49 protein-coding genes and 1 pseudogene (1 of these 50 running past the window's edge) are annotated in these 57,671 nt (G+C 63.7%); 23 read left to right on the top strand and 27 right to left on the bottom strand.

The window, feature by feature from the left end:
• On the top strand, nucleotides 1-1,305 hold the 3' portion of the coding sequence (locus QUV11_RS07975; protein ID WP_300881443.1) for a short-chain fatty acyl-CoA regulator family protein. 96 nt of this gene lie to the left of the window's left edge; 1,305 of the gene's 1,401 nt are visible here — the last part of the coding sequence; the start codon falls outside the window, past its left edge; its stop codon occupies nucleotides 1,303-1,305.
• Nucleotides 1,306-1,326: 21 nt separating this feature from the next.
• Here QUV11_RS07975 and gor read toward each other — a convergent pair whose 3' ends face one another.
• Together gor and pgi are read right to left on the bottom strand one after the other, a co-directional pair.
• Entirely contained in the window at nucleotides 1,327-2,673 is a 1,347-nt protein-coding gene (gene gor / locus QUV11_RS07970) for a glutathione-disulfide reductase (RefSeq protein ID WP_300881442.1), read from the bottom strand.
• A 37-nt stretch (nucleotides 2,674-2,710) separates the two neighbouring features.
• Nucleotides 2,711-4,228, bottom strand: coding sequence for a glucose-6-phosphate isomerase (gene pgi, locus QUV11_RS07965; RefSeq protein WP_300881441.1), 1,518 nt, complete (start codon nucleotides 4,226-4,228; stop codon nucleotides 2,711-2,713).
• A 137-nt stretch (nucleotides 4,229-4,365) separates the two neighbouring features.
• Between pgi and lepB the strand changes: the two genes are divergently transcribed.
• From lepB to era, 3 genes are read left to right on the top strand one after another with little or no spacing between them, the layout of a single operon-like run.
• Nucleotides 4,366-5,178 (top strand): signal peptidase I, encoded by an 813-nt coding sequence (gene lepB, locus QUV11_RS07960; RefSeq protein WP_300881440.1) that lies wholly within the window; start codon nucleotides 4,366-4,368, stop codon nucleotides 5,176-5,178.
• Nucleotides 5,127-5,849, top strand: a complete 723-nt coding sequence (rnc, locus tag QUV11_RS07955) for a ribonuclease III (RefSeq protein WP_300881439.1) — start codon at nucleotides 5,127-5,129, stop codon at nucleotides 5,847-5,849. Before lepB ends, rnc begins: the two co-directional genes overlap by 52 nt.
• Nucleotides 5,846-6,754 (top strand): GTPase Era, encoded by a 909-nt coding sequence (gene era / locus QUV11_RS07950; protein WP_300881438.1) that lies wholly within the window; start codon nucleotides 5,846-5,848, stop codon nucleotides 6,752-6,754. Before rnc ends, era begins: the two co-directional genes overlap by 4 nt.
• On the opposite strand, the gene QUV11_RS07945 is transcribed toward era, so the two are convergent.
• The 4 genes from QUV11_RS07945 to plsY form a co-directional block, all read right to left on the bottom strand.
• Nucleotides 6,721-7,512 (bottom strand): alpha/beta hydrolase, encoded by a 792-nt coding sequence (locus QUV11_RS07945; RefSeq protein ID WP_300881437.1) that lies wholly within the window; start codon nucleotides 7,510-7,512, stop codon nucleotides 6,721-6,723. The genes era and QUV11_RS07945 overlap by 34 nt on opposite strands.
• Before the next feature lie 210 nt (nucleotides 7,513-7,722).
• Nucleotides 7,723-10,326, bottom strand: coding sequence for a type I DNA topoisomerase (gene topA / locus QUV11_RS07940; protein WP_300881436.1), 2,604 nt, complete (start codon nucleotides 10,324-10,326; stop codon nucleotides 7,723-7,725).
• A gap of 107 nt (nucleotides 10,327-10,433) precedes the next feature.
• Nucleotides 10,434-11,552, bottom strand: a complete 1,119-nt coding sequence (gene dprA, locus QUV11_RS07935; RefSeq protein ID WP_300881435.1) for a DNA-processing protein DprA — start codon at nucleotides 11,550-11,552, stop codon at nucleotides 10,434-10,436.
• A gap of 18 nt (nucleotides 11,553-11,570) precedes the next feature.
• Nucleotides 11,571-12,185, bottom strand: coding sequence for a glycerol-3-phosphate 1-O-acyltransferase PlsY (gene plsY, locus QUV11_RS07930; RefSeq protein ID WP_300881434.1), 615 nt, complete (start codon nucleotides 12,183-12,185; stop codon nucleotides 11,571-11,573).
• Between the two features lie 110 nt (nucleotides 12,186-12,295).
• Between plsY and murI the strand changes: the two genes are divergently transcribed.
• From murI to QUV11_RS07905, 5 genes are all read left to right on the top strand, one after another.
• A complete protein-coding gene (gene murI / locus QUV11_RS07925; protein ID WP_300881433.1) occupies nucleotides 12,296-13,117 on the top strand; it encodes a glutamate racemase in 822 nt (273 codons plus the stop codon).
• 294 nt (nucleotides 13,118-13,411) lie between these two features.
• On the top strand, nucleotides 13,412-14,626 hold the full coding sequence (gene hemA, locus QUV11_RS07920) for a 5-aminolevulinate synthase (protein ID WP_300881432.1): 1,215 nt from the start codon (nucleotides 13,412-13,414) through the stop codon (nucleotides 14,624-14,626).
• 4 nt (nucleotides 14,627-14,630) lie between these two features.
• Nucleotides 14,631-15,905 carry a YceI family protein gene (locus tag QUV11_RS07915; RefSeq protein ID WP_300881431.1) on the top strand — a complete coding sequence of 425 codons (1,275 nt, stop codon included), beginning with the start codon at nucleotides 14,631-14,633 and terminating at the stop codon, nucleotides 15,903-15,905.
• A 32-nt stretch (nucleotides 15,906-15,937) separates the two neighbouring features.
• Nucleotides 15,938-16,945, top strand: coding sequence for a ligase-associated DNA damage response exonuclease (locus QUV11_RS07910; RefSeq protein ID WP_300881430.1), 1,008 nt, complete (start codon nucleotides 15,938-15,940; stop codon nucleotides 16,943-16,945).
• Complete coding sequence (locus QUV11_RS07905) at nucleotides 16,945-18,510, top strand: cisplatin damage response ATP-dependent DNA ligase (protein WP_300881429.1); 1,566 nt, start codon at nucleotides 16,945-16,947, stop codon at nucleotides 18,508-18,510. The genes QUV11_RS07910 and QUV11_RS07905 overlap by 1 nt, the downstream gene beginning before the upstream one ends.
• A gap of 99 nt (nucleotides 18,511-18,609) precedes the next feature.
• On the opposite strand, the gene QUV11_RS07900 is transcribed toward QUV11_RS07905, so the two are convergent.
• The 6 genes from QUV11_RS07900 to QUV11_RS07875 all read right to left on the bottom strand — a co-directional run bounded on the left by QUV11_RS07900 (nucleotide 18,610) and on the right by QUV11_RS07875 (nucleotide 23,819).
• The gene (locus QUV11_RS07900; protein ID WP_300881428.1) at nucleotides 18,610-19,257 is read right to left on the bottom strand and encodes a class I SAM-dependent methyltransferase; all 648 of its coding nucleotides are present in this window, start codon (nucleotides 19,255-19,257) and stop codon (nucleotides 18,610-18,612) included.
• 7 nt (nucleotides 19,258-19,264) lie between these two features.
• Entirely contained in the window at nucleotides 19,265-20,482 is a 1,218-nt protein-coding gene (locus QUV11_RS07895; protein WP_300881427.1) for a DUF3419 family protein, read from the bottom strand.
• Nucleotides 20,483-20,686: 204 nt separating this feature from the next.
• A complete protein-coding gene (locus QUV11_RS07890) occupies nucleotides 20,687-21,265 on the bottom strand; it encodes a fasciclin domain-containing protein (RefSeq protein ID WP_300881426.1) in 579 nt (192 codons plus the stop codon).
• A 287-nt stretch (nucleotides 21,266-21,552) separates the two neighbouring features.
• The gene (locus QUV11_RS07885; RefSeq protein ID WP_300881425.1) at nucleotides 21,553-22,257 is read right to left on the bottom strand and encodes an anti-sigma factor; all 705 of its coding nucleotides are present in this window, start codon (nucleotides 22,255-22,257) and stop codon (nucleotides 21,553-21,555) included.
• 4 nt (nucleotides 22,258-22,261) lie between these two features.
• Complete coding sequence (locus QUV11_RS07880) at nucleotides 22,262-22,828, bottom strand: sigma-70 family RNA polymerase sigma factor (protein ID WP_300881424.1); 567 nt, start codon at nucleotides 22,826-22,828, stop codon at nucleotides 22,262-22,264.
• Between the two features lie 7 nt (nucleotides 22,829-22,835).
• On the bottom strand, nucleotides 22,836-23,819 hold the full coding sequence (locus QUV11_RS07875) for a threonine/serine dehydratase (protein ID WP_300881423.1): 984 nt from the start codon (nucleotides 23,817-23,819) through the stop codon (nucleotides 22,836-22,838).
• 57 nt (nucleotides 23,820-23,876) lie between these two features.
• Between QUV11_RS07875 and QUV11_RS07870 the strand changes: the two genes are divergently transcribed.
• The 5 genes from QUV11_RS07870 (at nucleotide 23,877) to QUV11_RS07850 (ending at nucleotide 28,669) form a co-directional block, all read left to right on the top strand.
• Nucleotides 23,877-25,082, top strand: a complete 1,206-nt coding sequence (locus QUV11_RS07870; protein WP_300881422.1) for a saccharopine dehydrogenase family protein — start codon at nucleotides 23,877-23,879, stop codon at nucleotides 25,080-25,082.
• 128 nt (nucleotides 25,083-25,210) lie between these two features.
• The gene (locus tag QUV11_RS07865; RefSeq protein ID WP_300881421.1) at nucleotides 25,211-26,383 is read left to right on the top strand and encodes a carboxynorspermidine decarboxylase; all 1,173 of its coding nucleotides are present in this window, start codon (nucleotides 25,211-25,213) and stop codon (nucleotides 26,381-26,383) included.
• Nucleotides 26,384-26,515: 132 nt separating this feature from the next.
• Nucleotides 26,516-27,709 carry a type III PLP-dependent enzyme gene (locus tag QUV11_RS07860; protein ID WP_300881420.1) on the top strand — a complete coding sequence of 398 codons (1,194 nt, stop codon included), beginning with the start codon at nucleotides 26,516-26,518 and terminating at the stop codon, nucleotides 27,707-27,709.
• A gap of 77 nt (nucleotides 27,710-27,786) precedes the next feature.
• On the top strand, nucleotides 27,787-28,215 hold the full coding sequence (locus QUV11_RS07855) for an MAPEG family protein (protein ID WP_300881419.1): 429 nt from the start codon (nucleotides 27,787-27,789) through the stop codon (nucleotides 28,213-28,215).
• 13 nt (nucleotides 28,216-28,228) lie between these two features.
• Nucleotides 28,229-28,669: an MAPEG family protein gene (locus tag QUV11_RS07850; RefSeq protein WP_300881418.1), complete on the top strand. Its 441-nt coding sequence runs from the start codon at nucleotides 28,229-28,231 to the stop codon at nucleotides 28,667-28,669.
• A 6-nt stretch (nucleotides 28,670-28,675) separates the two neighbouring features.
• Here the strand turns inward: QUV11_RS07850 and QUV11_RS07845 are convergent, their stop codons facing one another.
• The 7 genes from QUV11_RS07845 to QUV11_RS07815 all read right to left on the bottom strand — a co-directional run bounded on the left by QUV11_RS07845 (nucleotide 28,676) and on the right by QUV11_RS07815 (nucleotide 36,882).
• Complete coding sequence (locus QUV11_RS07845; protein ID WP_300881417.1) at nucleotides 28,676-29,878, bottom strand: class I SAM-dependent RNA methyltransferase; 1,203 nt, start codon at nucleotides 29,876-29,878, stop codon at nucleotides 28,676-28,678.
• The gene (locus tag QUV11_RS07840) at nucleotides 29,868-31,298 is read right to left on the bottom strand and encodes an NAD(P)H-hydrate dehydratase (RefSeq protein WP_300881416.1); all 1,431 of its coding nucleotides are present in this window, start codon (nucleotides 31,296-31,298) and stop codon (nucleotides 29,868-29,870) included. Before QUV11_RS07840 ends, QUV11_RS07845 begins: the two co-directional genes overlap by 11 nt.
• The gene (locus QUV11_RS07835) at nucleotides 31,291-31,665 is read right to left on the bottom strand and encodes a hypothetical protein (RefSeq protein WP_300881415.1); all 375 of its coding nucleotides are present in this window, start codon (nucleotides 31,663-31,665) and stop codon (nucleotides 31,291-31,293) included. The genes QUV11_RS07840 and QUV11_RS07835 overlap by 8 nt, the downstream gene beginning before the upstream one ends.
• Entirely contained in the window at nucleotides 31,652-33,373 is a 1,722-nt protein-coding gene (ilvD, locus tag QUV11_RS07830; RefSeq protein ID WP_300881414.1) for a dihydroxy-acid dehydratase, read from the bottom strand. Before ilvD ends, QUV11_RS07835 begins: the two co-directional genes overlap by 14 nt.
• Nucleotides 33,374-33,417: 44 nt before the next feature.
• A complete protein-coding gene (locus QUV11_RS07825; RefSeq protein WP_300881413.1) occupies nucleotides 33,418-34,152 on the bottom strand; it encodes an N-formylglutamate amidohydrolase in 735 nt (244 codons plus the stop codon).
• Complete coding sequence (locus tag QUV11_RS07820) at nucleotides 34,149-35,084, bottom strand: 4-(cytidine 5'-diphospho)-2-C-methyl-D-erythritol kinase (RefSeq protein ID WP_300881412.1); 936 nt, start codon at nucleotides 35,082-35,084, stop codon at nucleotides 34,149-34,151. Before QUV11_RS07820 ends, QUV11_RS07825 begins: the two co-directional genes overlap by 4 nt.
• Nucleotides 35,085-35,229: 145 nt before the next feature.
• Nucleotides 35,230-36,882 (bottom strand): electron transfer flavoprotein-ubiquinone oxidoreductase, encoded by a 1,653-nt coding sequence (locus QUV11_RS07815; RefSeq protein WP_300881411.1) that lies wholly within the window; start codon nucleotides 36,880-36,882, stop codon nucleotides 35,230-35,232.
• A 131-nt stretch (nucleotides 36,883-37,013) separates the two neighbouring features.
• Here QUV11_RS07815 and QUV11_RS07810 point away from each other — a divergent pair, with 131 nt between their 5' ends.
• The 5 genes from QUV11_RS07810 (at nucleotide 37,014) to QUV11_RS07790 (ending at nucleotide 41,439) form a co-directional block, all read left to right on the top strand.
• Nucleotides 37,014-37,766 carry a uracil-DNA glycosylase family protein gene (locus QUV11_RS07810; protein WP_300881410.1) on the top strand — a complete coding sequence of 251 codons (753 nt, stop codon included), beginning with the start codon at nucleotides 37,014-37,016 and terminating at the stop codon, nucleotides 37,764-37,766.
• 4 nt (nucleotides 37,767-37,770) lie between these two features.
• On the top strand, nucleotides 37,771-39,525 hold the full coding sequence (locus QUV11_RS07805; RefSeq protein WP_300881409.1) for a lytic transglycosylase domain-containing protein: 1,755 nt from the start codon (nucleotides 37,771-37,773) through the stop codon (nucleotides 39,523-39,525).
• Between the two features lie 6 nt (nucleotides 39,526-39,531).
• Nucleotides 39,532-40,059, top strand: coding sequence for a molybdenum cofactor biosynthesis protein B (moaB, locus tag QUV11_RS07800; protein ID WP_300881408.1), 528 nt, complete (start codon nucleotides 39,532-39,534; stop codon nucleotides 40,057-40,059).
• A gap of 69 nt (nucleotides 40,060-40,128) precedes the next feature.
• Complete coding sequence (locus QUV11_RS07795; protein WP_300881407.1) at nucleotides 40,129-40,533, top strand: hypothetical protein; 405 nt, start codon at nucleotides 40,129-40,131, stop codon at nucleotides 40,531-40,533.
• A gap of 99 nt (nucleotides 40,534-40,632) precedes the next feature.
• Nucleotides 40,633-41,439 (top strand): NTP transferase domain-containing protein, encoded by an 807-nt coding sequence (locus QUV11_RS07790; protein ID WP_300881406.1) that lies wholly within the window; start codon nucleotides 40,633-40,635, stop codon nucleotides 41,437-41,439.
• Between the two features lie 52 nt (nucleotides 41,440-41,491).
• On the opposite strand, the gene QUV11_RS07785 is transcribed toward QUV11_RS07790, so the two are convergent.
• Complete coding sequence (locus QUV11_RS07785) at nucleotides 41,492-42,724, bottom strand: potassium/proton antiporter (RefSeq protein ID WP_300881405.1); 1,233 nt, start codon at nucleotides 42,722-42,724, stop codon at nucleotides 41,492-41,494.
• A gap of 108 nt (nucleotides 42,725-42,832) precedes the next feature.
• On the opposite strand from QUV11_RS07785, the gene QUV11_RS07780 reads away from it, so the two are divergent.
• Both QUV11_RS07780 and QUV11_RS07775 read left to right on the top strand, forming a co-directional pair.
• A complete protein-coding gene (locus QUV11_RS07780; protein WP_300881404.1) occupies nucleotides 42,833-43,912 on the top strand; it encodes a PA0069 family radical SAM protein in 1,080 nt (359 codons plus the stop codon).
• A gap of 63 nt (nucleotides 43,913-43,975) precedes the next feature.
• Nucleotides 43,976-44,800, top strand: coding sequence for an SMI1/KNR4 family protein (locus QUV11_RS07775; protein ID WP_300881510.1), 825 nt, complete (start codon nucleotides 43,976-43,978; stop codon nucleotides 44,798-44,800).
• A 143-nt stretch (nucleotides 44,801-44,943) separates the two neighbouring features.
• Here QUV11_RS07775 and QUV11_RS07770 read toward each other — a convergent pair whose 3' ends face one another.
• Entirely contained in the window at nucleotides 44,944-46,257 is a 1,314-nt protein-coding gene (locus QUV11_RS07770; protein ID WP_300881403.1) for an NAD(P)/FAD-dependent oxidoreductase, read from the bottom strand.
• A gap of 92 nt (nucleotides 46,258-46,349) precedes the next feature.
• Nucleotides 46,350-46,838: a TspO/MBR family protein gene (locus QUV11_RS07765; protein ID WP_300881402.1), complete on the bottom strand. Its 489-nt coding sequence runs from the start codon at nucleotides 46,836-46,838 to the stop codon at nucleotides 46,350-46,352.
• Between the two features lie 134 nt (nucleotides 46,839-46,972).
• On the opposite strand from QUV11_RS07765, the gene QUV11_RS07760 reads away from it, so the two are divergent.
• A complete protein-coding gene (locus tag QUV11_RS07760) occupies nucleotides 46,973-48,601 on the top strand; it encodes a M17 family metallopeptidase (RefSeq protein WP_300881401.1) in 1,629 nt (542 codons plus the stop codon).
• 27 nt (nucleotides 48,602-48,628) lie between these two features.
• On the opposite strand, the gene gloB is transcribed toward QUV11_RS07760, so the two are convergent.
• From gloB to QUV11_RS07745, 3 genes are all read right to left on the bottom strand, one after another.
• Nucleotides 48,629-49,357: a hydroxyacylglutathione hydrolase gene (gene gloB / locus QUV11_RS07755; protein ID WP_300881400.1), complete on the bottom strand. Its 729-nt coding sequence runs from the start codon at nucleotides 49,355-49,357 to the stop codon at nucleotides 48,629-48,631.
• A gap of 149 nt (nucleotides 49,358-49,506) precedes the next feature.
• Nucleotides 49,507-49,797 carry a UvrB/UvrC motif-containing protein gene (locus QUV11_RS07750; RefSeq protein WP_300881399.1) on the bottom strand — a complete coding sequence of 97 codons (291 nt, stop codon included), beginning with the start codon at nucleotides 49,795-49,797 and terminating at the stop codon, nucleotides 49,507-49,509.
• A gap of 2 nt (nucleotides 49,798-49,799) precedes the next feature.
• Nucleotides 49,800-49,979, bottom strand: a complete 180-nt coding sequence (locus QUV11_RS07745) for a hypothetical protein (RefSeq protein ID WP_300881398.1) — start codon at nucleotides 49,977-49,979, stop codon at nucleotides 49,800-49,802.
• Nucleotides 49,980-50,409: 430 nt separating this feature from the next.
• On the opposite strand from QUV11_RS07745, the pseudogene QUV11_RS07740 reads away from it, so the two are divergent.
• A pseudogene (locus QUV11_RS07740) lies at nucleotides 50,410-50,745 on the top strand (efflux RND transporter permease subunit); the annotation flags it as partial.
• Between the two features lie 174 nt (nucleotides 50,746-50,919).
• On the opposite strand, the gene QUV11_RS07735 reads toward QUV11_RS07740, so the two are convergent.
• Both QUV11_RS07735 and QUV11_RS07730 read right to left on the bottom strand, forming a co-directional pair.
• Nucleotides 50,920-52,848, bottom strand: a complete 1,929-nt coding sequence (locus tag QUV11_RS07735) for a hypothetical protein (protein ID WP_300881397.1) — start codon at nucleotides 52,846-52,848, stop codon at nucleotides 50,920-50,922.
• On the bottom strand, nucleotides 52,838-57,139 hold the full coding sequence (locus QUV11_RS07730; RefSeq protein WP_300881396.1) for a hypothetical protein: 4,302 nt from the start codon (nucleotides 57,137-57,139) through the stop codon (nucleotides 52,838-52,840). Before QUV11_RS07730 ends, QUV11_RS07735 begins: the two co-directional genes overlap by 11 nt.
• Between the last annotated feature and the right edge of the window lie 532 nt (nucleotides 57,140-57,671).

Below are 57,671 nucleotides of genomic sequence, written 5' to 3'. Positions count from 1 at the left end.
ATTTCGGCGAGCTATCTCAGCCAGATCGAGAACGACGAGCGCCCGGTGACCACCGCGGTGCTGACCGCATTGTCGCGGCGGTTTGCGTTCGATACCGAGGCTGAAGACGGCACCGGCGAAGTGTTGCAGCCAATCCTCGACGACCCGCTTTTCGCAGGCGCAGACATCGACCCGGCAAGGCTCGCGCGCTGGCAGGAAGTGCAGCCCGATTTCGCTGCTATGCTCTCGACGCTGTATCAGGGATACCGCCAGGCGCAGGAACGCGCCGCGATGCTCGACGACAGCCTCGCGGGCACCGGGCAGCACGCCGCGCGGCTGCCCTGGGAAGAGGTGCGCGACTGGTTTCACGAAGCGGGCAATTACATCGACCTGCTCGACCGCGAGGCCGAGCGGATTGCGGAACAGCTCGGTGACGCGCTGAACGCGGACGGGCTGTCCGACCGGCTGAACCAACGCCATGGCATCACGCTGGGCTGGCACCAGGGCACCACAGCCGACACATCGCTCAGCCGGTTCGACCGGGACAGCCGCACGCTGTCGCTTGATCGCAGCATGGCGCCCGAATCGCGCTATTTCCAGCTCGCGCACCGGCTGGTGGCCGAGGAGATGCGCGATGCCATCGCCGCGCTCGCCGCCAGCGCTGATTTGCGCAGCGAACAGGCGCGCAGGCTGGTCGCGGTGGGGCTGGCGAACTATGCCGCCGGCGCGCTGGCGATGCCCTATGCGCGCTTTCGCAACACCGCGATGGCGTGCCGTCATGATATCGAGCAATTGAGCCAGAGCTTCGGGGTGAGCTTCGAGCAAGCGTGCCACCGGCTGTCGACGCTGCAGCGGCCCGGCGCGCGCGGGCTGCCGGTGTTCTTCTGCCGGGTCGACATGGCGGGCAACATCACCAAACGGCACAGCGCCACCCGGTTGCAGTTCGCGCGCTTCGGTGGCGCGTGTCCGCTCTGGGTGGTGCACGAGGCCGCCGCGATCCCCGACCGCATTCTCGTCCAGCTCGCCGAGACCCCCGACGGGGTGCGCTATGTCTCGATGGCCAAGGGGCTGGTCAAGCCCTCGGGCAGCTATGGCCGCAAGCCGCGCCGCTATGCCGTCGCTTTAGGCTGCGAGGTCGAGCACGCGCGGCATTTCATCTATGCCGACGGGCTCGATACCACCGCGGTGGGCGCGGTCACCCCGATCGGGATCGGCTGCCGCACCTGCCCGCGCGACAATTGCGACCAGCGCGCGTTTCCGCCCACCGATCGCCCGTTGCTGATCGACCCCGACCGGCGCGGCATGGTGCCGTACCGGATCGGGTAACGATCAAGCGCGCGTCGGCGCTTACTTCATCAGCACCAGTTCTTCGGCCATGCTGGGGTGCAGCGCCACGGTGTCGTCGAACGCCTGCTTGGTCAGCCCCGCCTTTACCGCGATCGCCGCCGCCTGCAGGATTTCGGGCGAATCCGGGCCGATCATGTGCAGCCCGAGGATCTTGCCCGAGGGTTCCTCGGTGATCATCTTGTAAAGCCCGCGCTCGGCCCGGTGTGCGAACACGTTGCGCATCGGGCGGAAGTCGGACGAATAGACGCGGATGTTGCCATAGCGGTTGCGCGCCTCGCCTTCGGTCAGGCCGACAGAGGCAATCGGCGGCTGCGAGAACACCGCGGTGGGAATGCAGTTGTAATCGACGGTGCTCGGCTTGTCGCCGAACACGGTATCGGCGAACGCCTGCCCCTCTCGGATCGCCACCGGGGTCAACTGCACACGGTTGGTGACATCGCCCACCGCATAGATGCTGTCGCAACTGGTCTTGCTGTATTCGTCCACCGGGATCGCACCCAGGTCGTCAGTCTCGATCCCGGCATGTTCCAGACCCAGACCTTCGACATTGGGAACGCGTCCGGTGGCGAACATCACGATATCGGTATGGATCGGGTCCTGACCCTTGAGATAGACGTCGAGCGTGCCGTCCTCGCGCTTTTCGATCTTCTCGAACGGTGCGTTGAACTTGAACTCGATCCCCTTGGTCATCGAAATCTGCAGCAGCCGGTCGCGCAACGATTCATCATAGCCGCGCAGAATGCTGTCACTCCGGTTGACGATGGTCACCTTGGTGCCCAGGCCATTGAGAATGCCGGCGAACTCGTTGGCGATATAGCCGCCGCCCGCGATCACCGCGCGCTTGGGGAGTTCGTCGAGGTGGAACATCTCGTTCGAGGTCAGGATATGCTCGGCGCCCGGGAATTCGGGAACGAACGGACGCGCGCCAACGGCGATCAGGATGTACTTCGCGCTGATCTCCTTGCCGCTGGCAAGCTTCACCCGGTGCGGCGCGATGATCGTCGCGCGCTGGTCGATGATCGTGACGTTGTGGTTGGTGAGCGTCGAGATATACGCCGCATTCAGCCGGTCGACATCGCCCAGCACCCGATCGCGCAACACCTGCCAGCTGAACTTGGCGCCCTCGATGGTCCAGCCATAGTTCTGCGCGTCTTCCAGATCCTCGGCGAAGTGCGACCCATAGACCAGCAGCTTTTTGGGCACGCAGCCGCGAATGACACACGTGCCGCCGACGCGGTATTCCTCGGCCACCGCGACCTTGGCGCCGTGCGACGAGGCGATGCGCGAGGCGCGCACCCCGCCCGATCCCGCTCCGATGACGAACAGGTCGAAATCATAGTCACTCATGTACTCAAACTCCCGGGAATCGGAATGGGAACGGCCCTTACAGACCTGCAGCCTCGATCAGCGCGGCGGTGGAAGGGTCGAAATCGCCGGACTGGCGGTTGTCCATGGATTTGGCGATTTCCTTGCCCAATTCAACACCGAACTGGTCAAAAGGATTGATCCCCAGCAGCATCGCGTTGGCGAAGGTGCGGTGTTCGTAGAACGCCAGCATCGCCCCCAGGCTCGCTGGGTCAACGTTGTCGAGCAGGATCGTCACCGATGGCCGGTCGCCGGGATAGCTGCGCTGCGGGTCGTCGCTGGCCTTGCCCTGCATCAGCGCCGCCCCTTGCGCAAAGCAGTTGGTGAGCAACGCACGGTGGTGCGCCTCGTCGAATTCATGCACCGAAAGCCGCGCCGCGATAAACTCCACCGGCACCAGATGCGTGCCTTGATGGAGCAGCTGGAATACCGCGTGCTGGGCGTCGGTGCCCACCCCGCCCCAAGTGATCGGCGCGCTGGGCCGGGTGAGCGCAGAACCGTCGCGCATCACCAGCTTGCCGTTGCTCTCCATCTCGAGCTGCTGGAGATAGTCGGGCAGCAACCGCAACCGCTCGTCATAGGCGAACACCGCCCGCGTCTGGCAGCCACGGACCTGCGCGTAATACAGGTCGGCAAAGGCCGCGAGCACCGGCAGGTTGCGCTCCCAGGGGGCGGTGGCGAAATGCTGGTCCATCGCGAGCGCACCGGCGCGGAATGCCGCGAACCCCTCGTTGCCCAGCGCCATCGCGACTGGAAAGCCGATGCTCGACCACACCGAGTAGCGTCCGCCGACACTCTCGGCGAACGGCAGGATGCGGGTCTCGTCGATGCCCCATTCGGCGGCCTTGTCGGGCGCAGCGGTCAGCGCGACCAGCTGGCCAAAGGGATCGTCCACCCCGCCCTCGCGCAGCCATTCGATCGCGCTGTTGGCGTTCATCAGCGTTTCGGTGGTGGTGAAGGTCTTCGATGCGATCGCGACCAATGTCTTGGCAGGATCGAAATTGGCCACCGCCTCGGACAGGGACTCGCCATCGACGTTCGCGACCACGGCGACGTCATAACGGTCGCTGTCGCGGCACAGTGCATCGATCACCAATTTGGGACCCAGCGCCGATCCGCCGATGCCGATGTGCAGGATATGGCGGATTTCGCCGAGCAGCCCTTCTTCGATGGCTTCGACCAGCGCCGCCATCCGAGCGTGGAGCGCGGTTGCCTGTTCGACCGCATCGGCAGCGCCCATGCCGCGCTCGGCGGGGTGTTCGGACGCCCGGTCCTCGCTGGTGTTGATCTTCGCCCCCGACAGGAACTGGTCACGCATCCCGGCCAGGTGCATCGCCTCGGCAAGTTCGCCGAAACGTGCGATCAGCCCGCTATCCAGATGGGTCTTGGAAAAATCGAACAATATGTCCGTGCCGCCAACGGGCAAGCGTTGCGACAGCTGCGCCAGCCTGTCCGCGTCCTCGGTGAACAGCTGGCCAAGCGTCTGGCGGGGGTGATTTGCAATCGATTGCCAGATGGCATCGGCGCTGTGCGGCATGGCTGTTCTCTTTCTTCAGGCTTCGGGACGAGGCGGGTTTAGCGGGGCATATCCAGCTTGGCGAGAGGCTTGCCAAACCACTTGCCGCTGATCGACAGGGGCTTGACGGGGCATAGGGTCATCCGCAAAGGGAGAAAATGACCGAAACCGTCGCAAACGCCCCGAAAGCCAAGTCTGAAACGGCGGATTTTCTGCAGTTTCTGGTCAAGCTGGCGATTTTCTTCTTTATCTTGCGCAGCTTCATCATTTCCCCGTTCAATATCCCGTCGGAATCGATGCAGCCGCGGCTGGTCGTGGGCGACTATCTGCTCGTGTCGAAATGGTCCTATGGCTATTCGCGCTACTCGATGCCGTTCAACCTGCCGATCATTCCCGGACGGGTCCTGGCGAGCCAGCCCGAGCGCGGCGATGTCGTCGTGTTCAAGGCACCGCCGACAGCTGGCGCCGACTATATCAAGCGCGTCATCGGCCTGCCCGGCGACACCATCGAAATGCGCGACGGCACCGTATGGCTGAACGGCAAGGCCGTGCAACGGCGGCGGGTCGCCGATTTCGTGATCCCGGTGTCGCCCAACACCCGCTGCTACGACCGCAGCTTCGAGGTGCCCGGCAGCGAAGGCGCCGCGGTGTGCAGCTATCCGCGCTTTCGCGAGACGCTGCCCGGTGGCAAATCCTATTATGTGCTCGACCTGATCGATGCGCCGCGTGACACCACCGAAGCGATCGTCGTGCCTGAAGGGCATATGTTCCTGATGGGCGACAACCGCGACAACAGCCTCGACAGCCGCTTCCCTGCGGTCGAAGGCCAGGGCATCGGCATCGTGCCGCAGGATCACCTGGTTGGTCGCGCGCTGGTGACGGTGTTCTCCACCGATGGCTCGGCGAGCTGGTTCCTGCCATGGACCTGGTTCACTGCCGCGCGCTGGGACCGTATCGGGGAAGGCTTTTGAGCAATCCCGTCGATCTGTCGGCGCTGGCGCCGATCATCGACCACGCGCCGAGCAACCCCGCCCTGTTCGTGCAGGCGCTGACCCATGGCAGCACCGGTCAGACGCCGGACTATCAGCGGCTGGAGTTTCTGGGTGACCGGGTGCTCGGCATGGTCATGGCAGACCTTCTCTATGCCCGCTTCCCCAAGGCCGCCGAAGGGCAAATGTCCGCGTTTCTCAACCGGCTGGTCTCGCGTGAAAGCTGCGCGGATATCGCCCGCGCCTGCAACCTTGGCGCGCTGATCCGGCTGGGCAAGCAGGCGCGCGACGATGGCGGCGCAGGCAGCACCAACATATTGGGCGATGTCGTCGAAGCGCTGATCGGCGCGCTGTATCTGGACGGCGGTCTGGCCAGCGCACGCAGCTTCATCGAACGGCACTGGGCCGAGCGCATCAGCGACATTGCCGAAGCGCCGCGGCACCCCAAGTCCGAACTTCAGGAATGGGCCGCTGCGCGCAACCGCAAGACGCCGACCTACACCATGCTCGGCAAGTCCGGGCCCGACCATGATCTGCGCTTCACCGTGCGGGTCGAAATCAAGGGACTGGGCGCCGCAGAGGCGACCGGGACCAGCAAACAGGAAGCCGAAACGCATGCCGCACGGCAGTTTCTGGCGGAGCACAACACATGACCGATACCCCTATTTCAACCCGCTGCGGCCTCGTCGCCGTCATCGGCGCACCCAATGCCGGCAAGTCTACCTTGGTTAACCAGCTTGTCGGCCAGAAGGTCGCGATCACCAGCCCCAAGGCACAGACCACGCGCGTCCGGCTGCTCGGCATCGCGATCGCCGGCAACACTCAGCTGATGCTGGTCGACACGCCCGGCATCTTCGACCCCAACCGCCGCTTCGACCGCGCGATGGTCAGCGCCGCGTGGGAAGGCTCGGACGGTGCGGACGTGATCGCACTCGTCGTCGATGCCAAGGCCAAGCTCAACGATCGGCTGACGACGTTGGTCGAGCAGCTCGCCACCCGGAAAGAGCGCAAGATCCTGGTGCTCAACAAGGTCGATATCGCCGCCAAGGACAAATTGCTGATCCAGGCGCAGAAGCTGCACGCCGCGGGCCAGTTCGATGAAGTGTTCTTCGTCAGCGCGCAGACCGGCGACGGCGTCCCCGAGCTCAAGGCGTTTCTCGCCGATGCGATGCCCGAGGGCGCGTGGCACTTCCCCGAAGACCAGGTTTCCGACGCCAGCGAGCGCATCCTCGCGACCGAGATCACCCGCGAGCAGCTCTTCAACCAGCTCCACGCGGAACTGCCCTATGCCAGCGCGGTGGTCCCTGAAAAATACGTCACCCGCAAGGACGGCTCGGTCGAGATCCACCAGCAGATCCTCGTCGCCCGCGACACCCAGCGCGCGATCGTGCTCGGCAAGGGCGGATCGCGGATCAAGGAAATCGGCGAGAAGGCCCGCACCGAGCTCGCCAAGGTGCTCGGCGTCGAGGTCCACCTCTATCTGCACGTCAAGGTGCAGGAAGGCTGGGACGAGGACCGCGAGATTTATGAAACGATTGGGCTGGGTTGGGTGAAGTAAAGCCGCCAATATTCGCGCAATGTCGAATAATGCGCAAGGTCGTCGAGCAGGTGGACGGCCGCGACATTGGGCAGCCGACCGGCAAGGTCCTGCGCCATTGCGACCGGTGACCAGTTGTCAGCAGTCCCGTGATAGAGTGTGACGGGCGGCGTGACGCGGCCCAGTTCATCCTCCCAGTCCTCGACATAGAGCGCGATCTCGCGGCGGTAGGTCGATAGCCCCGCCCCGAGCGAATGCTGCAGGATCGACAGCATCGCTGCCTTGAACGCAGGATCTTTGCTAAGCGCCAAATCAGCACCCTGCGCCGAGGCAAACAGCGCATCGTAAAGCTTGCCCGAGGCAAGCCGAGCCGCGATCGACTGAAGACGCACGATTCCTGCAAACAACGTCGGCCACGACCTCGCCAGTTTGAACACCGGCGCGCCTGCCATGCCACCCAGATAATCGCCCAGCGTCAGCGGTGCCGCAGCAGAGATCAGGTCAATTCCGGTGACCTGCAATCCCAGATAGGGCGCCGTGCGCAGCGCCGCACTCGCCCCCAGCGAGAAGCCTATCAGGCGCAATGGCTGGTCGGGAAATTGTGTTCGGATCGCATCTGCAAGGTGCTGCAAGTATCGGTCGGCGTCGGCCCAATCTTTTGCGTTTGAGCGGTCAACCACGTGCACGTCGCCGTGCCCAGTGTCCAAGCCTTCGCCAAACAGCGTCAACTCGCCTGGACCTCCGGGAATGCCGTGAAAATAGATCGATTGCCCCGCCATGCCGGATGTTTAGCAAGGGGCGCTGTTGCTGTTAATGACGATCTGTAAGGCCAGCACGAAGCGACCAGTCCTCTCCCTTCCCGCTTGCGGGAGGGGCAGGTCTGGCTTGCCAGACCGGGGTGGGCCGGGAGTTCGCAACGTTACAGGCCCACCCCGTCTTCGCCTTCGGCTCAGCCACCCCTCCCGCAAGCGGGAGGGGAGAGGGTTGCGTCAGGCTTCTGTCTTTGCTGGCTTCTTCGCAGCCGGCTTCTTTGCGGGAGCCTTTTTCGCAGCAGGCTTCTTGGCCGGAGCGTCCTTCTTCGCCGCCGCTTTCTTCGGCGCGGCCTTCTTCGCCGCTGGCTTCTTGCCCTTCTTGGCAGGCGCCTTGGCCGCGCGTTCGGCGATCAGTTGCAGCGCGACGTCAAGCGTCAGCTCGTCCTTGTTCACGTCCTTGGGGATCGTCGCATTGACGCTGCCGTCGGTGACGTAAGCCCCGTAGCGGCCTTCCATAACTTTGACGTCGGTGTCGGTCGCGGGGTTCTTGCCCAGCACCTTGAGCGGTTCGGGCGCGCTGCGTGAGCGGCCCGGGTTGGCGAGCGCCTCGGCGAGCTTGACCACGGCTGCGTTCATACCCGTCTCGAACACCTCCATCGTGCCCGAAAGCTTGGCGTATTTGCCGTTGTGCGACAGGTACGGGCCATAACGGCCGATGCTCGCGGTGATGACGTTGCCGGTTTCAGGATGCACACCGATCTCGCGCGGCAGCGAGAGCAGCTTGAGCGCCCATTCGAGCCCGAAGTCTTCGCCCGGAACGTCCTTGGGGATCGACGAGCGCTTGGCTTCCTTGCCTTCGCCAAGCTGGACATAAGGGCCAAACCGGCCCGAGCGCTTGGTGACGGGTTCGCCGGTCACAGGATCGTTGCCCAGTTCCTCGGGGCCCGTGTCGGCGCCATCGCCCTCGCCGCCGCCTTGCGCGAACCGGCGGGTGTATTTGCACTCGGGATAGTTCGAGCACGCCACAAACGCGCCGAACTTGCCGCCGCGCAGCGCGAGGCGACCCTCGCCACACTTCGGGCACAGCCGCGGATCGCCGCCATCGGCCTGTTTGGGAAACAGATACGGCTCGAGGAAGATGTCGAGCTCGGCGGTGATCTCAGAGGGCTTCTGCTCCATGACCTCGGCGGTCTTGGGCTTGAAGTCGCGCCAGAACGCCTCGAGCACCGCGCGCCATTCGGCGCGCCCGCCGCTGACGTCATCGAGCTGGTCCTCGAGCCCGGCGGTGAAGTCATAGGCGACATAGCGTTCGAAGAACCGCTCGAGAAAGCCCGTGAGCAATCGCCCCGATTCCTCTGCAAAGAAACGGTTTTTCTCGACCTTCACATAGCTGCGATCTTTCAGCACCTGGATGATCGAGGCATAGGTCGACGGGCGGCCGATGCCCAGCTCTTCCAAGCGCTTGACCAGCGACGCTTCGGAAAAGCGCGGCGGCGGCTGGGTGAAATGCTGGACCGCATCGACCGACTTCTTCGCCGGGCTGTCACCCTTCGACATGATCGGCAACAGGCCGCCGTCTTCGCTGTCGCTGTCGTCGAGCCCTTCCTCGTAGAGCGCGAGAAAGCCGGGGAACTTCACGACCTGACCGTTGGCGCGCAGCGCGGTGCGGCCGGTACCATCGACCAGTTCGACCACGGTGCGCTCGAGCAAAGCGGTCGCCATCTGGCTGGCGAGCGCGCGCTTGAACACCAGGTCATAGAGCCGGGCATGATCGCCCGATCCGGCCTTGTCGCGGCTGAAGTCGGTGGGCCGGATCGCTTCATGCGCTTCCTGCGCGTTCTTGGCCTTGGTCTGGTACTGGCGCGGGGTCTCGGGGAGGTAATGCCCCGAATAGCGGTCCGAAATCGCCTTGCGCGCTTCCTGGATCGCACCGGGGTCCATCTGCACCCCGTCGGTCCGCATATAGGTGATCGCGCCGTCCTCGTAGAGCGACTGCGCGATCCGCATCGTGTGGCTGGCCGAGAAGCCGAGCTTGCGCGCGGCCTCCTGCTGCAGCGTCGAGGTGGTGAACGGCGGCGGCGGGTTGCGCTTCAAGGGCTTGGTCTCGACCGTCTCGACCACGAAATGCCCAGCCTCGACCTTGGCCTTGGCGGCGTCGGCAGCACCAGCATTACCCAGCGACAGTTTGTCGAGCTTTTCGCCCTCGAGCCTGACAAGCCGCGCGGTGAAGGGCTGGCCCCCCTGCTCCATCTGCGCAGTCACCGACCAATATTCCTGCGCGGTAAACGCCTCGATCTCGCGCTCGCGCTCGACGATCAGCCTGAGCGCGACTGACTGCACGCGGCCTGCCGACTTGGCACCGGGCAGCTTGCGCCACAGCACCGGCGAGAGCGTGAAGCCCACCAGATAATCGAGCGCGCGGCGCGCACGATAGGCATCGATCAGATCGGTATCGAGCTGGCGCGGCGCGGCCATCGCCTCGGTCACCGCTTTCTTGGTGATCGCGTTGAAGGTGACGCGCTCGACCTCCTTTGGCAGCACCTTGCGCTTGGTCAGCACTTCCAGAACATGCCAACTGATCGCCTCGCCCTCGCGGTCAGGGTCGGTCGCGAGGATCAGTCGGTCGGCCTTCTTGGCCTCGTCGGTGATCGCCTTCAACTGCCGCGTCTTGTCGGCATACGCCTCCCAGACCATGTCGAAATCATTGTCGGGATCGACCGAGCCATCCTTGGGGGCGAGGTCGCGGATATGACCGTACGAGGCCAGCACCCGATAATCGGAGCCAAGGTATTTTTCGATGGTCTTGGCCTTGGCCGGCGACTCGACGATAACCAGTTGCATTGATTGGACTTTCTGAAAGCTCTCGCGTGTGCGTATAAGCTGGGGCCGGTTATCCGCATTCGTCAAGGGCGTCCATAGGCGATAAACGGGGTCAGATCAGTGACACGTCAGATGAGCGATACCCGGCCCGCCGCGTGCCGCTCGATCAGCCCGGCCAGTTCCAGGTCGAGCAGGATCATCTGCACCGCGCCGCTTTCGATCCCCGATTGGCGCACCAGCTCGTCGATCCCCACCGGCGCTACGCTGAGCAGGCTGACCAGCGCAGCGCGGGCGTGGTCGTCGGGCTCGGCAACCGGCACTGCCGCGGCATAGCGCAGCGCAGGCGCCGCCACCTTCTGGACCTGCGCGCCAGCAAAAGGTTCGATCAGTTCAAGGATATCGCCCACGCTTTGCACCAGCGTCGCTCCGCTGCGGATCAGCTCGTTGCAGCCGCGCGAGCGCGAATCGAGCGGTGAACCGGGAATCGCCATGACGTCGCGCCCCGCCTCGGCCGCCAGCCGCGCGGTGATCAGCGAGCCCGATTTGGGTGCCGCCTCGACCACCAGAGTGCCCAGCGCCATTCCGGCGATGATGCGGTTGCGATAGGGGAAATGCCGCGCCAGCGGTTCGGTCCCCGGCGGCTGTTCGGCAATGACCAGCGCCCGCTCGCCCATCTCGGTCTGAAGATCGCGATTCTCGGGCGGGTAGCTGATGTCGATCCCCGATGCGATCACGCCAGCGGTGCTGGCCAGTCCGCCACCTGCGATCCGCATCGCGCCTTCGTGCGCGGAGGTATCGATCCCGCGCGCCAGCCCCGAGACCACGAGATAGCCCGCCTCGGCGAGTTCGCCTGCGATCTGCCGGGCAAAGCGGCACGCGGCGGCAGATGCATTGCGCGCGCCGACCATTGCGATCGCAGGCCGCCGCAGCAGTGCGTGGTCGCCGCGGATGGTCAGAACCGGCGGGGCGTTGTCGATATGCCCCAGCAAGGCGGGGTAATCGCCATCATCGGCGAAAAGGTAGCGCGCCCCAGCCGCCTCCACGCGGGCGACTTCGGCGGTGACCTGCGCGGGCGTCGCGATCCGGATCGCGCGGCCCCCTGCCCGCTGGACCAGATCTGGCAGCGCCTCGATCGCGACCGTAGCAGCGCCGAAGCGGGCCATAAGCTGGGCAAAGCTGACCGGGCCTATGCGATCGGTCCGCAGCAACCGGATGCGCGCGAGATGCTCTGCATCAAGCACCGGCATGGCCCAGTATGGTGAACCTCAGGCGGCGGAGGACTTGCCGATCTTCGGCTCGGTGCCTGCGACCAGCCGCTGGATGTTGCTCCGGTGCTTCCACAGCACGAATCCCAGCATGACCATGAACACCCATAGAGCCTGCTCCCGTCCAAACCACCATGCCGCCACCGGCATCGCCGCTGCCGCCATGATGCCGCCGAGCGATGAGAACCGCGTGGCAAACGCCACCGCCAGCCACACCCCGGCAAAGACGATGCCCAGCGGCCAGTAAAGCGCAATCGCGATGCCAAGCAAGGTCGCAACCCCCTTGCCGCCGTTGAACTTGAGCCAGATCGGATACAAATGCCCGAAAAACGCGCCCAGCCCGGCAATCGGCCCGCTTCCGGGAGCCAGTGCCTCGGCGATCGCGATCGCCGCAGCCCCCTTGCCCAGATCGAACAGCAATGTGGCCGCGGCCAGCCCCTTGCGCCCGGTGCGCAGCACGTTGGTGGCGCCGATATTGCCCGATCCGATCGTCCGCAGATCGCCTGCGCCGGCCAGCCGGGTGAGGATGATGCCGAACGGGATCGACCCCAGCAGATAGCCCATCAGCATAAGACCACCGAGGCTCGCAACCGCGATTCCAGCCAGATCGTTCATCGCTGCCATTCCCTCGCTATTCCCTGGAAAGCCATAGTCGCGTGCATAGGCAACACGGCGATTTTGGCAAGCACGGTTGATCGCTCAGGCAGCGATGCTAAGCGGGGACGATGTCGCATTCTTCATCCGCCTCAGCGGCGATCCCCGCCGATGCCCCCCTGCTGTTTTTCGATTCCGGTGTCGGTGGGCTGACCGTGCTCGATGCGGCGCGGACGCTGCTACCCGATGCGCCGATTGTCTATGCCGCCGATTTTGCCGGGCTGCCTTATGGCGCCAAGAGCGAGGCGGAGATCGCCGCGCGGGTGCCTGCGCTGCTCGGGCGGCTGGTCGAGCGCTATCGTCCGCGGCTGATCACCATCGCCTGCAACACCGCGTCGACCATCGCCCTGCCCCAGGTGCGCGCCGCGCTCGATCTGCCCATCGTCGGCACTGTGCCCGCGATCAAGCCTGCGTCCGAACGGTCGCAAAGCCGCGTCATCGGCGTGCTGGGAACCGAAGCGACCGTGCGCCAGCCCTATGTCACCAACCTAGCGCACGAATTTGCCAGCGATGCGGTCATCCTGCGCTTCGGCGCGCCCGAACTGGTCCTGGCCGCAGAGCAGAAGCTGCGCGGCGAGGTGCCCGACCCTGCGATCTTCGACCGCGCCGTCGCCGGGCTGGTCAGCCAGGAGCGCGCGGTAAAGATCGATACGGTGGTTCTCGCCTGCACCCACTTTCCGCTGGTGCAGGAGGAACTCGCTCGCGCCTTTGGTCGCGCGGTAACCTTCGTCCACGGCGCCGAGGGAATCGCGCGACGGATCGCCTATCTGACCCGGGGACAGACCTTTGTCGGCAACGGCCTCAGGTTCGTCGCGACCGGCCCGGCAAGCGATGTCGTGCCCTATATGCCGGCGTTGCAGGCGCGTGGCTTTTCGAACTTCGAAACGCTGTGATCGCTTGGTGATCGAACGCATCGATCACAGCAAGGAGCAATTTCAGTTGGCTGCCGATCGGACGTTGGCCTAGGCCCTGCCGAGCGTTGACGCATCGCGCAGATCGCTGCCACGGCGGGGCGGGTGGGACAATTTGTCCACCCGGTTATGGCCCGCAACCCGGCAGTTGCGAGCCGTTATCGCTGGAAATACGGGATTTAATTGCTATTACAGCGCCAGCAGATGCGTGGGGCTTAGTCGCATTACCGCAGCGCAACGGCTTGGGAACACATTCATCAGGACTAAGGTGGCCGCGTGAATTACGACCAGATTTTTGATGCCGCGATTGACCGGCTGCACGCCGAGGGGCGTTACCGGGTGTTCATCGACATCCTGCGCAACAAGGGCGCCTACCCCAATGCGCGCTGCTTTCACGGCCATAACGGCCCCAAGCCGATCACCGTGTGGTGCTCCAACGATTATCTGACGATGGGCCAGCACCCCAAGGTCATCGAGGCGATGGAAGAGGCGCTGCACAATGTCGGCGCTGGCTCGGGCGGCACCCGCAACATCGGCGGCAACACGCATTACCACGTCGAGCTCGAGCACGAACTTTCCGATCTTCACGGCAAGCAGGGCGCGCTTCTGTTCACCTCGGGCTATGTCTCGAACGACGCCACGCTTTCGACGCTGGCGCGGATCCTGCCGGGCTGCATCATCTTTTCCGACGAATTGAACCACGCCTCGATGATCGCGGGAATCCGCAATTCGGGCTGCGAAAAGCGCGTGTTCCGGCACAACGATGTCGAGCATCTCGAAGAGCTGCTCGCTGCCGAAGACCCCGATGCGCCCAAATTGATTGCGTTCGAGAGCGTCTATTCGATGGACGGCGACGTCGCCCCGATCCACGCGATCTGCGATCTGGCCGACAAGTACAACGCGCTGACCTATCTCGACGAGGTCCACGCGGTGGGCATGTACGGCAAGCGCGGCGGCGGCATTTCCGAGCGCGACGAGGCTGCAGACCGGCTGACGATCATCGAAGGCACGCTGGGCAAGGCATTCGGCGTGATGGGCGGCTATATCGCCGCCGACCAGCGGATCATCGACGTGATCCGCAGCTATGCCCCGGGCTTCATCTTCACCACCTCGCTGTCGCCGGTGCTGGTTGCAGGCGCGCTCGCCAGCGTGAAGCACCTCAAGCAGTCGAGCGAGGAGCGCGACGGCCAGCAGGCGGCTGCGGCGATGCTCAAGCAGCTGTTTGCCGAAGCCGGCCTTCCGGTGATGGACACCACCACGCACATCGTACCGCTGATGGTGGGTGACCCGGTCAAGGCCAAGCGGATCAGCGACATGCTGCTCGCCGAATACGGCGTGTATGTTCAGCCGATCAATTTCCCGACCGTGCCCCGCGGCACCGAGCGGCTGCGGTTCACGCCCGGACCCAGCCATGACGAAGCGATGATGCGCGACCTGACATCGGCTCTGGTCGAAATCTGGGACCGGCTCGAACTGCGCAAAGCCGCCTGACCGGATGGCACCAGCCCGCTACAGCCTTGGGGCGATCGTTCTCCACTGGCTGATCGCGGCGGCGCTGGCATTTCAGATCGTCTTTGCCGATTCGCTCGAAGGGCCGCGCGGTCCCGATCTGTTTGCGCGGTTCCAGCTTCACAAGTCTGTCGGCATCACCATCCTGCTGCTCAGCCTGCTTCGGGTGGGATGGCGCGTGGTGGCACCCCGCCCCGCCCCTGTGCCGGGTCCGCAATGGGCGATGACATTGTCGGGCCTAGTGCATTTCGGCTTTTACGTCGTCATGATCGGCGCGCCGCTGACCGGCTGGATCCTGGTCTCCACCTCGGACATTAAGGTCGATACGCTGCTGTTCGGGTCGCTCCCCTGGCCGAACCTGCCGGCCCCGCAATGGCTGGGCGAGCCCGCCGAAGAAATCCACGAGATCCTGCCCAAGGTTGGCATCGCGCTGTTCGTCCTGCATGTCGCCGGCGCGCTGCGGCACCAGTATCTGCTCGGCACGCCAATCCTGGCGCGGATGCTTCCGGGCGGACGCGGCAAGGCGGTCGGCGCGGTCGGACTGGCCGCTGCGATCATCCTCGGTGGCATGGCGCTTGGCAAGATCGCTGATCCCAAGGGCGCGCAAGCCGCCACTGAAGCTCGAGCACCGGCCGACGCCGACCCGGTGGCCGCCACGGCGCCGGTTTCCGAACCCCTCGCTGAGGAGGAGCCCGCAGCCGAAGAGCCCGCAGCCGAAGCGCCAGCACTCGACGAGGCCGCTGAGACCGACAAGGCGAGCGAACCGCGCAAATGGTCTCAGACCCCCGGCGGCAGGCTGAGCTTTACCGCGCAATGGAATGGAGAGCCGGTCAATGGCAGCTTCGGTACATGGTCGTCGACGATCCTGTTTGCACCCGATGCGCTCGAGACCTCCGAAGTCGACGTGACCATCAATCTCGCCTCGGTCGATACCGGCGACAGCCAGCGCGACGGCACACTCACCGGCGGCGACTTTTTCGATACCTCGCGCTTCGCCACCGCCACGTATCGCGCGACCAGCTTCAAGGCTTTGGGCGGGGACAGATACCGCGCCGACGGTACGCTGACGCTGCGCGGGACGAGCAGGCCGGCGCCGCTCGCTTTCACGCTGACGATCACCGGCAACACCGCGCGCGCACGCGGAACCGCGACGATCGACCGCACCCGCTTCGGGGTCGGCCAGGGCGATTTCGCCAGCACTGCGGAGATCGCCGGCCCGGTCGCGATCAGCTTCGATTTTAAGGCCTCCGCCAAAGATTGAAGCTGCCGTGCCAGCACTCCATATGTTGGAGGATGAGCAGCGCCCCCCACTGGATCGAACCCCATCCCCATGGCATCTTCGTCCGCCCAGCCAATGCCTGGATCGACCCTTCGCGCCCGGTTGCGCGCGCGCTCGTCACCCATGGCCATGCCGATCACGCCCGCGGCGGACACGAGGCGGTGTGGGCGACGCCCGAGACGCTGGCCATCATCAACCTGCGCTATGGCCGGTATCCGGGCGAGAACGCGGTGGACTATGGCACCACGCTCGATCTGAACGGGGTCAAGGTCTCGTTCCACCCGGCCGGCCATGTGCTGGGATCGGCGCAGATCCGGATGGAGTATCAGGGCGAGACCGTCGTCGTCACCGGCGATTTCAAGCGGCGGCCCGATCCGAGCTGCGCACCCTTCGAAGTGGTGCCGTGCGACATCTTCATCACCGAGGCCACCTTCGGCCTTCCGGTGTTCCGTCACCCACCGACTTCGGACGAAATTGGCAAGCTGCTTGGCATGCGCGCCGCGCACCCGGATCGCTGCGTGCTGGTGGGGGCCTATGCGCTGGGCAAGGCGCAGCGGGTGATCACCGAGCTCCGCGAACTGTGCTATCATGAGCCGATCTATTTGCACGGCGCGCTCGAGAAGATGTGTGCGCTCTATGCCGATCACGGCGTCGATATGGGGCCGCTGCTGCCGGTTGCGGGCACCGACAAGGATGATCTGCGTGGCGCGATCATCCTTGCCCCGCCCTCGGCACTGGCCGACCGCTGGAGCCGCCGCCTGCCCGACCCGATCACCGCGATGGCGTCGGGCTGGATGCGGGTCCGCGCGCGCGCGCAGCAGCGCGGGGTCGAACTGCCGCTGATCATATCCGACCACGCCGATTGGGACGAGCTGACCACCACCATCCGCGAGGTTGCGCCCAAAGAAGTCTGGATCACGCACGGCCGCGAAGAGGCACTGCTGCGATGGTGCGAACTCCACCAGGTCAAGGCGCGCGCGCTCGCCATGGTCGGCCGTGAGGAAGAAGAGGAGGAGGCCTGATGCGGGCCTTTGCATCGCTCGTCACCCAACTGGGGTACACCCGATCGCGCAACGCCAAGGTGGCGCTGATCGCCGATTATCTGCGCGCAACGCCCGACCCCGATCGCGGCTGGGCGCTGGCCGCGCTGACCGGGGAAGCCGACTTTGCGGCGGTCAAATCCGCTGCCGTTCGCTCGATGGCGATGGAGCGGGTCGATCCCGAGCTGTTTCGCCTCAGTCGCGATTTCGTCGGCGATACCGCGGAGACCGTCGCGTTGATCTGGCCAGAAATGGCGCCGCCCGCCAACGATCTGCGGCTCGCCGATGCGGTCGATGCCTTTGCCGGTGTCAGCCGTGCGCGCGCGCCCGCGCTGCTTGGCGAATATATGGATCGGCTCGACAGCGATGGTCGCTACGCGCTGATCAAGCTGGCGACCGGGGCGATGCGGGTCGGGATTTCGGCGCGGCTCGCCAAGACCGCGTTCGCGCAAGGCTTCGGGCTGGATGTCGATGCGGTTGAGGAGGTCTGGCACGCGCTCTCGCCGCCTTATGCCAGCCTGTTCGCCTGGGGCGAAGGCGGCCCGCGTCCCGACCCCGAAGGCACGCCCTATTTCCGCCCGTTCATGCTGGCGCATCCGCTCGAGGACGGCACGGTCGATCTTGCCGACTATGCCGCCGAATGGAAATGGGACGGCATCCGCATCCAGATCGTCCGGGTCGGCAACGATACCCGGCTGTTCAGCCGCGGCGGCGACGACATCAGCGCGGCCTTCCCCGATATCGCGGCGCACATGCCGGTCGAGGGCGTGTTTGACGGAGAACTGCTGGTCCGCGGCGCGGTGCAGATGGGCGAGGCGGCGAGCTTCAACGCGCTGCAGCAGCGGCTGGGACGCAAGACGGTCTCGGCCAAAATGCTCGCCGAAGCGCCGGCGTTCGTGCGGCTGTACGATCTGCTGATCGACGGGACCGAGGACCTGCGGCTGATGCCGTGGAGCGTGCGGCGCGAACGGCTCGAACAGCGAATGGCGGCTTTGCCCGCCGACCGGTTCGATCTGTCGCAGATCATCGCCGCGCAGGATTTCGACGAACTCGGCCGGATCCGTGACGGCGCGCGCGATGCCGCGATCGAAGGGGTGATGCTCAAGCGCCGCGACAGCCTCTATGTGCCCGGACGCCGCGTCGGCCTGTGGTACAAATGGAAGCGCGATCCGCTGAGCGCCGATTGCGTGATGATGTACGCCCAACGCGGCAGCGGCAAGCGCTCGTCGTTTTACTCGGACTACACCTTCGGCTGCTGGACCGAAGACGGCGAGCTTGTCCCGGTAGGCAAGGCCTATTCGGGCTTCTCGGACACCGAGCTCAAATGGCTCGACAAGTTTGTTCGCCAGAACACGCTCAATCGCTTCGGCCCGGTACGGGAGGTCGAAAAGTCGCTGGTGCTCGAGGTGGCGTTCGATTCAATCCACGAGTCCAAGCGGCACAAATCGGGCATCGCGATGCGCTTTCCGCGCATCTCGCGGTTGCGCCGCGACAAGCCTGCGGCTGAGGCGGACACTGTGCAGACGCTGAAGGCTTTCATCACCTAGCACCCGTCATGCCCGCGAAGGCGGCGGTCCCGCTTTCTTGGTAAAGATCGCAAAGCGGGATTCCCGCGTTCGCGGGAATGACGGGTGTATGAAACGCTTTTAGCCCCCAATCACGGCATACTGCGCATAGCCGCGATACAGGTTGCGGTGCTCGATCAGCAGTCCGCGCCGATGCGCGACATGTCGGGCGACGGCTTCGAGGTCGGCCCGCGGACTGACATGAAAACGATCCAGCCAGCCATGCAGCCCGCGCGCAAACCAATCCGGCAGACCATTCTGGTCGCCGAAGTCGACCAGATGCAACCTGCCGCCCGGGGCGAGCGCATCGGCTCCTGCCGCAAGCGCCTGTTCCCAGCCGGGGATCATCGACAGCGTGTACGAGCAGAACACCCGATCCACCCGGTCCAGACCAAACAGGCGCTTGGGCGAGAAGCTGGTGGCATCCCCCCTGGTCAGCCCAATCCTCTCTTCCAGCCCCGCGCGTCTGATCGATGTCCGCGCGTTTTCGAGCATTGCCTCGGAAATGTCGAACCCCAGAAACCGCGCATGCGGATAGCGACGCGCGGCCACGATGAGGTTGCGCGCGGTGCCGCAGCCCATCTCCAGCACCAATCCTCCTGGTGGCGGTGCAAGGTCGGCGATGAGGCGATCACGCCCCAACAGATAATATTTGCGCGTCAGATCATAGATATGCCGTTGGGTGCGGTAGATCGCATCCATGCTGTCGGCATGGTCGGGGGTCGGCATGCTGGCGTTACTTGAGGACATACAGATGGACCCCGCCATAGATCGATGACCGGTCGCGCGCGGTGAAGCCGAGCGAGTCTTCGGCGCGGTAGTCCCAGCGGCCGAGCAGATCGTCGGGGACGCGCCCGGGCAGTAGGCTGGGCGCGGCGGCGGTGCGGAACAATACGCGGGCACCAGGCCGTGCGGTGCGGGTGATCTCGCTCCAGAGCAGCGTGAGTTGCTGGTCGTTCATCCAATCCTGCGCGTCGAGCAGCACATAGCGATCGAGGCTGGCGTCGGCGCTGGCCTGCAGCCGCTCGACGAAGTTGGCGTGCTCGACCTGGACACGGCCTGCGCGGGCGCGGATAAGGTCGTAATTGTCAGCCTGGAGATAGGGCGGCAGCGACGAGTCCACCGCTTTGCCATATCCCCGACCGAATGCCTGCCAGGCGAAGTAGTTGTCGCGGATTTCAAAGTCGCACGCTAGCTTTTCCAGACGCTTGCGGAGCACATCTGCCATCTTTTCGTCGCCCGCCAGCGCCTCGAATTGCGCAGGGGGGATACCCAGACCGAACAACGCGGGCGGCTGGTCGGTCAGCCAGCGGACGAACTTCTTGTCGAACACCGGTGCCAGGTGCTGTTCGAAGATCGCGCGCTGTTCTTCCAGCGTCGAAGCGGTGAGCATCATCCTGAGGTCGATCTTGTACAACCGCGCGAGCAGATGCGCGGTGCCGATGAAGCCGCCGAGCAGACCGCGCTTGTACACCCCGCTGCTGAACCCGCCGATCCGCCTGCGCCCGGCGAGATCGCGGCCCTCCCAATAGCTGCGGCTGGTTTCATCGAGATGCGGACGGATATGCTCCTTGTAGGCGCGCAGATTCTGCTTGCTGTCGGCCTGCCCGAAAAAGCGGTGGAAATGCATGTGATCGGGCAGATGCTGGGCTGCCGCGACCTTGAGCTTGTTCAACGCGATGTGCGCGGTGTTGAGATCGACCGCGATGATCTGCGCGGGGTCTGCCACGAGATAGGACAGAACGTTGCACCCGCCCGAGGCAATGGTGATGATCCGGCTGTCGGGCTGGATGTCCAGCGCCTCCATATCGACCACGGGGTCTTCCCATATCTGGGCATAAACCAGCCCTTTGAACGCGAATGCGAAGGCACGCTCGAACAGGCCCTGTTTGGTCGTCGTCGCGGATTGGGTGACCGCTTCTGCGATCTTGGTGTTGCGCATCGTGCCGGCCATGTCGCCTGCTCCCCTTGCTCAGTGGTTGAACCTCTGGACGAGCGCGCTACGGCGGATTGGTGACCCGCGCATGACGGATTGGCGACTCCGCCTGTCACATACCCCCGTCACATTAGCCCTGCCACAAGAGCTATGCCCCAGACACGAAGAGGCCCGCCGGTCTGGGGGGACCGGCGGGCCTGTGGTGCGCTCTGGGCTAAGGGGTTAACCCGGCATCACCACGGTGTCGATCACATGCACCACACCGTTGCTCTGCATGACATCGGTCTGGGTTACGATCGACTTGCCGCCCTTGGCGTCGGTCAGGACGACATTCTTGCCCTGCAGCGAGGCGGTAAGCGTTCCGCCCTGCACGGTCTTGATCATGGCCTTGCCACCGCCCTGCTCGATCAGAGCCACGACGTCGGCTGCAGTCACCTTGCCGGCGACGACATGATAGGTGAGGATCGAGGTCAGCGTTGCCTTGCTCTCAGGCTTCACCAGCGTGTCGACAGTGCCGGCGGGCAGCTTGGCGAACGCGGCATCGGTCGGAGCGAATACGGTGAACGGGCCGGGCGAGGCCAGCGTGTCAACCAGGCCGGCAGCCTTGACGGCTGCGACCAAGGTCGTGAGGTTGGGCGCTGCGCTGGCGTTCTCGACAATCGTCTTGGCCGGATACATCGCTGCGCCGCCGACCATCGAATGGTCGGAGCCCTTGTGGTGGTTGGCAAGTGCAGGGCCTGCGAAAGCGAGCGTCGCAGCCGCGGTTGCGGCGAGAAAGCTTGGGGCAAGAGTTTTCAGCATAAGGAGAATCTCCATGGGTTGTTCCGTATCCGCCGGGGAAGCGGGATACGGGGGCAGCTACGGAGAGGATTGCAAGCCGGATGCGCACGGGTTGATTTATGTGGGATGGGGTGGCGTTGTACGACCCAAGACATCGCAAAACACCCTGCCGCGTACGCTCCCTCGTCGTCATTCCCGCGGACGCGGGAATCCCGCTTTTGTCCGACAATAGCGCATAAGCGTCACCCCCCCCGTGCGCGGGTGTGACGATCTGGCGACGATTTTGCGACGATAGCTTGCGGGGTCGACTAAATTCGCTGCAACCGGCCCTGGGCCACCGTGGGCGCGCTGGGCTTGTCCGGATCGGGCAGGACTTTGGGCTCCATCGTCAGGATCAGTTCGCTGACCGGATCGATGAACTGGCGGTGTCCTTCCGGAACAGCGATGCGCGTGACACCGCCCCGCAGCAGCCGTCCCAGACGCCGAGGTTGCCCGTCGGCGGGGACGATCCAAAGTTCGGGCTCGGTCTCGGTGACCGGCATCCCCTCGACCCGCACCAGCATTTCCGCCGTGCTGCTGTCGTAGCGTGCCGTCAGCAGCAAACCGTCGATCGGCCCGGTCAGCTGCGCGACCGCGACATCCGCATTGGCCTGCGAGGCCGGACCTTTGTCCTTTGGAGACGGCCAGACCAGCGCCAGCGCCAGCATCGCGGCAACAGCCGAGGCGGCAAAGGTCGCCATTTTCCAGCGCCCCTGGGCTGCGGGCGAACCCAGTGAGGCCATGGGAGCAACCGCTGCCTCGGCATCGATCGCCGCATCGATCCGCGCCATCAGTCCATCCGCCGGTGCGATGTCTGCGAAACCGTCATACAAGGGCGCGAGACGCGCGCGCCAGCCTTCGACCTCGGCTGCAAAGCCCGGGTCGGACAGCATCAGCCGGAGCGCGGACGCGCGCTCCGTGCCTTCCAGCAGGCCCAGAGCCAATTCGGCCGCCATCGCGGACCGTTCAGGCATGGCATCACTGCTCACGCGACAGGCACTCCTTCAACTGCATCAGGCCGCGGCGGATCCAGCTCTTCACTGTCCCCACCGGCTTTTCCATGGCTTCGGCGATCTCAGGGTAGCTGAGACCCTGATAAAACCCTGCCTTGATCGCCGCCGCGCGCGCTGGTTCGAGCTCGTCGAGGCATGCGAAAATTTGCGCACGCTCGCCGGACTGGGCAAGCTCTGCCGAGGGGTCGGCAGCATCGTCGACCAGGGTTTCGGCAAGATCAACAGGCAGCGGGTCTTCATAGCGCTGGCTTCTACGCCAGTCGATCGCCGCGTTGCGTGCAATGGCGCACAGCCAGGCGATCGCGCTCGCCTTGGCCGGATCGAATGACCCGGCACGCTGCCACACCTTGAGATACACGTTCTGCAATACGTCCTCCGCCGCGCCCCTGTCGGTGCAGATACGCAAGCAAACGCCGTGCAGTTTCGCGGACGTCATGGCGTAGACGGTGCGCAATGCCTCGCGGTCTTGCTGGGCCACGCGGATCAAGGCCGATTGCAGGTCGGCCCTGCGGCTGTCGCTGGCTGGCGTCACCGGTCGCTCACGATGCAAGCGCTTTGGAAAACAGCGCCGGATCGACGTTCCCGCCCGACAGGATGATCAAGGTGCGGTCATCGACCTCGACCTTGCCCGCCAGCACCGCTGCCAACGCCACCGCGCCGCCTGGCTCGAGCACCAGCCGCAACCGCTCATGCGCGTGGCGCATCGCGCGGAACACTTCCTCGTCGGAGACGCTAACCGCATCGGCCTTGCGCTCCTTCAAAATCTCGAATGTCAGTGGTGAGACGCGCGGCGTGAGCAACGCATCGCACACGGTATCGGGCGCATCTGCGGCCACCGGTACGATCTTCCGGCTCCTGAGAGAATCGCCCATGTCGTCCCAGCCATCGGGCTCGACGACGGTAATTTTCGCGCCGGGCATGGCCAGCGCAATCCCGGCGGCGAGACCACCACCACCACAACAGGACACCACGCGATGGGGGTGAATGCCCGCCTGGGCAATGATCTGCACCATCGCCTCGAGCCCGGTGCTGCCCTGCCCTTCGATGATCCAGGGATCGTCGAAGCTGGGCACCACGACCGCACCGGTCTCCGCCGCGATACGGTTGGAAATGGCCACGCGGTCCTCGCTGCGGCGGTCATAGGTAATGATCTCGGCGCCATAGCCGCGGGTCGAATCGATTTTGCGCCTCGGTGCGTCGGCGGGCATGACGATGGTCGCCTTGATCCCCAGCCTTTTGGCCGCCCAGGCGACGCCCTGCGCGTGGTTTCCGCTCGAAAAAGCGACCACGCCGCGCGCGCGCTCTTCCTCGGTCAGGTCGGACAGCCGATGCCATGCGCCGCGAATCTTGAACGAACCGATCGGCTGCAGGCACTCGGCCTTGCACCACAACGTCATGCCGTCATGCTTCAAGGGCATCAGCGGCGTCGGAGGCAGTATCGCGGAGATTTTCTTCGCGGCGCGCTCGATGCCTTCACGGCTGGGTTTGCGGTCTGCGCGAAGGGGATCACTTGGTTCTGTCATGCAGAGCCTCTATATGCACCCGCTGACAGCAATTCCAGCAATAAGGGAAAACGAACTTTGGGCAAGATTCTGGTGATCGGTGCAGGCGGCGTGGGTTCGGTCGCAGTACACAAGATGGCAATGAACGCGGATATCTTCAGCGAGATCACGCTGGCGAGCCGTCGCGTGACCAAATGCGATGCGATCGCCGAATCGGTCAAGGCGCGTACCGGCGTGACGATCGCCACCGCGGAAGTCGATGCCGACGACGTCGATGCAACCTCGGCGCTGATCGAGCAGGTGAAGCCCGATTTGGTCTGCAATTTGGCGCTGCCCTATCAGGACCTCAACATCATGGATGCCTGCCTGCGCACAGGCGTGCACTACATGGACACCGCCAATTACGAACCGCGCGACGAGGCCAAGTTCGAATATGGCTGGCAATGGGCCTATCATGACCGCTTCAAGGAAGCCGGCCTGATGGCGCTGCTCGGCTCGGGCTTCGATCCCGGCGTGACCAGCGTGTTCGCCAGCTATATCAAGAAACACCTGCTCGACCGGATCGACACGCTCGACATCCTCGATTGCAACGGCGGCGACCACGGCCAGCATTTCGCCACCAACTTCAATCCCGAGATCAACATCCGTGAAGTGACCGCTCCCTCGCGCCACTGGGCCGATGGGCAGTGGGTCGAGGGCCCGGCGCTCAGCCACAAGCAGGTCTTCGATTTCGAGGCCGTTGGCGAGAAGAACATGTACCTCATGTACCACGAGGAACTGGAGTCGCTGGCCAAGCATTATCCCGAGATCAAGCGCATCCGCTTCTGGATGACGTTCGGAGATGCCTATCTCAAGCACTTGGAAGTACTGCAGAATGTCGGCATGACCCGGATCGATCCGGTGATGTACGAAGGCCGCGAGATCATCCCGCTTCAGTTCCTGAAAGCCGTGCTGCCCGAACCCGCCTCGCTGGGCGAGACCACCAAGGGCAAGACCAATATCGGCGACATCGCAACGGGCGTGAAGGACGGGCAGGACAAGACCGTCTATGTGTACAACATCTGCGACCATGAGGACGCCTATGCCGAAACCGGCAACCAGGCGGTGAGCTACACCACCGGTGTTCCGGCGATGATCGGCGCGGCGATGATCCTCACCGGCGCATGGAAGGGCGAAGGCGTGTTCAACATCGAGCAGTTCGATCCCGACCCGTTCATGGACATGCTCAACCAGCACGGCCTGCCGTGGCAGGTGAAGGAGCTCGACGCCCCGCTGGCGTTTTGAGCCCTTAGCCCTCTCCCCTTGAGGGGAGAGGGTTGGGAGAGGGGAACACCCCGCGAGAACCATTGGGCCGGCGAGAGCATATTCCCCTCTCCCCGGCCCTCTCCCCTGAAGGGGAGAGGGAGTATATTATGGAAACCAAGGCTGGCGATCCCGGCGCGTTCCGGCATTTCGATCTGCACCGCGTTCCTTCGCCCGCATTCGTGGTCGACGAGGCTGCCGTGCGGCGCAATCTGGCGATTCTGGCCGATGTCCGCGACCGGGCGGGCATCAAGATGCTGGCAGCGCTCAAGGCGTTCTCGTTCTGGCGGCTGGGGGGCGTCGTCGGCGAATATCTCGATGGCACCTGCTCGTCGGGGCTGTGGGAAGCGCGATTGGCGACGGAGCACTATAAGGGCGAAGTCGCCACTTATTGCGCGGGCTACAAGGCCGAAGATCTGCGCGCGATTCTCACATTGTCCGACCACGTGATCTTCAACAGCCCCGGCCAGATCCAACGATTCGCTGGCCTGATCGACGAAGCGCGCGCCAAGGGCGAACAGTTCGACATCGGCCTGCGGATCAATCCTGCCCTGCCGCTCGGTGAAACAGCGAAATACGATCCATCGCAGCCCCACAGCCGCCTCGGACATCCGATCGACCAGCTGCGCCCCGAACACCTGGAGGGCGTCTCCGGTATCCACTTCCACTCTTTGTGCGAACAGGACCTGCAACCGCTGCAACAGATCTGGGGCAAGCTAGAGCCACTGCTAGAACCCTATTTCAAGCAGCTGAAATGGCTCAATTTTGGCGGCGGTCATCATATCACTCGGGCAGACTATCAGCGTGACGAGATGGTCGAATTCCTGATCGCGGTCAAGGCACGCACCGGCTGCGAAATCTATCTCGAACCGGGCGAAGCGGTGGCGCTCGACGCCGGGATTCTGGTGGGCGAATTGCTCGATGTGTTCGACAACGGCATGAAGGTCGGCATCACCGACATCTCGGCCACTTGCCATATGCCCGATGTCATCGAGGCGCCCTATCGTCCGGCCATGCTCGGTGAGCGGCCCGACGCGGAGCCGATCCGGCTCGGCGGACCCTCGTGTCTCGCTGGCGATATCATCGGCGATTATGGCCTGCCAGGAACCATGCAGCCCGGCGAACGCTTCGCGTTCCTCGATCAGGCGCACTACTCCATGGTAAAAACCAATACATTCAATGGGGTACCGTTGCCATCGATCTGGCTTTGGAACAGTGCTGACGACAGCCTGCAGCAGATAACATCGTTCGGCTATGAAACATTTCGGGACAGGCTGGGTTGATAACGAGGGGTCAATTTTCGCTTTACAAGGAACCAGCCTGATCCTATCTACGCGGTCCGCTGCCCCAGGGGGACTTCCAATAACCGCAAGGCAGCCTTGTTGTTTTCTCTGTTTTTTTGGGGGTCCCTTGAGTTGCACAGTTTCCTTGATGCGCTGGAGCTGATTAAGGCTCTGACACCGGCTCAGCCGGTTACGCTGGACCGACCGCAAGCGGCGACGCGCGCGGCCAGGTTCTTCGTTGATCGTTTTCCCGGCAAATCGCTTTATGCGGTCAAGGCGAATCCTTCGCCCGACCTGCTGCGCGTGCTGTGGAATGCGGGTATTACCCATTATGACGTTGCCTCGATCGCCGAGGTCAGGCTGGTGGCCGAAACGCTTCCGGATGCGACCTTGTGCTTCATGCATCCGGTCAAGACCCCTGAGGCGATTGCAGAGGCCTATCACAGCCACGGCGTGCGCGTATTCTCGCTCGATTGCCGCGAAGAGCTCGACAAGATCGTCCTAGCCACGGGCGCGCCCGAGGATCTGACCTTGTGTGTCCGCCTGCGCGTCTCGTCCGAACATTCGGAACTCAGCCTGGCGTCGAAGTTCGGCACCGAGCTGACCGAAGCCCGCGATCTGCTGATGGCCACCCGTCAGGCCGCAGACAGTCTCGGTATCTGCTTCCATGTCGGCAGCCAGGCGATGAGCCCGCATGCCTATGTGCAGGCGCTCGACCGCGTGCGCGCGGCGATCGTCGATGCATCGGTCACCGTGGACGTCATCGATGTCGGCGGGGGCTTCCCCTCGGCGTACCCCGGCATGCAGCCGCCGCCGCTCGAGGACTATTTCGCGATCATCGAACGCACCTTCGAAAGCCTGCCGATCAGCTATTCGGCAGAACTGTGGTGCGAGCCTGGCCGTGCCTTGTGCGCCGAGTACAATTCGATCATCGTGCGCGTCGATCGGCGCCGCGGCGACGAGCTGTACATCAACGACGGTGCCTATGGCGCCTTGTTCGATGCCGCGCATATCGGCTGGCGCTTCCCGGTCCGCTATCTGGGCGACACGCGCAGCAGCACGATGGCCGATTTCGCGTTCTTCGGTCCGACCTGCGACGATATCGATTATATGGCCGGTCCCTTCCCGCTGCCTGCGGATATCAAGGCCGGCGACTATATCGAGATCGGCATGATCGGCGCTTATGGTGCCGCAATGCGGACCGCGTTCAACGGCTTCGGCGTGAGCGATCACTACACCGTCGCCGACGAGCCGATGCAGTCGATGTATACTGGCGAGGCCCGCCCGCACTGGCGCGCCGACAATGTGGTCAGCATCAATCGCTGACCCGCATTTAAGTTGCGATTGACAATCTATCGAGGCTGACGCAGTTTCCGCCCCTGTCCAAAGGGGGGAAACTGCCGATGTCTGCCAATGTTCTGACGCCAGCAGCCGTGCTGGTGCTCTGGTCGCTTGCCATGCTGTTCTGGATGGCTGGCGCCAGGCTGCCGCAGGCCAAGAAAATGGGCGTCGACATCTCCAAGGCGGTCGGCGGACGCGGCAGTGATCTGGATCCGGCGATGCCGCCGCCGGTCGCGTGGAAGTCCCACAACTACGCGCATCTGATGGAGCAGCCGACCATCTTCTATGCGACCATCGCGATCCTGGCGATCGCAGGAGCGGGTACAGACGGTATCAACGTGGCTTTGGCGTGGGGCTATGCCCTGATCCGGATCGTCCACAGCATCTGGCAGGCCACGGTTAACAAGGTGCAGACGCGCTTTCTGTTGTTCCTCGCCTCGACGCTCTGCCTGATCGTGCTCGCGGTTCGCGCTCTGCTCGCAACGCTTTAAAGGGGGAACAACCATGTCCATGTCCATTCTTCAGCCCGTCGTCATCCTGCTCGCCTGGACCATGGTGATGTGGCTGTGGATGTACGTCACCCGCATTCCTGCCATGCAGAAGGCGAAGATCGATGTCGCCAACCTCAAGGGCGGCACCGGCAAGGATCTGGACGCCATCCTGCCGGCAGACATCCAGTGGAAAGCACACAATTACAACCACTTGCTGGCTGAACCGACGATATTCTATGCGGTTTGCCTGGTGCTTGCGGTCATTGGCCATGGCGAGGGCATGAACCTGGCGGTTGCCTGGTTCTATGTGGCGCTGCGTGTCGCGCACAGCCTGGTGCAGGCGACCGTCAACCGCGTCGCGGTGCGGTTCTTCCTGTTCGCGCTCTCAAGCCTGTGCCTGATCGTGCTGATCTTCCACGCAGCGATCCCGATCTTCGATCTGCATATCGGCTGATTGGAATCACGGCCGGACAAAAAGGCTGGCCAGTTCCACATGGGTCGACCAGCGGAACTGGCCCACCGGCCACAGGGTCTTGAGCTCGAACCCGGCGTCACACAGCATCCGTGCATCGCGGGCAAAGGTCGCCGGGTTACAGCTGACATAACACAGGCGCTTAAGGCCTGAGGCGGCGATGGCGGCAACCTGAGCCTCCGCCCCCGCGCGCGGCGGATCAAGCACCAGCCCGTCGAACCTGCTGAGCATATCGGACTGCAGCGGATTGCGGAACAGGTCGCGATGTTCGGCGAACACTGGAAGCTGGCGCGCGTTCGCCGCCTGGGTCAGGGCCAGCACCGGATCGCGCGCGGCCTCTGCGGCGTACACTTTGCGCCCCGGTTCGCTCAGGTGGAACGCAAAGCTGCCGAGCCCTGCGAACAGGTCGGCGACCATCCGGCATCCGGTCAGTGCCTCACGTGCCGCTGCCGCCAGCGCAGCCTCGCCATCGACCGTTGCCTGCAGGAAGCTGGCGTGCGGAAATCGCACCGCGACGTCGCCGAAGCTTACCGTCACCGGCACGGGCTCGTACTGCGTTTCGGGACCATAGCCCTGATCGATCGCCAGCCGCGCCAGTTGATGCGCCTCGGAGAATGCTGACAACATCTCATGTTCGGCAACCGAGTTAGGCTCAATCCCGGTGATCAAGACAGCGACCCCTTGATCGATCTCTGCCAGCTCTACTTGGCCGGAAAGCTTGGATTTCGGCCACTTCGCGATCAAACCTCGTACCGCCATCATGACGTCAAACAGTCGTGGCGTCACGATTTCGCAGGTGCGGATGTTGACCAGATCGTGGCTGCCCTGCCCGGCAAAACCCAGGGTCAGCGCCGATTTGACGCGCGTGTACCTCAGGCTTGCGCGTCTGCGGCTGCGCGGGGGCGATAGGTGCACCGGGCGCACCTCACCAATGGCGATGCCCTTCGCGATCAATGGCGCGGTGACGCGCTCGCGAACGAAATCGGCCAGCGCGGTATCATCAAGGTGCTGCAGGGTGCACCCGCCACAAGCACCGAAATGCGGGCAAGGCGGCGTCGCGTGATGCGGGCCCGGGACGATGCTGCCGCCGGGGGTGATCGTGTCGCCCGGGGCGCCACCTGCAACATGTCGCCCGGATGCGGTGACACCGTCGCCTCGCGCGGCGACCCGCACGATCAGTTCATCGTTCAAGACAGGACTCCACTGCCAGCGGCAGCGCCTGCGCGAGTTGCCAGGCCGTAAAGGCTGGCCCCGCATTGCGCGCCGCGCGGTCCTGCAACCAGACCGCCTCGGCCAGCGCATGCAATGTCTGGCCGTGATTGGCAAGCCGCGTGGCGATGCATCCGGCCAGAACATCGCCCGTGCCCGCCACCGACAGCCACGCACAGCGCCGGTCTGCGATGATGACTCGGCCATCGGGCGCGGCGATCACGCTGTCGGCGCCCTTGTAGAGCACGCAGGCGTTGAACGCTGCTGCCAAGGCTACTGCGCGCAAGGCCTTGTTGGGCGCCGTGGCCATGTCGCCTGCTGCCTCAGCCATGGCTTCGAATTCGCCGTGGTGCGGCGTGAGAAGCACCGGCGCTGCGCGGGTTGCGACCTTCTGCCTGCGTGCGCCGATCAGATGCAGCGCATCGGCATCGAGGACTAGCGGGTGGCAACAGCCAAGAGCGGCATCAACCAGCGCCTCAGAGCGGCTATCCCGCCCAAGGCCTGGACCTGCCAGGACCGCACCAATGCGTGGATCGGACAGCGCTTCACCGACTGTATCCGCATCGTCCGCGCGAACCCAGACGATGTCCGCAGGCAGTTGGGCGGTCGCATCCCCTGCCCCGATGATCTTGACATAGCCCGCTCCGGCACCCTGCGCCGCGCGCGCGGCCAGCAAAGCCGCACCCGGCATGGCGCCTGCCAGCACCACCACCAGGCCCCGGCGGTACTTGTGCGACTGGGCATCAGGCAACACGATCACCGGCTTGGCAATGCGCGTTGCGGCACCATGCTGGGCAGCGACGCCGATGTCGATCAGGCTGAGCGAGCGGCAGTCGCTCGCCACGGGCTCGAGCAGGTGCGCGTATTTGTACGCGCCCAGCGCCAGCACATGGTCGAACGGCAGCGGATCATTGAGCCACACCGCGCGATCGGCATCCGCCCCGCTGGGCAGGTCGACGGCAAAGCTGCGGCGGGATGCGGTCACGAGGCCTACGAACTTGCTCCAGACCGCATCATCGATCGCACGGGCCAATCCACTGCCGAACAGGCAATCGACCAACTGAGCCTTCGGCACGGCATCGGCGAGCGCGATGACGTCCCCTTTATAGCGCGCCCTGGCATTGCGCGCGGCGTCGGTGCGCGGCTCGGTCATCGCGGCGACGGTAACTGGAACGCCCTTATCCTGCAAAAACTCTGCAATAACATAGCCATCGCCGCCGTTGTTGCCGGGGCCACACAGGATCAGGGTCGGGACGACACCGCCGATCCGCCAAACCATTTCGCCCGCCGCCTGCCCGGCACGCAGCATCAGCGCATCGACCGACACCCCGGTATCGAACACCGCCTGCTCGGCCGCGACCATCTGCGCGACCGTCAGCACGGAGGATCCGGTATCAACCACCGCCTGCGCCGGGCCTGACCGTGGCAGGAAGCTGATAGCGATCGGTGCCGACCGATAGTTCGATGCGGCCGTCGGAGAGCGGCGTCACGATTGCCTCTTCCGAACCATCGGCAACGACAAGTCCTCGCCCGTCGCTAACGATCTCGAAGCGACGGAAACCGCCATCGGGATGCCGCATCACGAGTTCGCGCCTGTCGCCATTCTGCACGCGTTCTGCTTCGCACTGTTCGGTGAACTCGGCTTCATCGCCCAACGCGCACGCGATGCGGCTGTCATCCTCGCCGGGAAGAGACCCGGGTTCCGATGGCGAGCAGGCCGCGAGCAATGCGGCCGTGCCGATCACCAGCGACGGCTCAGATATCCGCATAAACGTGCCGTTCGGCCTTTGCGCCAGGATGGGTCAACGCGCCCTTGCTCGCCGGTCCGACATTCTGGGCATAGCGCCACAAGGCCCCAGACTGATAGTCATTGGTGCGCGGCTTCCAAGCCGCGCGCCGTTCGGCAAGGACGGCGTCGTCTACCAGCAGATCGATCGTCCCTGCGACCGCATCGATCGCAATGATATCGCCTTCCTCGACCAGCGCAATTGGGCCGCCATCGGCCGCTTCGGGGCCGACATGGCCGATGCAGAAGCCGCGCGTCGCACCCGAAAAGCGGCCGTCGGTGATCAGCGCCACGCTCTCGCCCATGCCTTGGCCATACAGAGCGGCGGTGGTGGACAGCATCTCGCGCATGCCAGGCCCACCCTTGGGACCCTCGTAGCGGATAACGATGACCGAACCTTCGCGGATGCGCCGGTCTTCGACCGCGGCGAAGCAGTCCTCCTCGCAATCGAACACCTGCGCCGGCCCGGTAAACTCAAGCCGCGCCATGCCTGCAACCTTGACGATTGCGCCGTCGGGCGCCAGCGATCCCCTCAGGCCAACCACGCCGCCGGTGGGGCTCAGCGGTGTCTTGACGTCATAGATCACCTTCTGGTCGGGGTTCCAGGTGACCTCGTCGATGTTCTCGCCCAGCGTCTTGCCGGTCACGGTCATGCAGTTGCCGTGCAGCAGTCCGTTTTCGAGCATCGTCTTCATCAGCATGTAGACGCCCCCCGCCTCGTGCATGTCCTTGGCGACATAGCGGCCGCCGGGCTTGAGGTCGGCGATATAGGGCGTCGACTTGAACATCGCGGCGACATCGAACAGGTCGAAATCTATCCCCGCCTCGCTCGCCATCGCTGGCAGATGCAGCGCGCCATTGGTCGAGCCACCGGTCGCAGCGACAACACGGGCAGCATTTTCAAAGGCTTCGCGCGTACAAATGTCCCGCGGCCTGATGTTGCGGGCGAGCAGTTCCATCACCTGGGCGCCGGCTGCGACCGCGATTTCGGCACGCGTCTGATAGGGCGCGGGGACCATGTTGCTGTTGGGCAGCGAAAGCCCGATCGCCTCGCCGACGCACGCCATGGTGTTCGCTGTGAATTGGCCACCGCAGGCACCATGACCGGGGCACGCGACCTTTTCAAGCGCGGTCAGATCCTTGAGCGGGCAGTTGCCTGCGGCATGCTGGCCAACCGCTTCGAACACGTCGACCACCGTCACGTCTTTGCCGCCATAGTGTCCGGGCAGAATCGACCCGCCATAGACGAAGATCGACGGCACATTAAGCCGCAGCATCGCCATCATCATGCCCGGAAGCGACTTGTCACACCCGGCAAAGCCGACCAGCGCGTCGTAGCAGTGGCCGCGCACCGACAGCTCGACCGAATCTGCGATCACCTCACGGCTGACCAGCGAGCTCTTCATGCCCTGATGGCCCATCGCAATGCCGTCGGTGACGGTAATGGTGTTGAACCGGCGCGGCATGCCGCCAGCAGCATTCACGCCATCACGGCAGACATCGGCCTGCGCATTGAGCGTGGTGTTGCACGGCGCGCTGTCGTTGCCAGCGCTGGCGATTCCGACGAACGGGCGCGCAATCTCTTCTTCGGTCAGGCCCATCGCGTAGTAATAGCTGCGATGCGGCGCGCGCTCGGGTCCGACCGAGACGTGGCGGCTGGGCAGTTTCGATTTATCGAACGAATGTGTCATGATGAGGCCTTCCTTTGGTGGCGCTCTTTCCAAAAACGCAGCCGTTACGCAAGTCTGTTGCTGCAGGCGAGCAGAACGGGGGCCAGCACAGCGGCCATCCGGGCGACCCCCGCGCCCGATCCGATATGGTCCTGGCGCATCTCCACACCCAGATAGGGAATGCCTGGCGCCTCGGCATGGAGGTTCATCGTCGCGTTCAATGCCGTGCCTGCATAGGGCAGCTGGTCACCGACACCCAGCCCGGCATCGATCAGCATCGGGATGGCGATCCGCGCGGCGCGATCGTCGGTGTTGTAGAGAATGCCGATGTCCCAGGGTCGGTGCTGCTCGGGCATGGTGGCAAGGCTGGGCGTAAAGCTATGCAGTGACAGGATAAAGGGCCGGGCGAGCGTATCAACTGCTCGGGCCACCGCCGCATGGTAAGGCCGGTAGAAGGCGGCAAGTCGCGCTTCGGCATCGGCGCCGACATTGCCCGGAATGGCAACCCCGTCGCTGACGGTCGGGATGAGCCCCTGCGCATCCTCTTCCCGATTGAAATCGATCACCAGCCGCGACACACCCGCGAGCATCGCGCCGCAGCCCAATGATGCGCACAGCGCCCGCGTGACGTCTGCCACGCCGATGTCGATCGCAATGTGCTTGGCGAGATCCTCAGGCGTGATGCCAAGCTCGATCCCGTCAGGGACATGGTTGCTGGCATGATCGGCGATGATCAGGATGTTCGCGCCGGCTGCGTCAGGCTTATGGCGAATGATTTCATAGGGTTGCCAGCCACTCATCGCACGACACCGCCCATCGTCCACCAGTCCGGATAAGCGCGCTGGATCGCGTGACACGCAGCATCCGCGTCTTCGGTTCGGTCAAACAGAGCAAAGCAGGTCGCGCCGCTGCCGGACATCCGCGCCAGCTGGACACCGCCCTGAACCGCCAGCACATCGAGCACTGCGCCGATCTCCGGGACCAGCGCGCGCGCCGGGGGTTCGAGATCGTTGCGCGCTCCCTCGATGACCGCGGCAAGGCTCGAACTGTCGAGCGCGCCGCGATCGTGCTGGTCCCAGCCCTTGAACACCGGCGCGGTGCCGAGCGGAACACCGGGATTGACCAGCAGGATGGGCATTCCTGCCAGACCGGCAAGATCGAGCGGCTGCAATGCCTCGCCTCGGCCTTCGACGCGCAACGTACCGCTGATCACGCAGGCGGGAATATCGGATCCCAATGTTTCGCCTATTGCGCACAGCGCGGCATCGTCGAGCCCGCAGCCCCACAGCCGGTTGAGCAGACGCAAGGCCGCAGCAGCATCGGCCGAGCCGCCGCCGATTCCCGAGGCGACGGGAAGGTTCTTGGTCAGGTAAAGATCGGCACCTAGCCCAGCAACAGCACCCGCATCCCTCCCCCCCGTGTTCCCGAGCGTAGTCGAGGGACGTTCCGCCGAGGGTTGCGCGTACGTCCCTCGACTTCGCTCGGGACAGGCGGATTGGGTCAGGGCATCTGCTGCACGCAGCACCAGATTATCGGGCCCGTCGTCCAGCCCGGCTGCGAACGGACCATCGATGGTCAGCTTGAGCTCACCATCATCCCGCCGCTCGGCGCGCAGCACATCCCCGCTATCGACGAACGCAAACAGGCTTTCGATGTCATGATAGCCATCCTCGCGCCGCCGCCGGACGTGCAGCGCCAGGTTCACCTTGGCGTAAGCGGTTTCGGTCGGCACGGGGGCATGCACTCCTCAAATCCTCCCCTGCAAGGGGAGGGGGACCACGAAGTGGTGGAGGGGGTGATACCGTCCGCGACCGTGGACACCCCTCCGTCATCGCTGCGCGATGCCACCTCCCCTTTCAGGGGAGGATTTTGGGTCTTCACATATTCGGATAATTCGGACCGCCGCCGCCTTCTGGGACCACCCAGTTGATGTTCTGGCTCATTTCCTTGATGTCGCAGGTCTTGCAGTGGACGCAATTCTGCGCGTTGATCTGGAAGCGCGGGTTGCCTTCTTCCTCACCGACGATCTCGTAGACCCCGGCAGGGCAGTAACGCTGCGCAGGCTCGTCATACAACGGCAGGTTATACGTCACAGGCAGCGCGGGATCCTTGAGCTGCAGGTGAACCGGCTGGTCTTCCTCATGGTTGGTGTTCGACAGGAACACCGACGACAGCCGGTCGAAAGTGATCACGCCATCGGGCTTGGGATAATCGGGCTTCTTGTACATGTCGGCCCGGCCCATGTGCTTGTAGTCGGGATCGTGCTTCATCGTGATCGGCAAACCGATCTTCAACTGACGCATCCACATGTCGATGCCCGCCAGCACCGTGCCCATCGTGCCGCCGAACTTGTCGACCAATGGCTCGACGTTCTGGACCTTCTTGAGTTCGGTGGCGATCCAGCTGGCGTTGAGGTTTTCCTGATAGTCGGCGAGTTCGTCCGACGTGCGATCGGCCTGAATGGCGCGAAATGCGCTCTCGGCGGCGAGCATGCCCGATTTCATCGCGGTGTGGCTGCCCTTGATCCGCGGCACGTTGACGAAGCCCGCGCTGCATCCGATCAGCGCGCCGCCCGGGAACGCCAGCTTGGGCACCGACTGCCAGCCGCCTTCATTGATCGCCCGCGCGCCATACGAAACGCGCTTGCCACCTTCGAGGATCGAGCGGATTTCGGGGTGCAGCTTCCAGCGCTGGAACTCGTGGAACGGCGAGAGATGCGGGTTCTGGTAGGACAAGGCCACCACGAAACCGAGTGCCACCTGACCATTGGCCTGATGGTAGAGAAAGCCGCCGCCCCATGCATCGTCAAGCGGCCAGCCCTGGGTGTGGATCACCCGGCCCGGCACATGCTTCTTGGGGTCGATGTCCCACAGTTCCTTGATGCCGATACCATAGGTCTGCGGCTCGCAGTTGGCTTCGAGATCGAACTGCCGCTTGAGGATCTTGGTGAGGTGTCCGCGCGCACCCTCTGCAAAGAAGGTGTAGCGCGCGTGCAGTTCGAGGCCCGGGGTGTAATCGGGCTTGTGCTCGCCATCTTTGCCCACGCCCATGTCGCCCGTGGCGACGCCCTTGACCGAGCCGTCCTCGTTGTAGAGGATTTCGGCTGCGGCAAAGCCGGGGAAAATCTGGACTTCAAGTTCTTCGGCCTTCTCGGCCAGCCAGCGGCAAAGATTGCCAAGGCTGCCTGTATAGGTGCCCTTGTTGTGCATGAACCCTGGCGTGGTGATGTGCGGGATCGCGAATTTCGATGTCTTGCTAAGCACCCAGTGATGGTTTTCGGTCACTGGTGTATCGGCCATCGGGCAACCCTGCTCGCGCCAGTCGGGGATCAGTTCGTCGAGCGCGATCGGATCGATCACCGCACCCGACAGGATGTGCGCGCCAACCTCAGAGCCCTTTTCGATCACGCAGACCTCGATTTCCGCGCTGTTTTCCGCCGCCAGCTGTTTGAGCCGGATCGCTGCAGCCAGGCCGGCAGGGCCCGCACCGACGATCACGACGTCAAAAGGCATGGATTCGCGTTCACTCATCATTCGTTCCCCGTTGCTCAGGACCGGTCCTATGCCATAAGGACAATTACAATGGACCTTCCGTTCCTCTCCAATAGTGCCGCGTGGCCCAAGTCAACCCGCTTTGGCGTCGGGCCGTCGCTCGGACAGCCATGACCAGCGAGGTGAAACTGGCGCATAGCCTCGTCGACTGGTGGCAGCTGGCCGGGGTGGAGTGGGATTATTCGGAAACGCCCACCGACTGGCTGGCGGATGATCCGGTGCCGTCGATACGCTCCCCTGAACCACCCCGGCACACCGTCCCCGCCACCGTGCGGACCGCGCCGGAGCCCGACGTCGCCCCGCCGCCTGCAGCGGCGCTCGAGCTTCCGAGCGACCTTGCTGAATTCCAGGAGGCTTGGCGGAGCGGTGCGTTCGGTGCTGATGGCGGGGACGGGCCCCCGCTGGTCCCTCATGGACCGGTCGGCGCCAGGATTATGGTGATCACCGGAGCCCCTGAGAGGGACGATCAGGACAAGGTGCTGTCGGGGCGGGCCGGGATACTGCTGGGAAACATCGCCGCCGCCGCAGGCGTCGGGTCCGATGCTATGTATCGGGCTTCGTACTTCCCGCGGGTGGTGCTGGACCGCCGTGCGGCAGCCGAACATGCTGCCAAATGGAATCGGATCGCGCTGCATCACATCACTTTGGTGCAGCCCGAAATCCTGGTGGTTGCCGGCGAGGACACCGCCAGGGCGCTGCTGGGACACGACCCATCGCAAAAGCCACCCGTTTTACATTTTCTTAACCATGGTGGTGGAACTGTCAAAACCATCGTTATGCGTAAGCCCAGCCTGATGCTTCACCGCACCGCGCAGGAGAAGGCTATGGCGTGGCAAAGCTGGCAATTGCTGCTTGTGGAGTAATATCTTGCTGAAAAAAGCGTTGATGATCGCCGCAGGCGCGATAGCGATGACGAGCCAGCCCGTATGGGCGGAAACGTCGTCGTACGACTATTTTTCAAATCGCGTTGCCAAGACCAAGGTTCCCGACCAGTTGTCGTCGTCCGATCGGCAATTCTATGCCGAAGTGTTCAGCGCCATCCGTGGTCAGAACTGGGCCAGGGCCAGCGAACTGCTCGACAGCCGCGACAAGGGCCTGCTGCATGACATCGCACGCGCAGAACTGTTTCTGGCGGCCAACTCGCCGCGGGTCGAGATGGGCCCGCTGCTGAGTCTGCTCAACACAGCACCCGAGCTTCCCCATGCAGATCGCCTGGCAGGCCTGGCGACCAAGCGCGGCGCGACGATCCTTCCCGACCGTCCGGCGACCGTGCAGATGTCGAGCTTTGCCGGCGTGACACGGCGTGGCAAGCCGCGCGCCGTTGCCGACGGCACCGTGCCAGCCACGCTCGCCGCGCAGATCCAGGAACGCATTGTCGCGGATGACCCGGCAGGCGCACATGCGGTTCTGATCGGACAGCTGCATGCGCTCAGCCCCTATGCGCGCACCGAATTGCAGCAGCGGGTGGCGTGGTCCTATTACATCGAAAACCGCGACGGTGAGGCCCTCGCGCTGGCACAGGAGGCTGCGACAGGCGCCGGAGACTGGGTCGGTGAAGCGCACTGGACTGCAGGGCTTTCCGCCTGGCGGCTGGGCGATTGCGCCGCAGCCATGCAGGGCTTTGAAGGCGCGGCTGCGAATGCCTGGAACGAGGAACTTCGTGCCGGAGGGTATTATTGGGCCTCGCGCGCTGCGACCCGTTGCCGTCGTCCGGACCTGGTGCAGAGCAATCTGCGCGCTGCCAGCCAATATGGCGAAACGCTTTACGGGGTGCTCGCCAGCGAACAGCTCGGCGTGGCGGGCGGCAGCGTGCGCGCCGTGGACTTCAGCGATGGCGACTGGAAACTGCTGAAGGAACGGCCCAACGTGCGCCGCGCCATCGCACTGGGCCAGGTTGGTGAATCGACGCTCGCCGATCAGGTTTTGCGTCACGAGGCGCAGATCGCCGGAGACTGGGCCCATGAGGCCCTGCTGCGGCTCGCGCGCGATATGTCGATGCCGCAAACCCAGATGTGGCTCGCCCATAACGGTCCACAGGGCAGCCGCCCAGACAGTTTCGCCCGCTTCCCGTCACCGCGCTGGGTGCCGCTCGATGGCTGGCGTGTGGATCCAGCTCTGGTCTATGCGCACACGCTGCAGGAATCCAACTTCCGCAGCGATGCCCGCAGCCCCGCCGACGCGCGGGGGCTGATGCAGGTCCGCCCCGGCACCGCGCAGGACATGGCCCGCGCCCGCGGCCAGTCGCTCGATGCTGGCGAGCTTTATCAACCGGCGATCAACCTGGAATACGGGCAGCGCTATCTTGAATTCCTGCGTGACCGGCCCGAAACCCAGGGCCTGCTGCCCAAGATCATCGCGGCCTATAACGCAGGCCCGCTTCCGGTCAGCCGCTGGAATACCAAGGTCAAGGACAATGGCGATCCGCTGCTGTTCATCGAATCGATCCCGTATTGGGAAACCCGGGCCTATGTCGGCATCATCCTGCGCAATTACTGGATGTACGAGAAGCAGGCCGGGGTGCTCTCCAAAAGCGCTACCGGATTGGCGCAGGGCATGTGGCCCCGTTTCCCGCATGCAGGCGGAATGGAGCTTGTGCGGGTCGGCACCGTACAGAATAACTAGCGCCTTATGGCCATAGACGAATCGCGGGTCTTCAAACCCATCAACATAGCGCTGCTGACGATATCGGATACGCGCACCTCCGCCGATGACACGTCGGGCGACATCCTTGCCGGACTGATCACCGCCAAGGGCCATAGGCTGGTCACCCGTGCGATCGAGCGCGATGATGTCGAGCGGCTCGTGGTCCGGCTGAACAACTGGATCGACGATACCGAAATCGACGCGATCATTTCCACCGGTGGGACCGGCCTGACCGGGCGCGACATCACCCCCGAGGCGCTCGACAGGGTGAAGGAAAAGGACATTCCGGGTTTTGGTGAGCTTTTCCGCTGGCTGAGCTATCAGACCATCGGCACCAGCACAGTCCAGTCGCGCGCCTGCGCGGTGCTGTCGCGCGGCACCTACATCTTCGCGCTGCCCGGATCGAACGGTGCGGTCAAGGATGGCTGGAACGGGATCCTGAGCGAGCAGCTCGACAGCCGCAACCGTCCCTGCAATTTCATCGAGCTGATGCCGAGGCTGCGCGAGACATAAGGCGCGGGCCCGAGTTTTGTCCTGGTCCACGCTTGCGTTGGCCGGGCCTCCACGTGCAAACTCGGCAGCGTGACTGCGGCCCACCTTCTAAGGCACGGCGTCTCGAAGGCATTCAATTTTGCCATTCTGGGGCTGATGCTGGCCATGCTGGCAACCTTGAGTTTTGTCGCGGTTGACACCAACCTCGATGATCTCGAGGTCACCGGCCGCTCTTCGCGGACAGCAATGAATTGTGACGAGCTGATGGCGAAGGGGTCTTCCACCCGGCCCGCGGCTGGCGCGCATGAAACGGGTGGTGCGGGCTGCAAGGTCGACATTTCCTTTGCCACCGCGATATTGCTGCCCAGGGCTGAACCGACATGGTGTTCCGATCACCCAACCATCCAGATAGCGTCCTGGCCGCCGACCATGCTGACGCTTCGGCCCAGGCTGGCCGGATCTTCGGGACCGCGCGGACCGCCCCTTCTGACGTGATACATCCAGGAAGCAACGGGCTTGATTAGCCTCTGATCCCACCCACCCTGCACCGCAGCCGGCCCAAGGCCGTCGGCGCACAGGCGCTGAAGATGTCCCATGTCTCAGACAACTGTTATCGTGCTGGCCGGCAAACGGTCCGGCGCTCTCGACGCTCTCGCCGGCGCGCGCGGCGTTTCGCACAAATGCATCATTCCTGTGCTCGATCAGCCGCTGATCTCGCATGTGCTGGAAACCATCGCTTTGACTCTGCCCGACGCGCAGATCCGCGTCTCGATCGAGGATTTCTCGGTCATCGCCGACATACCTGTGGTGAAGCGTCTGCTGGAACAGAACCGGATTGCAGCCGTCGAAGCCCAGGCGAATCTCGTCGAAAGCGTCGCGCTTGCCGTCGCCCAAGCGCACTACCCGGTGCTGATCACCACCGCAGACAATGCGCTACTGACGCCGCAAGCGATCATGGCGATGCTCAAGGCTCGCCCCGGCGCCGATGCCCTGGTCGCGCTGGCCCGCAAGGAGCAGATCATCGCGGCGCATCCCACGGGTAAGAACCGCTATTACGAGTTCCGCAATGGCGGGTTTTCCAACTGCAACCTGTTCCTGCTGCGGGGCCCACGCGCGATCCATGCCGCCGAGGCCTTCCGCACAGGAGGCCAGTTCCTCAAGACCAAGGGCCGGATGCTCAAGACCTTCGGGCTGTTATCGGCGCTGATGTACCGGACGGGCTGGTTCACAGTGGAAAAGATGTTCGAACGGGTGTCCGCGCGGCTCGGTGTCGATGTGCGCCCGGTCGTTTTCGAAGACGGCAGGCTGGCGATCGATGTCGACGATGAAAGCTCGCTGCGCGCGGTGGAAGACATCCTGAAGCGCAGTGCGGGTCAAAAGCCCCAACCGGCACTGGCCTGAGCGGCAACGCTTTGGCTGGCAGTCGGAAAGGAAAACGCCGCACTAGGTTCGTTTAGCCCGGCGGGACGGCTGCCGGCGCCTTATGCGCGGGTTCCTTTACGCCTATGCCCAGCCGTGTCGCCACCCACTTGATGCTCGGACCCTGGATGACGCTCGACAGCAAGACGACGAAGAACACGATATTGAAGATGGTGAACGCGCCTGGCACGCCTGCCACCATCGGGAAGGTGGCGAGCACGATCGGCACTGCGCCGCGCAGCCCCGCCCATGACACGAACAGCTTGGCACGCCAGTCGAGCCTGCGGAAAGGCGCGAGGCATATAAACACGCTGAGCGGGCGCGCCACGAACATCAGCACGAAGGTGATCCCCAGCCCCGGCGCAATCACATCGAGCAGGTTGCTCGGCGCCACCAGCAGACCGAGCGTCAGGAACATCACCACCTGCCCCAGCCAGGCAAGACCATCCTGGAAGGTCGAAATGATGCGCCGCGCGTCGTAGGCGCGGTTGCCCGCGACCAGGCCTGCGACATAGGCCGCCAGAAATCCGTTGCCGCCGACGACTTCTGCCAGGCCGTAGCCGATCAGCGCTGCTGCGATCGAGATCACGAACGCGAGCCCGCTGCTCTGGTAGAATCTGCGTTTCAAAAGCTCGGGCAGCAACCAGCCGATGGCCAGACCAATGCCGGTGCCCAATGCCATCTGGCCGAAAAAGTCTGGGACCAGAGCCAGCGGGGATGCACCGGGTTGCGCGATGAACAGCAAAGCCGCGCCGACCATGAAGATCGCCATCGGATCGTTGGTTCCCGATTCGAGTTCGATCAGCGCCGGCACCTGGCCACTCATGTCGATCCCGGTCGAGCGCAGGATCGCAAACACCGCGGCCGCATCGGTCGAGGCGATCACCGATCCGAGCAGGAAGCCCTGGAACCAATTGAAATCCAGCAGCAGCACCGCTGCAAGCGCAATGACCAGCGCGCTGATCGCCACACCGAAGGTCGCCAGAACCAGCGCCGGCCGCACCATCGGCCGCACAGACGTCCAGCGGGTGTCCATGCCGCCCGAAAACAGGATGAAGATCAGGCAGGCAACGCCGACTCCCTGCGTCAGCACATAATCGTCGAATCGCATTCCGCCGGGGCCATCCACGCCGGCAAGCATGCCAAGACCAAGAAACCCAATCAGCGCGGGGAGCCCGAAGCGGCTAGTCAACGTGCCAGCGATCACCGTCGTCAGGAGCAGCGTGCCGATGACGAGCAGCGCAATGTCGAGAGAAACCGTAATCATACCAAAGCCAAAGCATCTGCGCGCCGCGATAGCAAGCGATGGCCGCCCCAAAAGCGCCATGCCACCAGGCCTATTGCATTTGTTCCGTTTTTGTTTCACTTTGCAGACATGTCAATTCTGCCACCTGTCAGGGGTCGCGGCGCCCCGGCCAATCAGGCTTCCCAGCGCTTCGGGCTGCCGGTGCGCGAGGCCGACGGCGATTGGCTTGACGTTCAGGCGTCGATCGATGACGCATTGCCGCCGCTGCGCACCACGGTAACTGTCGAACATCCCCGATCCATCCTGTCTCGCAACACCTCGCCCGACCTGCCGTTCGACCAGTCGGTCAACGCCTATCGCGGCTGCGAGCATGGCTGCATCTATTGCTATGCGCGGCCCACCCATGCCTGGCTCGATCTGTCGCCGGGGCTCGACTTCGAAAGCCGCCTGTTCGCCAAGCCTGATGCCGCCAAGCTGTTGCGCGCGACGCTGCGCAAGCCGGGCTATGTGCCCAAGGTCATCGCGCTGGGCACCAACACCGATCCGTATCAGCCGATCGAGGCCGATTATCGCATCACCCGCGATATCCTCGAGGTGTGCCTGGAAGCGCGCAATCCGGTGGCGATCACCACCAAGTCGGATAGGGTGCTGGCCGACATGGAGCTGCTGGCCGAGATGGCGAGGCATGATCTGGTCGCGGTCGCGCTGTCGGTGACCACGCTCGACGGCGCCATCGCGCGCACGCTCGAACCCCGCGCTGCCACCCCACGCAAGCGGCTGGCAGCGATCAACGCTTTGGCCGAGCGCGGCATCCCGGTGCACATGAACGTCTCGCCGGTGATCCCTGCCATCACCGATCACGAGATCGAGGCGGTGGTCGCCGCCGGGGCCGAGGCGGGAGCGCTGTCGGCCTCGTTCATCCCGGTCCGCCTGCCGCACGAAGTTGCGCCGCTGTTCCGCGCATGGCTTGACGCCCATTTCCCCGACCGCGCGGCCAAGGTGATGGGCATCATCCAGGAGATGCGCGGCGGCCGCGACAACGACCCCGATTTCGGCACCCGGATGCGCGGCCAAGGGCCGTGGGCCGAGCTTATCCGCACCCGCTTCCGGATCGCACTCAAGCGCGCGGGGCTGAACCGGCATGCGTGGCGGCTGTCGGTCGAGGGGTTTCGATCCCCTGCGGACGGGATGCAGGGGGAGCTGTTTTAGAAAGGTTGCGTCGGGTGGAATGGCAGAGACTGGCCGTGGGCCCGCAAGCGGCAGTTGGAGGACATGGATCGGACGAGACGTAACCTGCTGATCGGCGGCTTGGCACTGGGCACGATGGTGCTCGCTGGGTTGCTGCGTGATGCCTCCGCCACGCGTCAGCGCAACAGAAAGGTCAAAAGGAAAATGACGGACACGCCCGAACGCCCAGCCGGCACCCCCAAGCCTATGCTTGATGAGGACATTGCGCCGGTGCTTGCGCGGCTTGATGCCTGGTATGCAGCCAATCTGCCGTTGCCCGAATATGGCTTCAATCCGCCAGCGACGGACGCTCAGATCGATGCGGCCGAGCAATCGATCGGCCTGAAGTTGCCGCAGGCATTCCGCGATCTCTATCGATGGCACGACGGTGAGCACGATGACCTTTGCGGTCACATCTACGGTCTTCCGTTGTTGCCGCTGGAAGACGTCGTCGCGGAGCATCAACTTTGGCAGGAGACGTTGGAGGATATCGACGGCGACCGGTACGCCATCTCGGGCGGGTCATGGCCCGATGGCGCAGTGGACCCAGCGTACATCAACCCCGCCTGGGTGCCGCTCACCCGCGACGGGGGAGGCAACAGCATCGGGCTGGATTTCGATCCTTGGCCGGCTGGCCGCGTCGGCCAGGTCATCATCTTCGGGCGGGATGAAGACGTGAAGGTCGTTCTCGCCGAATCGCTGGGTCATTTCCTCGCTTGGGTGGCAGGGCTTTTGGAAAGCGGAAACTTCGAACTGCAGCCGATCGAAGGCGAGGACCAACTGCACAGCTTTCAGCTCAAGGAGCCGTCTACGGACCACTTCCATGATGGCGTTCGCGCGCTGCTTGGCGCGCCGGATGCCTATTTGTGATCCACGCCCGGGTCTGAAAGTCGGCAAAACGCCGGTTGCGGAATGCGGCTCGTCGGATGACGTCATGATGGCACCAGCGCCCGCTCAGCCTGAGCGGAGGTGGGCTGGGCGCTCGGTAGATAGCCGACGGGCGCCCCTCCCCCTCAATGCAGCTTCAGCTTCGGCCGCACGATCTGGTTGACGTGACCGATCACGATCAGCGAGATGCCACGCACCCAGCCGTGAATCGCGATCAGGTGCATGCGGTAGAGCGACTGGTACGCCCAGCGCGCCAGCCGGCCTTCGACCGCCATGCGCCCGCCGACGAGGTTGCCCATCAGGCTGCCCACGGTCGAGAAGCGGCTGAGCGACACCAAGGATCCGTGGTCCTTGTAGACGAAGTCGCGCATCGGCTTGCCCGCCTGCACCCGGCAGAGATTGTCGAAGATATGGCTCGCCATCTGGTGCGCGGACTGTGCGCGTGGCGGCACGGGGCGTTCCTCTCCCGGCAGGATGCACGACGCGCAGTCGCCCAGAGCGAAGATATGGTCGTCGAGCGTGGTCTGCAGCGTCGGGCGGACGACGAACTGGCCAAGCCGGTTGAGTTCGAGATCGCTCATCTCGCTGACGCCATCGGCGCCCTTCACCCCTGCTGCCCAGACAATAAGATCGGCAGGTATTGCGTCGCCATCGCGAGTCTCCACGCGATCTTCCTTGACCAGGACCACTTGGGTGTTCTCTCGAACGTTGACGCCCAGCTGTTCTAGCTCGCGCTTCGCCACCCCCGCCAGTTCGGCGTCGATCTGCGGCAGGATGCGCGGGCCCGCTTCAACCAGGGTGACCTCGAGCTTGGCTTCGTCGAACACCTCCAGCCCATAGTTTCGCAACGCCTTGGCGGCGTTGTAGAGCTCGGCGGAAAGTTCGACCCCGGTCGCGCCGCCGCCGATGATGCAGATCCGCACCTTGGCGTCCGGATTGCCGGTGTTGTGCGCGTGATTGGCGCGCAGACATGCATTGAGCAGCCGCTGGCGGAAGCTGTCGGCCTGCGCGCGGTGCTCCAGGAAATGCGAATGTTCGCGCACGCCCGGCGTCCCGAAATCGTTGGAGACGCCGCCGAACGCCAACACCAGATAATCGTAGCGAATCCGGTGTCGTCCGATCACCTCCCTGCCCTGGTCGTCGATCAATGGCGCGGTGGTGATGTGCTTGGAGGTGCGGTCGATGCTTTCAAGCGCACCGTTGAAGAAGCGATAGCCCCAGCGCACGGCATGACCGCCATAGCCAACCTCATCAAGATTGGCGTCAAGCGATCCGGCGGCCACCTCGTGCAGCAGCGGCTTCCAGATATGGGTGAGGTTGCGATCGACCAGAATGATGTCGTGCTTGTCGCGGCCATACTTGCTGCCCAGCCTGCGCACCAGTTCAAGCCCCCCTGCCCCGCCGCCGACGACCACGATCTGCGTCTTCTGATCGGTCACATTACCTCCCTGAAAAGTGTCAACCGAAGTTAACACACTTTAAGAACAGACAAAGCGTTTTGGACCGAAGGATTTCGGTATCCCGCAAGAAATCAGGAGGATGCAGCCTTGCCGAACGGCCGGTTGAGGCGCACGATCTTGGCGTTGAGGATGGCGGCAAAGCTCACCCACACAAGGTAAGGCACGATCAGCCAGCTTGCGAGCACCGAATATTGCCGCAGCCAGATGCACATCGCGAACACCGAAGCCCACAGGAACACGACCTCTACCTGAGCCCAGTCAGGCCGGTGCAGCTTGAAGAACAAAGGTGACCACAACAGGTGGAAAACGAAATTGGCCGCATACAGCGCGATGATGATGCCGCGATCGGCATCGGTGGTGGCGCCGTTCCACGACAGCACCAGCGCCCAAGCCGCGGCCCCGAGTATGATCGTCCAGGCAGGGCCGAAAAGCCAGTCGGGGGGTTGCCAGCTTGGCTTCTTGAGGTTCTTGTACCAGCTCCCGATCTCGGTCAGCAGGCCCCCCGCTCCGCCCAGAATGACGGCCCAGGCGATGGCGGCGATGACGATCGGGCTGAACATGACCCGACAATGGGGGCCACCGCGAGGATGCGCAATGGCCTATGTTGTCCTTGCCCGGATAAAGGCTTGCCGCCCCATGGCTATGCTGCTGAAATGGCAACCGTATATAATCACATGCAAAGGGTGCTCTTCACATGCTCAGTTCACGCAACGCGATCTCCGCGGGTCTTTCGATTGTCTTGTCGGCAGCCGCCTGGGCCTCTCCTGTCATCGCGCAGACCCGCAGTGCAGACGCCGTCGCGCCATCGCTGACGCTGAAAGCCGCAAGGCAGCAGCAGCGGGCGGTTGCGTTTGTCGCAGCCCCCGCCGCGATGACGGGCACTCTGGTTCTGCCGTTGGCGAGCGAAACCGATCTTGCCACCCGCGCCAGTGCGCTGAGCGAAGCGGAACGCAGCGCTGTTGCCCGCGCGCTCGGCTCGGCCGAGTTCGATTATGCCACGCAAGGCGCGCTGTCGCTGCGCGGCATCGGCGGCTGGGACCGCATTCATGTGGTCAGCACCGGGTCCGACATGAGCCCTGCCGCGCTCCAGAAGCTGGGAACCTTGGCCGGGCGCGCCTTGATGAAGGACAAGGGGCCGGTCACCGTGCTGGCCACCGGCCTGCCCGCCGAAGCCGCAGCCGAGATCGCAACAGGCATGGGCATCGGCGAGTATCGCTCGGACATCTATAATGCCAAGGCGCTGCAGGCCGAAGCGATGGCGGGCACATCGATCGTCACCGACGCCGCCGATGGCGCGCGGACCTTGTATGAAGGGCGCGGCAAGCCCCTGGTTGAGGCGATGGCGTTCGCGCGCGACCTGTCAAACGAGCCCGGCAACGTCGTGTATCCAGAAAGCTTCGTCGAGCGCGCCCGCGCTGCCTTTTCCGGGGTGCCGGGGGTCAGCATCGAGGTGCTCGACGTGCCCGCGATGGAGCGGCTGGGAATGGGCTCGATCCTGGGATCGGGCCGCGGATCGGCGCGGCCGCCGCGGATGCTGATCGTGCGCTATGCCGGGCGCGGCGCACCATCCGGCGGGCCCGTGGTTCTGGCCGGCAAGGGCATTACCTTCGATAGCGGCGGGATCTCGATCAAGAACAGCGGTGGCATGGGCGACATGAAGTTCGACATGTCTGGCGCCGCAAGCGTGGTCGGGGCGGTGCTGGCGCTGTCGAAATCGCGCGCGCCGGTGGACGTCGTCGCGGTCGCCGCATTGTCCGAAAACATGCCCGATGGCAATGCCGCGCGCCCTTCGGACGTCCTGCAGGCGATGAACGGCAAGACCATCGAGATCATCTCGACCGATGCCGAAGGCCGCCTGGTGCTCGCCGATGCGGTGGCCTATGCCGATGCCAGGCTCAACCCCGCCGCGATCGTCGATATCGCCACGCTGACCGGATCGATCGTCACCGCTTTGGGTGATGATTATGCCGGGCTGTTCAGCCGCCACAGTCCGCTGGCGGATCAGTTGCTGCAGGCTGGCGAGAAGAGCGGTGACGCGCTGTGGAGGATGCCGCTGCACCCCAGCTATGCCGAGGATACCAAATCGACCATTGCCGATATCAAGAATTCGGGTGCCAGCGGTGCCGGAGCGGGCGCCGGCGCGCACTTCATCGGCGCCTTCATCAAGCCCGAGACACCTTGGGCGCACATCGACATCGCCGGAATGGCGTGGGGCAGCGGCGGGGATACCAAGGCTGCCGGGTCGACCGGCTATGGCGTGCGACTGCTCGAAGCGTTCGTGCGCGATTTCCAGCCGGTGCCCAAGGTGGCCGCCGAGGAGTGAAAGCCCTTAGCCCGAGCAGCGCCGCCGTCAGCCCTTGAAGCTGTCCTTGGCGGCGCGACGCTCGGCCAGTTCATCGGCGCTCGTGGCGCGCATGAACGGGTTGGTGGCGCGTTCGAGCGCGATGGTGGTCGGCACCGTCGCCTCGCCGCGCGCGCGCATCGCGTCGACCTCGGCCATGCGCTCGACGATTGCGGCGTTCGCGGGCTCGGCCACCAGCGCATAGCGGCCGTTCGACTGGGTGTATTCGTGCGCGCAATAGACCTCGGTCTCGCCAGGCAGCGCCGACAGGCGCTGCATATTGTCGTACATCTGCGCGGGCGTGCCCTCGAACAGCCGCCCACAGCCCATCGCGAACAAAGTATCACCGACGAAGATCACCGCTGCTTCTGCAAAATGATAGGCGATGTGGCCGCTGGTGTGCGCCGGCACGTCGATTACCTCGGCGCGCAGTGCACCCAGCGCAACCGTGTCCCCTTCGCGCACCATCTTGTCGAGTGTCCCGATCCGGTCCTGCTCGGCTGCAGGTCCGGTGATCGTGCACCCGGTCGCCGCCTTGATCGCAGCATTTCCGCCGACATGATCAGGGTGCCAATGGGTGTTCCAGATTTGGGTGATGTTCCAACCGCTCTCGGCGGCTGCCGCCAGCACCGGCTCGGCCTCGGCGGGATCGATGACAAGCGTCTCGCCGCTGTCGGGCTCGTGCGCCAACCAGATGTAATTGTCGGAAAGGGCGGGAATGCGGATGATCTCTATCATCAGCGCGTTGTGCCCAATCGCGCTAGCCTTGCCAAGGCTGCATCGCGCCCAACCTACGGTGCGTTGCCCCTCAGGCCCAGATTGCTATCGCCATATCGTTGCTTTTCCGGCGAGACCACGCGCAGGCGCGGCATCGCACGCGGTGGTCGTTATCCTTTGCGCGGTTTGCGGGGAGCGGTTTTGCCGGATGTCATCGGATCGGGCTTCGGCGGTGGCTTCCAGCCTTTAGGGGGCGTCACGCGCTGCTGGCTGGATCCCAGGCCCATTGCGCCCGGCTGCTGCCGTTCCACACCCGACAAATCGGCCTGCTCGGCTTCTGAGGCCGAAGCGCCGCCGCGTATCAGGCTGATCTTGTCCCGGCATCGCTTGGCTTCCTCGAAGTCCAAGGCGCGTGCCGCAGCGTCCATTTTCAGCTGCAGGTCCTGGAGTGTTTCGCCCATCGTTATCTGAGCTTCTTGATGGGCAGTCCGTCCGCCTTGGCGCGTTCCTTCACCGATTCCTCGCTGCGAGTCAGCGCTTTGGCCATGGCCTTCAAAGGAATGCCCTTTTTCGCCAATGCATGGAGTTTCTGGAGCTCTGCGCTGGTCCACGGTTGTCGATGTCGTTCGAATTTATCTGCCATGCGCCATGTTTAGTGGATCAGGAGCACCACGGCGAGCACTTCGTGAAATCGCCGAATGGACAATGTTCGCAGGGCTCTTCTGAAGCAGGCGTGTCAGCGGATTTCAGCAAACCCTCTTGGAGAAGAGGGTGGTGGCAGGGCTTGTATCGAACTATTTACCTATCGCATTGTAACAGCTAGCTTTTTAAGATGTTCTAAAATCTACTCCCTCACATTCTCCCACATTTTTTGATTGGATACGGCATTGATTGCTCCGATCGTCCCTTATCCCGCCATGGCTGATTGACGTCTCGGATCCTAGATAGCCGTATCGCGCAATCCCCTTCCCGATTATTTGAGTAGGCTTTCTACTATCGACCCAACATTCGCCGTTTGTCGATCGGGCGATGAACGGCAGCCCTCGCCACAACCTTCCATTCGCTCAGAGGAAAGCCGTTAAGCAATTAAGCGCCCTAGTATCAGACGTCAGACCATTCTGGCACGATACCGAAACATGCCATTCCAGCGAAGCGAATATGTGCCGCTGCTCACCTTTCCCGACGTTGAGGGCGAGACGTTGGTGCCGATGGCGCTGACCGTCATCATCGCACTCGCCTGTGCGTTCGTCCTTTCGCTCACTTTCGTGCCCGGATCGATCGCGCTGTGGCTATCGAAGCGGGTCGAAGAAAAGGACGTGCGGATCATCTCCTAGCTCAAGCGTCGCTACGAACCAGGGCTGGACGCGGCAATGAAGCGGCCAACGGTGACCATCGGCGCGGGGGTCGGCAGGCGCGTAGAACGCGCCGTCCTCCGGCCAGATCTCATCGATCGCAGCCCCGCGCTTGACCGGGTTGTGGTGTCGGCGACTAATGCGACCAGCCTCGACTAAAACTGTGACAGGTTCGCTGCTGGTTAGATGCGCGAAACTAGTGTTTCCGCAGATAAAGAAGGTTTTCTTTGTCTAGCTCGGATCGGCCAGAATTCTGTCAAATGCGAGCGACGTGAAAGATCGGGCCGAGGATAGCTCAGGACCGAGCTGTGGTTCGAAGTCCCGCAGAAGTTCGAACGCACGCATGAGATTGATCGATGGTGCGCCGGGCTTCTGCGCAAAAGCGAAGCTCTGTGCGATATTGCCAGCACGCTTGCGCCAAGCCGGTGGGTCGGCCTCTGCTGCGGCGGCAAGCATTGTCAGACGCGGCGCCGCACCCGCGTCAACCAGCCCTTCTGTGCCCGCGACGCGGAGCGCCAGATCGACAACCGCATCCGAAAGCTCCGTGTCTCGCCACCGCGCGGCGAGCTGGAGGACGACCTCACAGGCGAACAGAAAGTTCGTGCCTTCGAGGCTCTCGATGAAGGGGGGTAACGCAGTCGCTAAGCCATGCCGGGATTTGACCGGCGCTTCGAATGACACCGAAAGCTTAATGAGATCGCTCAGCGAGCGCTCCAGATTGTCCTTTGCCGTAAAAGCGGATCGTGCCGCTTCGACATCTTCCGCATCGAGCAATGTCAACCCGCGCCAATCGTCATGCAATTCGTTGAACGGCGTCGCTGCGAACAGAAACAGGCCCCACTCACTGCCCGCAAGTGCGGCAAGTGCCCGCTCACCGGCCTTGATCCAGCTTTCCGGACGATCTTCTTCCGGGACGATGGCGATCGCCGCGGTCGCCCGAGCGAGCAACATCGTGTGGATCATGGCCATATTGAAATGATGCGGCTGCCAGATTGGCGCGTCACGGATGTCGCACAGATCGGCTAGCCGAGCCTGCGGGGCGAAGCTGCGCATCGCTTGATCCTCAAAAATGACCGGATCGACATTTGCGTCGGCGAAGAGGCGGAGGAGGTGGCTCGCGTGCACGAACCGCCCGAGCCTCCGCGCGTAAAGCGGCCACGCGGCAAGCGTGCGGTGACGCGCGGTGAGCGCGGTTGTGATCGCAACAAGCGATTCCAGTGCTGGCGCATTTCTGGTGATCAGCGGATCTTCCTTGTCGAAGAGCCGTGGCGCGATCGCGTCTGCGAGCGGCGCCATCTTCGGGTCGGAATAATGTCGGCAGGCGATCTCGAACGCCGCGGCCACGCTGAACGGATCGGGCACGCCCTGGAGTTTTTGGACGAGCAAAACCCGCTCCGGCGCGCTGAGATTGTCGCTGGCCTGCGCAACAAGTCCTCCCTTCAGCATCGAGAGAGGGGCGCTGAGCGCGAGAAGCCGGCTCAGTCGGGCGGTATCGAGCGTGGCCGCAGCCACCAGCCAATGTGCCACGAAGCCGTCAAAATCTTCGCTCGGCCCAATTGCCAAAAGCCCGGCATAGTGATCCGGTTCGAGTGGCACAAGATCGTCGAACCTCGCTTCGCCGGCGGAGATTTCCTGGACCATTGCGCGAAACACCGCCTCAGGACTCTCGCCGAGCTCGGTTTCCAACGTAATCAAGTGCGCTTCATCAAGCGGACCCTGTGCAACAATTAGTCGCCAGGCGGCCTCGCGATCCGCGGAAACTTCGCCTGTTGCCACAATCGCGTCGAGCATTGCCATTCGCTTCGCAGCATCGTCGCTCAGCAGTGCCACGTGGACAAAGCGGGCGGCCTGTTGGCCAGCCCGCAGCACGCCGGCCCCATCCTCGTCGAGCGAGCACTCTTCTGCCTCAAGCTTGCAATCGACCGACGCGAGCTTTACGGGTTGGCCATTAGCGATTGCACGAAGGGCGTCGAATAGTTCGTGACGGTGAAATCTCTTGTCCCACAGGCGGATGAAGTTACCATCAGGAAGGCCCATCGCCCGTAGCACGACCGGATCGGACAGCATGAAGGTGCGTACCGCCTCGGGGAGGTCGGGGATCGCCGACCGCAGCACCAGCCGCGTTTCCTCCTCCGGCGTGAGCTGAATGTCACTCTCCATCACTGGCCTCATCGCTCGCTGGCCGGGTTAGGAATGCGGTCAAAGTCTTGGCCATGGCTTCGATTGCTCCCGGATCGCGCCGTTCGACGCCTGGCGCAATCACGCCCTCAAACCATTGCTGGTATGGTTCGCTGCGCCCCTCGGGCAGCGCGAAGATCGAAGCAATCGCCCACAAGGTGTGACGCGTCACGTCTTGCACCCAGAATTCGCGATCGGGAGATTCGTCCGTCGCGCTCGCGGCGGCTGCATCCGGGATCATGTCGTGGAGCCAGCTTGCTGCGCGCGCAGCGTGAACGGGGTCTTCAACCTCCTGCCACACACGTCTGATGGTGAAGGCGATCGCAATGCACATCGCCTTGAACCAGACCCGCTCCTGCGGAAGCTGGATCACCTTGCGCGCTAGTGGCAAATGAATGCTGTCGCGGATCGCCCGCAGTTCGGCGTTCGGACCAATCTCCCAATTGCTCGACAGTGCGGCGTTGACCAACTCATGCGGGTCAAGCGGCATGAGCCCGGCCCCGCCATTGCGAAGGCTCTCGCGGGCGGCGGCGAGGTCCGTTTCGTTGATCACGCCCTTCTTGTGCAGCATGACCAGTAGATCGGGAGTCGTCAGAAACGGCACTTTTCGTCCCGTGCGATCCGTGAACTCGAGATACTTGTTCATGGCCCGATCGTCGCATACCAGCGCATCCATCCCGCCCGCATCGCGCAAGGCATTGACGATCGGGCCCATCATGTCGCGATCGGTTGCGCGGTCTTCGTCTTCGCCTTCTTCGTTTCCATCTTCGTCGTCATTTTCGCTGCTGACCATCTCGTCACTGCGCAGTCGCATCGGGCCGACGCGCGCGCGGCCATTCGTAATCGCATCGGACAAGATTTCACGAATCTGGTCGATGCCTTGGCGGACTTTCGCGCCTGCTTCTCCGGCCGCGATTTCCCGGTCGGCGAGGCTCGCAACTTCGGGCAGGACGATCAGCGCGCCGGCATGCGCCTTGAGCATCATCAGCAGGCCCGCATCGTTGAGATACTGGACCGCCAGATTGGTCAGGAATAGCGGTTTGGCTTGCTCGGGGGCAATTTCGTCAGTCCAGCTGACGCCGCTGCCGGCGACCGCCGACCTGGCTTGTCGGGCACGCGCGGCGCTCAACGTCCCTAGCCCGACGAGGGACTCAACCAGCCCGGCCGGGCTCAAAAGGCGGGCCGCGAAAGGTGCCGGATCGACCACTTCGCGCAGGTTTTCCGGTGGATGGATCGGCGCGGTGTCGACCACATATCCCTCGCGTGCCTCGGCAGCCTGGAACAGGCGCGCGAATTCTTCGCCGACCTGAGACACAAGCGCGGGATCGCCAGCGGGCAAATCCTCGACCGCGAGCGTGCCTGATCCCATTTTATCCTTGATCTCGCGCGCCTGCGCGATCCGGCTCGGCTGCGAATGCGCGACGTTCTTTCGGTCTTCAAAAAAACTGTTGAGCGTGCCCGCAGGCAACACAACGGCATCGAACGCCTGAATGGCCTGCTCCAAAAGGCCGAGCTGATACAGGACGAGGATTGCGAGCGGCTCGAACCCGACCGTGGAAATGTCCTGATCGAAAGTCGGCGACCGATTGCCAGCGTAGAGTGGAAGCACGGTACGGCGCCGACTGTCGATCTGATCGACATTTTCGGCCATGCTCAGAAGTATCATGCCACTTTGCGCCCCGCGCGAGCGACCGAGCGCAATGAAGATCGGCACTTGGGCCGTGTTGACGAGCTCGTTTACGCGCTCGGATTGAGCCCGGGAATCTTTCACGATCTCGATCACTTCTTCGAAGTCCTTCGAGAAGATCGGTCCCTCGGGGGTCGAGTTTGCCATCGCCGTGCCGAACCAGCCACTAACTTCAGCGCTGCGCTCGAAGCCGGCATTCACGGCGATCGTATATCCGTTCATGTTCAGCGAAGGATCGTCAGGGCGCTTTGCGATTGCCGCCCGCGCCAGCGGCATGGCCGTCTGGCTGTTGATGGCTTGGGCGACGTGCGCAGCAGCCATCAACTGTGCCGCGCTACGGTCGACCTGTTTCGCTAATTCCTTCTGCACCATGGGTTCGAGCTCGGCCCAGCGACCGGATTCGACCGCAACAAGGATGGCCAGTCTACGGGTATTTGCATCGTCGACGCCGGCGGCACCCAAGGCTGCCAACTCGTCGATCGCGTCCAGCAATCGACCCTGGCGCTGCCGCGCCCAGGCAAGGTGCGTGTGCAGGAACGGGTCTTGCCTGCTCAGGTCTCCAATCTCTTCCAGAAACGCTTCGGCCTCCGCGGTCTTTCCGGCCCGAACCAGCGCGTCGCAAGCTCGCCGTGCGTCCTCGATCTGGTGTCGCTGCCGCCAGAGCTGAACCAGATACTCGCCAAGCCGCACATCACCATGCAGATCGAGCGCGCCGACCAGCAGCACTAAGTCGTGGGTCGCCTTAGAAGCCTCGAACTGCGCAAGCCGCACACTGATCGAATCTTCGCCGGCGGCCTCAGCGATCACGGAATCGAGAAACACCTGAGCCTTGTCCGAAAGGTTTGCGCGTTCCTGTGTCAGGAGTGCCTTAGAGCCGTCCAGATCACCTAGGCGCGCGCGTGCCTCGACCTCCAGGCCGATTACGGTTTCCGCCCCTTGAATGTCCTTCAGCCGGTCGCGGTAGGCGGAGATGAAATCGAAAATCTCCTGATGACTGTCGCCCCGCATTTTGAGGGCGAAGGCCGCGCGCAGCTGGATATCATCGTATCCCCCGAGTTGCTCGGCTTGGGCAAGTCGCGCGCGAATCGCAGCCCAGTCCAATTCGACCCGGTAGAGCGCCGCGATCGGCGCTAACTCCATCGCTTCACGCGGATCGGCGAGCCGCTTTGCGAGCGCCTCGCGAGCGCGCCTGCGGTCGTCCGCGTCACCATGGTTGAGGTCGATCGCGAGAAGGTTCACGTCGGTAAGGCTGGACAGGTCCGGCGCATCAAGATCGCCAAGCTGTTCCTTTAGCAAGATGAGGTCGGCGCGAGCAGCCTTCAGCCGTTCCTGTCCTTCATCATCGTCCCGAACGTCACCAGGGTGAGGAAACAGGCCATCAGTATGAATGAAGCGTGCGGCAACGTCAGCTGGCACTGCGCCGCTCATGCGAAGCCGTGCCCGAAAAAACAATATCAACGGATTCTCGTCGATTTGTTCGGCCGTGGCAGAGGCCAACAAAGCCTCCGCGTCCGCGAACCTCGCGGCCTGTATCAGGCGACCTCCCATCCCTTGCAACGCATGCCCGGTCAGCTCATCCGGCTGCAAGTTGTCCTCGAAATACTCGAGCGCCTTGGCCTCGCCGTCGCGCTTCTGAATCGCGTCGATCAGCAAGCTTTTCGAGAGTGCATCGGGCCGGTCCCGAAGAAGTAGCATCGCGTCGCCCGGGCGGTCGCGAGCCATGGCTAGGCGCGCCCGCTCGCAGGTCGCATCAACGCCAAGTTCCTCTGCCTTCTTGATCCAAGTCTCGGCTTCATTAGGATGTCCGCTACGCGCCAGCGTTGCGCCAATCTCGCGACAGGCCGTTGCCCGGACGCCCGGACTCGCCTGCTGCAGACCATGGCCAAGTCGCGACCCCAATTGCCGCACTTTCTCGATCAATTCATCGACTGCGACAAACCGCTGCCGCCTCAGTTTGCGAATTTCGCCAAGCACCGCCTGATCTAAGACCTCAGCATCGACAGCGGGAGAGCCGGCGCTGATCTGGATCTCATCGATCTTGCCCGAAATTGCTTGAATCCCATCAATTAGCTCATCGTGGCGCGCGCCTTGCAGATCAAGCGTCACACGGTCGGATCTGTTCAGATGGCCGAAAAGCGTGAGCGCGGCGAACCGGATCGCATCCTCGAGCAAGGTCTCGCCGTAAATGCCTTCTTCACCGAACAGCTCGGCATGGATTGCGCGCGCCTCGGTGAGTTCCTGATCGATCGCGCCACCAAGTAAGGTCTTGCGCGTTCCGGCTTTTACGAGCGCGACAATGCGGTCGTCCTCGATGAACCGCTTGGCATCCTCCCCGGCGAAACTATCCGGTCGGCCGGACAACAGGCCTTTTAGCTTGGCGGCAATGGCGGCAGGTATAGTTTCCGATGCACCCCGCAGAACGGCGATCGCCTCGTCCATTTCGCGGTCGGCGGTACCCAAGGTTGCGACATCGGCATATTCCGCCCCCCGCCGCGCCAGTTGCAAACGCAGCTGCGCGATGCTGGGCTTTGCTCCTGCGGCAAGAATGGCCTTGCCCGCGCTGATCGTGAAGGGATCCAAGTCCATCCTCGTTGCAACTGATGGTGTGAAAAAGGGAGCGCCTGACTGATCAAAATGTATCTAGAATGATCGTTAGGTACCAGCAACGATCGATCGGTGGAACCGCCCATCACCGCGCCGACGTCGCATTGCAGCGATCGGAACATGGCAAATCTTGAAAGAGGCAAATATGCTGTTGCGGGAATATGGTGTCGATGGTGATGCGCCGCGGCATCTCCCGTCGCCGGGCGCGTGCATCTATTGTGGCGGAGTCGGTGTCCGCTGACGGCAATCAGACGTTCGCTGATCTACGAATTTATTTGGTCGACTCCAGCTCAGGGCGTTGTCTCCCGACGATCGACAGCAATCTCGCGTTCCGGCCCGAAACCTGTCAGTCCGAAACCGGCCCAGCCTCTGTCGCTCTCCGATAGCTGGTCGGCGCAGTGCTGGACGTCGGCTTCTGGCGGGACCTGCCGTTCGACAAATCACCACGGAACGGCAGAAAAGTTCTAAATCCGGAAGTTCGGCAACTGGGCCGGTTGTTAATTGGCAGGTCCTG

The sequence above is a fragment of the Blastomonas sp. genome, from assembly GCF_030373265.1.
Taxonomy (GTDB): Bacteria; Pseudomonadota; Alphaproteobacteria; order Sphingomonadales; family Sphingomonadaceae; genus Blastomonas.
This window is presented reverse-complemented; position numbering and strand designations above follow the sequence as displayed.

Coding starts and splice junctions, on each gene's coding strand:
- QUV11_RS07790 (WP_300881406.1), top strand. CDS start 40,633: ATGTCTCAGACAACTGTTATCGTGCTGGCCGGCAAACGGTCCGGCGCT.
- QUV11_RS07885 (WP_300881425.1), bottom strand. CDS start 22,257: ATGCCTGAACGGTCCGCGATGGCGGCCGAATTGGCTCTGGGCCTGCTG.
- QUV11_RS07945 (WP_300881437.1), bottom strand. CDS start 7,512: ATGGCGGGGCAATCGATCTATTTTCACGGCATTCCCGGAGGTCCAGGC.
- QUV11_RS07760 (WP_300881401.1), top strand. CDS start 46,973: ATGCTCAGTTCACGCAACGCGATCTCCGCGGGTCTTTCGATTGTCTTG.
- QUV11_RS07910 (WP_300881430.1), top strand. CDS start 15,938: ATGAGCAGCGCCCCCCACTGGATCGAACCCCATCCCCATGGCATCTTC.
- rnc (WP_300881439.1), top strand. CDS start 5,127: ATGGACCTGGTTCACTGCCGCGCGCTGGGACCGTATCGGGGAAGGCTT.
- era (WP_300881438.1), top strand. CDS start 5,846: ATGACCGATACCCCTATTTCAACCCGCTGCGGCCTCGTCGCCGTCATC.
- QUV11_RS07890 (WP_300881426.1), bottom strand. CDS start 21,265: ATGCTGAAAACTCTTGCCCCAAGCTTTCTCGCCGCAACCGCGGCTGCG.
- dprA (WP_300881435.1), bottom strand. CDS start 11,552: ATGCCGGTGCTTGATGCAGAGCATCTCGCGCGCATCCGGTTGCTGCGG.
- QUV11_RS07875 (WP_300881423.1), bottom strand. CDS start 23,819: ATGACAGAACCAAGTGATCCCCTTCGCGCAGACCGCAAACCCAGCCGT.
- QUV11_RS07915 (WP_300881431.1), top strand. CDS start 14,631: ATGGCACCAGCCCGCTACAGCCTTGGGGCGATCGTTCTCCACTGGCTG.
- QUV11_RS07785 (WP_300881405.1), bottom strand. CDS start 42,724: ATGATTACGGTTTCTCTCGACATTGCGCTGCTCGTCATCGGCACGCTG.
- QUV11_RS07835 (WP_300881415.1), bottom strand. CDS start 31,665: ATGCGGATATCTGAGCCGTCGCTGGTGATCGGCACGGCCGCATTGCTC.
- QUV11_RS07865 (WP_300881421.1), top strand. CDS start 25,211: ATGGAAACCAAGGCTGGCGATCCCGGCGCGTTCCGGCATTTCGATCTG.
- topA (WP_300881436.1), bottom strand. CDS start 10,326: ATGCAACTGGTTATCGTCGAGTCGCCGGCCAAGGCCAAGACCATCGAA.
- QUV11_RS07825 (WP_300881413.1), bottom strand. CDS start 34,152: ATGAGTGGCTGGCAACCCTATGAAATCATTCGCCATAAGCCTGACGCA.
- QUV11_RS07730 (WP_300881396.1), bottom strand. CDS start 57,139: ATGGACTTGGATCCCTTCACGATCAGCGCGGGCAAGGCCATTCTTGCC.
- gloB (WP_300881400.1), bottom strand. CDS start 49,357: ATGATAGAGATCATCCGCATTCCCGCCCTTTCCGACAATTACATCTGG.
- QUV11_RS07810 (WP_300881410.1), top strand. CDS start 37,014: ATGACCAGCGAGGTGAAACTGGCGCATAGCCTCGTCGACTGGTGGCAG.
- QUV11_RS07780 (WP_300881404.1), top strand. CDS start 42,833: ATGTCAATTCTGCCACCTGTCAGGGGTCGCGGCGCCCCGGCCAATCAG.
- QUV11_RS07750 (WP_300881399.1), bottom strand. CDS start 49,797: ATGGGCGAAACACTCCAGGACCTGCAGCTGAAAATGGACGCTGCGGCA.
- moaB (WP_300881408.1), top strand. CDS start 39,532: ATGGCCATAGACGAATCGCGGGTCTTCAAACCCATCAACATAGCGCTG.
- plsY (WP_300881434.1), bottom strand. CDS start 12,185: ATGAACGATCTGGCTGGAATCGCGGTTGCGAGCCTCGGTGGTCTTATG.
- lepB (WP_300881440.1), top strand. CDS start 4,366: ATGACCGAAACCGTCGCAAACGCCCCGAAAGCCAAGTCTGAAACGGCG.
- QUV11_RS07850 (WP_300881418.1), top strand. CDS start 28,229: ATGTCCATGTCCATTCTTCAGCCCGTCGTCATCCTGCTCGCCTGGACC.
- QUV11_RS07745 (WP_300881398.1), bottom strand. CDS start 49,979: ATGGCAGATAAATTCGAACGACATCGACAACCGTGGACCAGCGCAGAG.
- QUV11_RS07900 (WP_300881428.1), bottom strand. CDS start 19,257: ATGCCGACCCCCGACCATGCCGACAGCATGGATGCGATCTACCGCACC.
- QUV11_RS07905 (WP_300881429.1), top strand. CDS start 16,945: ATGCGGGCCTTTGCATCGCTCGTCACCCAACTGGGGTACACCCGATCG.
- QUV11_RS07815 (WP_300881411.1), bottom strand. CDS start 36,882: ATGAGTGAACGCGAATCCATGCCTTTTGACGTCGTGATCGTCGGTGCG.
- QUV11_RS07735 (WP_300881397.1), bottom strand. CDS start 52,848: ATGGAGAGTGACATTCAGCTCACGCCGGAGGAGGAAACGCGGCTGGTG.
- QUV11_RS07775 (WP_300881510.1), top strand. CDS start 43,976: ATGGATCGGACGAGACGTAACCTGCTGATCGGCGGCTTGGCACTGGGC.
- QUV11_RS07855 (WP_300881419.1), top strand. CDS start 27,787: ATGTCTGCCAATGTTCTGACGCCAGCAGCCGTGCTGGTGCTCTGGTCG.
- QUV11_RS07895 (WP_300881427.1), bottom strand. CDS start 20,482: ATGGCCGGCACGATGCGCAACACCAAGATCGCAGAAGCGGTCACCCAA.
- ilvD (WP_300881414.1), bottom strand. CDS start 33,373: ATGACACATTCGTTCGATAAATCGAAACTGCCCAGCCGCCACGTCTCG.
- pgi (WP_300881441.1), bottom strand. CDS start 4,228: ATGCCGCACAGCGCCGATGCCATCTGGCAATCGATTGCAAATCACCCC.
- QUV11_RS07765 (WP_300881402.1), bottom strand. CDS start 46,838: ATGTTCAGCCCGATCGTCATCGCCGCCATCGCCTGGGCCGTCATTCTG.
- gor (WP_300881442.1), bottom strand. CDS start 2,673: ATGAGTGACTATGATTTCGACCTGTTCGTCATCGGAGCGGGATCGGGC.
- murI (WP_300881433.1), top strand. CDS start 12,296: ATGTCGCATTCTTCATCCGCCTCAGCGGCGATCCCCGCCGATGCCCCC.